Raw genomic sequence first — 55,844 nt, forward strand, 5'->3', positions numbered from 1 at the left:
TTCACGTTGTTTGTTTCGTTCAGTTTTCAAAGAACTACTTGGTCGCTCATTTGCGACTTCCTTATGTTAACATCTTCGTTTTTCGATGTCAACTAAGTTTTTCAATTTCTTTTTTGTCGTTTTCTGCGTTTCCGCATCAGCGACGTTTATTAATTTACCATATACAAACTATTAACGTCAACACTTTTTAATAAAAAGTTCTTTTTCTTACATAACGAATACATTCCTCTGCGTTAGCAACTCTCCGAAATAAACAAAAAATGATTTTATATCTTTCTTCCATCGCCTTTTTTACAACTTCATGAATACGCTCATCTTCAAAATCAAATAAAAGTTCCTCTAACTCTCTCTTTAATATGTATTCCATCTCTTTTCTCTCTTCTTTTGTCAACATCAGCCCAAGCAAATGATCACCTCAATAATTCCTTACGTAACAATAAACGTTTCGCTCATTTTCACTTATTACAATCCTATCATTCATTATATCCACTACTTACGATATTAATCCTTTGTTCTCTTTTTTATATTTACAGCATATATGTAACTGAAAAGGATTGGACAAAGGGGCGTAATATTATGTTTTTCTTTTTTATTACGAGTAAGAGAACTTTTAAACACATTAGCTTAATAGTGATACTTTCCTTATTTACAGCATGGCTACTCTTTTTAAAAACATATTCACATGAATCTGCTTTTTCAACTGCTACAGGTCCTAAAGTAATTTACAAAGGAGATACCGCTAAAAAGCAAGTTGCATTTACGTTTGATATTAGTTGGGGAGACAAAAAAGCAATTCCAATCCTTGATACTCTTAAAGAAAGACAAATTAAGAATGCAACCTTCTTCCTTTCTGCTGCATGGGCCGAAAGACACCCCGATATTGTAGAGCGCATCATGAAAGATGGACACGAAATTGGTAGTATGGGTTACAATTACACATCCTATACTTCTCTAGAGACGAACGAAATAAGACGAGACCTTCTACGAGCACAAGATGTTTTTACAAAACTTGGGGTAAAACAAGTCAAGCTGTTACGTCCACCTAGTGGCGAATTTAACAAGGTAACCCTTAAAATTGCAGAATCACTTGGATACACCGTCGTGCATTGGAGTAATAATTCCAACGATTGGAAAAACCCAGGTGTAAATCACATCGTTTCCACCGTCTCTAATAATTTGAAAGGTGGAGATATTGTCTTATTACACGCATCCGATTCTGCCCTTCAAACAAATAGAGCTTTACCGCTGCTCCTGCAAAAATTAAAAAGTGATGGATATGAGCAAATATCCGTATCACAACTTATTTCCAACACAAGTACGAAAAGTGAAGATGTGAAATAGCTTCGTCCCTACTACTCTTCACGTATAAAAAGCTCTACTACCTTTCAAAAAGGTGGTAGAGCTTTTTTAATCACACCATTTCCAGTAATATAACTGCTGATATATAAAACCTCTCTCTATTAAGCAGATTTACTCGTTTTTCCGATTAAACGATGTAATACAAGTAATTGATATGCATTACATAACAATAGCGGTATAACCATTAAATATAACCAATCTGTATCATTAATCCGAAGCGCCGGTACCCATTCAAGAATCGTTACAACAACCATAAAGAACAGAGCTGGCACAAATGCTTTTTTATTTGTTTCTTTACTTTTTACATAAGCAACAATTGCTCCAAACACAAATAAAATTCCAGCAACAAGTATGTTATTCCCCAATGAGATTTCCCCATTTGCAATAAGTACAGATCTTAAATACACAAAATCAAATAATACGAATGCAATAAAAAAGAGCTGGACTGCATTCCATAAAGACGATGAGCGAAACATCCCTAGTCCAAAACGATGGATTGTTAAATATGCAAAGAATCCCATTTGACTTATAACGCTAAAAATAAATCCTACACCCATCAACCAGAAAGATACCGCTAAAATCTCCTTAACGTCGAAATTTTGAAAAAATTCATTGTACCTGTCCCACTCCAAAACAAAACCAATAATAACTGTGCTAATCCCACCAAGAAACAACGTCGTTAAAAATAGTCGTACCCACTTGCGGCTATTCACAACACATCCCCCATTATCCTTATATTTCTAATTAAATTGTATCAATGACAATTTCAAAAAGCTAGCCATGTTCATGTATAAATTCCTTAAAGATATTTATATTAAAAAGAGAGAACTGTGCTGAAAGGAGTTCCAACTTATGAAACGGATACTATTCATTTTCGTTTCTTCTTTTCTACTTATCGCACTTGTAGCATGCGCACAAGGAAAAGAAACGAAATCCGAACTAGATTACGATCAAACAAAGAAAATGATTGTTGATATTTTAAAAACAGATCAAGGTAAGAAAGCTATTCAAGATGTATTAACTGATGAAAAAATGAAACAAGCACTCATACTAGATGAAACAGTAGTAAAGAAAACGATTGAAGATGCCATGGTATCCGATAAAGGGCAACAATTCTGGGAAAAGCTCTTTAAAGATCCTGAGTTCTCATCAAAGTTTGCTAAAAGTATGGGGAAAGAACAAACCCAATTAATGAAAACCTTATTAAAAGACCCTGAATACCAAGCAGGCGTTATAGAAATTATGAAAAATCCTGAAGTAGAAAAAATGATGTTACAAACAATGAAGAGTAAAGAATACCGTCAATATCTACAACAAGTACTAACAGAAACTACTGAAAGTCCACTCTTCCAAGCCAAGATGATTGATATCATTAGTAAAGGTGTACAAAAGGCTGAAAAAGGTGGATCTGATAAGAAAGAAGCAGGTGGTGACGGCGGTTCTCAAGGCGAGAAGAAGGAAGAACAGTAAAAATAATAACTATAATAACGAGTGGACAATGTATAAATTGTCCACTCGTTATTACTTTATCTTGCTATTAACAGACAAAATGGCCCTCTAGTTAAGCGAAAGGTTTACTAGTTGTTGCCAGTAACAGATGAGCCCCACTGATTAAAGTTTCGCTTTATTTTTGTGTAACAGCTGTTTTATCAATTACTGTTTCAGCTATTTTACTATAAATAATGCCGGTTGTATGTGTATCTTCATATACCGAAGGAGCAAAGTCTTCTTTATTCCAATCGGGTTGTTGCAGTGGAATACGCCCAAGAACATTTGTTTGTAGTTCGGTAGCTAACTTATCTCCCCCACCTCTTCCAAATACATATTCTTTCTCACCAGTTACCTTACTTTCAAAATATGCCATGTTCTCAACAACACCGAGAATACTATGTTCAGTGCGTAATGCCATCGCTCCAGCACGCGCTGCTACAAACGCAGCTGTTGGATGCGGCGTCGTTACAATAATCTCTTTGCAAGATGGCAACATTGAGTGCACATCTAACGCAATATCACCTGTGCCTGGTGGCAAATCTAATACTAAATAATCTAAATCGCCCCATTCTACTTCTGTGAAGAAGTGGTTTAACATTTTCCCAAGCATAGGTCCTCTCCAAATAACGGGTGCATTATCCTCTACAAAGAAGCCCATTGAGATTACCTTTACACCTAAACGTTCCACCGGAATTATCTTATCACCTCTTACGATGGGACGTTTTTCTATCCCCATCATGTCTGGCACACTAAAACCGTAAATGTCCGCATCAATAATACCAACTTTTTTTCCTAAACGAGCTAAAGCAACTGCAAGGTTAACGGAAACGGTTGATTTTCCCACGCCACCTTTTCCACTCGCTACTGCTAAGAATGTCGTTTTTGAATTTGGTGACAATAAAGATTCACTTTGCTCTGCTTCTTGTTCTGGTGCAAACTGAGCTAATTCCTCTTCTGTAAATTCTGCAAAACGAAGTCCAACTGTTGCTGCTCCAAGTTCTTTTAATAACTTTACAATTCCAGACTGCAACTGCATTTGTTCCGCTGTACCAGTTTTTACGATTGCAATTTTGACACTCACATGTTCCTTCTCAGGCTTGACTGTTACCTCTTTAATTGCACTTGTTTCTTTTAATGTTTTATGTAAAAACGGATCTACAATCCCTTCTAACGCTTCAACCACTTGTTCTTTCGTTACCATAATTAGCCCAGCCCCCTGTATGAAAAATAACGTAATGTTAATTGAATTTATCTCTGCTTATTCTTGAAATAAATGCGTTTACATTTCCAGTATAACATATTTTCCGAAAACTTCGTTAACGAGAGAAACTCAAAAAAATCCTCCTTATTCTGGAGGATTTCCTTTTTCCGTGAAATAGCGTAATATACCCCGGTATATTGCAGCCGCTACCTTTTGCTGATATTTCTCCGAATTTAACATATACCTTTCGTTCACATTCGATAAAAAGCCGGCTTCAATTAAAGCACCTGGTGTTTTAGAATACTTTAATAAATACACATGCGAAATTGTCTTAGCAGAACGATTCGTGTTCTCTAAACTTGTTCTCAATTCAGCCTGTATAAATTTTGCAGCACGTTCATTTTCAATTGAAGAGCGGTAATAGAACGTTTGTGCGCCTTTTGATCCACTACTAGTTAAAGCATTTAAATGAATACTTGCAAAAAAGTCTACATCAGGTTTATTGATGATTTCTACACGTTTTTTTAAATCCTCTGCTTTACGTCTACTATATGACTTTGTATCTTTGTTAGCTAAATCATAATCTCCCTCACGCGTTAAAATAACTAGTGCACCTTGTTCTTGTAAATAGTCTTGTACCTTTTTTGTAATTTCAAGCGTAATATCCTTTTCTATAATATCCTTTCCTCCAACAGCCCCTCCATCTGGTCCACCATGACCAGCATCTAATACAATTACTTTCCCTGATAAGGGTAAATTCCAAGCTCGCCACGATTTTGTAATTTGAAATTCTTGTTTGACTAAAAAAAACAATACAACCGCAGCGAGTGCAAAAGAGATAATTCGAATTCTCTTCATACCTTTCCTCCTCCAGCTAGTCCCTCTAATTACTTATATGGGACAAGAGGAAAGTTTATGCTTGTCTTAATGAAGCTTTAATCGATATCTTCTTTCACCTTTTTCATACCCTTCTTGCCACCACAATCCTATAAACTGCTGACAAGATTCAAAAAGTAATTCCTCATCTTTCAACTTTATTTCTCGCATAGTCATACTCGTTAAAAATTGAAATAGCGTTTCAGTTAATTGTTGTTCTTCTTCTAAAGCTCTATATTTCACATCAAAAAACGATTCACCATAATAACCAAATTTACTATATCTCGCTCCTAATAAATAAGATTCTATCCCTAATTCAATACAGTAATCTTCATACTGACGATGAAGCTCTTGCATTTGAAAGGCATCACGAATATTTGAACGTAATGTTTTTAATGATAATTCCCGCAACATCTTCCGCTCGTATTTTAACTGCTTTTCTTTTTGTTTTTCTTGTAAGCTGACAATGACATTCATAGTACTTATAAACCTCCCTAATACGTATTAGTCTAAACTTCTAAAGAAGAAGCATACGCGCGGTGGTAGCACTAAAATATTCCAAGCTATAAAAATTACAAAAGAGGAATGAAACATAAAAAAACCCCAACCAAAATGGTTGGGGTTTGTAGTTCGCAAAAATTAACGTTTTGAGAACTGAGGTGCACGACGTGCGCCTTTAAGACCGTATTTTTTACGCTCTTTCATACGTGCGTCACGAGTTAATAGACCTGCACGTTTTAGTGTTAGACGGTATTCTGGATCAGCTTTTAATAAAGCGCGAGAAATACCGTGACGAATAGCACCAGCTTGACCAGTGTATCCACCACCATTTACGTTTACAAGTACATCGTAGTTACCTAAAGTTTCTGTTGCAACTAGAGGTTGTTTCACTACTTCACGTAATGCAGCAAATGGGATATAGTTTTCAAAATCACGACCGTTAATGATAACGCGTCCTTCGCCTGGAACTAGGCGTACGCGCGCTACTGAACTCTTACGACGTCCAGTGCCATAGTATTGAACCTGTGCCAAAGTAAGCCCTCCTTTAATTAATTATCCGCGAAGTTCGTAAACTTCTGGTTTTTGTGCTTGGTGTGGATGCTCTGCTCCAGCATACACGTTAAGTTTCTTAGAAACTTGACGGCCTAAGCGTCCTTTTGGAAGCATGCCTTTAATTGCAAGCTCTAACATTTGTACAGGGTAGTTTGTACGCATTTCAAGAGCTGTTCTTTGCTTAAGTCCACCTGGGTGGTTAGTGTGACGGTAGTAAATTTTATCGTTTAATTTATTACCTGTTAAATGAATTTTCTCAGCGTTAATAATAATTACATGATCACCCGTGTCAACGTGTGGTGTAAATGTAGGTTTGTTTTTACCACGTAAAATGGATGCTACTTCAGTAGATAGGCGACCTAAAGTTTGACCTTCAGCATCAACCACATACCATTTACGCTCAACTTCGTTAGCTTTTGCCATAAAAGTCGTACGCATGTGTTTCCCTCCTCGTTATCTTTTCCATAGAAAAAATCTATTGTTTATCTTAAACACGATTTCCTTCCGGGGCTAATCGTGGTTTTAGAAACAATACCATATGTTATGATATACTTTTGAGTTTCTAATGTCAAGCAAATGTTACACCAGGATTAGTTGTTATAGTTTACCTCCCATAGGTAAAGCCCATGACCTGGAGCCATCTTTCCAGCAAACTGACGATTTTGTTTCGCTAAAATCTCTGGAATGCTATCAGGATCAAGCTTTCCTTGCCCTACGTTAAGTAACGTACCAACAATAATTCTGACCATATTATATAAAAATCCATTACCTACAAAACGAAAAATTAATTCATCGTCTTGCTCAATTAACTCGATTTCATAAATTGTTCGCACTTTATCTTTTTTGTCAGTTTTTGCCGAACAAAAAGAAGTGAAATCATGCGTTCCAATAAAATACGGAATTGCTTTTCTTATTTTTTTGATTTCGAGCGGATATGGATATTGATATACGTAATTTCTACGGAATACATCCGCAGTCTTTGATAATAATACACGATAACGATATTCTTTTTTCTCAACACCGTAACGTGCATGAAACTCTTCTGTTTTTTTCTCTACTTGCCTAATAACAATATCATCTGGCAACATTGTATTTAAAGCGTTACTCCATTGCCACTCTTCAAGAGACAAAGGAGTATCAAAGTGTATGACTTGTCCTTTTGCATGAACCGTAGAATCTGTTCTACCAGATGCCTGAACACGAACAAGTTCTCCCTTATGCAATTTCTGTAATGCTTTTTCTATCTCCTGTTGAACAGTACGATGCTTCGGCTGAATTTGATAACCACAAAAATGCATGCCATCATATGCAACCGTACATTTTATTCTATCCATTTCTCTATTCTCCATTACGATCGCACCCATGCCAAAATACAAGCTAAACAAAATAAGCTTACAATCGTTACTGTATCGCTTGTTTTCCAGCGTAGTTGCCTAAATTTAGTACGTCCTTCACCACTTTGATATCCACGAGCTTCCATCGCAATAGCTAAGTCCTCTGCACGCTTAAAAGCACTGATAAACAGAGGAACAAGCAGTGAGATAATAGCTTTCATTCTATCTTTTATCGGTCCCCCAGCGAAATCAATACCACGTGATGCTTGTGCTTTCATTATTTTACTCGTTTCATCCATTAATGTCGGAATAAAACGAAGAGAAATTGACATCATTAATGCGATTTCATGAACAGGAACCTTTATACGCTTCAACGGCTTTAATAACGTCTCCAAACCATCTGTAATTTCAATAGGTGTCGTCGTTAACGTTAATAATGTCGTCATTAAAATAATAACGAAGAATCGTACAGAAATGTATATCCCTTGCTCTAATCCTTTTTCATGTATCGAAAACCAACCAAGCTGGAGTAGTACATCCCCCTCTTTATTTGTAAAAATATGCAGGAAAAATGTAAAAAGAAAAATCCATAAAATTGGTTTTAAGCCCGAAAGTACATAACGAATCGGCACTTTTGCAAAAAATAAAGCAATGAGTGCATATAAAAATAAAAATCCATATGAAATCGCATTATTTGCTAAGAAAACAACAAATACATATAAAAAGACAATCAGCAGCTTCGTACGTGGATCAAGTTGATGAATAAGTGAATTCCCTGGGATATATCTCCCAATAATCAACTGCTGCATGATTCATGACCACCTTTTCGTAACACCTGCACAACTTCATGAGTAAGATCCTCTAAAGATAAGGTAGCCTTTGGAATTGAAATACCAAACTTCTCTTCAATTGCACGTTTATACTTTAATGACATAGGAAGATCCACACCAATTTTCTCTAGTTCATCAGCATGTGAAAATACTTCCTCTGCACTTCCTTGCAAAAAGACCGTTCCTTTATGCATAACTACAATCTGCTCCGCATACTGAGCGGCATCCTCCATATTATGCGTTACAAGGATAACTGTAAGCCCCTTCTCCTTATGCAACTTATAAAACATCTGCATAAGTTCGTTCTGCCCTTTTGGATCTAGACCTGCTGTAGGTTCATCTAATACAAGCACTTCAGGTTCCATCGCCAATACACCCGCTATCGCAACACGCCTCATTTGCCCGCCACTTAACTCAAACGGTGAACGTGTTAACAGTTCTGGCTCTAACCCTACAAGTTCAATTGCCTCTCTTGCCTTTTGCTTCGCTTCTTCTACAGATACCCCAAAATTAGTAGGGCCGAAACAAATATCTTTCTCCACAGTCTCTTCAAACAACTGATGTTCTGGGAATTGAAAGACAACCCCTACTTTTTTACGTAGTGGCTTTAGCTTTTTTTCTTTCTTTCCTGCCGAAATCAAATGTTCACCAATTTGAACTGTACCATTTGTCGGCTGCAATAAACCATTTAAATGTTGAATCATCGTCGACTTACCTGAACCAGTATGACCGATAATGGCATAATAGCCCCCACTTGGAAACGACACGTCTACATCATAAAGTGCGCGTCTTTCAAATGGAGTTTTATATTGATAACGATGTTCTACTTTTTGGAATGTAATCTCCAAAGTTCGTTCACCAAGCTTTCCATTGTAAGATGCGTATTTTGCAAAAGAATTTCATTTCTTTTTAATAATTCTGCTATTTTCACCGAAAACGGTACATCTAAGCCAATTTCTTGGAGCATATGAGAGGATTTGAAAATTTTTTCTGGAGTCCCTTCCTCTAATATTTCTCCCTTATTTAAAATAATGACACGATCTGACTGTGCCGCTTCTTCTAAATCGTGTGTAATTGATAGCACAGTAATACCTTTTTGATTAACAAGTTGTCTAACCGTTTCTACTACTTCACGTCTTCCTTGAGGATCTAACATTGACGTTGCTTCATCTAATATTAAAATAGATGGCTGAAGTGCTAAAACGCCTGCTATTGCCACTCGCTGCTTTTGCCCACCAGATAAGGAATGAGGCTCATCATTAAGAAAATCTTCCATACGGACAAGTCGTAAGGCCTGTTCTAATCTTTCAATCATTTGTTCTCTGGGCATTCCGATATTCTCTAAGCCAAATACAACATCATCTTGCACTGTTGTTCCAACAAATTGATTATCTGGATTTTGAAATACCATTCCAATTTGTTTTCGAACATCCCATACCGTTTCCTCTGATAAAACCATTGAATCATTTACTGTAATAGTCCCTGCTTCCGGCAAAAACAAACCATTCAATAATTTTGCAAGTGTAGACTTTCCTGAACCGTTTTGTCCAATAATAGATACCCATTCTCCCTCATATAAGGAAAATGAAACATCTTTTAATGCATACGTGGCTGCCCCAGGATATTGAAATGATATATTTCCTATCCGAAGTTTCTCTTTTTTCAATAGAAGGCACCCTTTCCTTCGCCAAGCTCGCCTATTTTTATATTTAAAAAAAAGGGCCATGACCAGTTTCTTGAAAAGAACTGTCCTGCCCTTTTAATTATCATTATACTAACTCGATAATTACCATTGGTGCTGCGTCTCCGCGACGTGGACCAATTTTTGCAATACGAGTGTATCCGCCTTGGCGCTCAGCATAGCGTGGAGCTACATCAGCGAATAATTTTTGAAGTGCATCTTGACCAGTCTCAGCGTTAGCTACTTCATTGCGAATGAAAGCTGCTGCTTGACGACGAGCATGAAGATCTCCGCGTTTACCTAAAGTGATCATTTTTTCCACTACAGAACGAAGTTCTTTTGCACGAGTTTCTGTCGTTTGGATGCGCTCGTTGATAATTAAATCAGTAGCTAAGTCACGTAACATAGCTTTACGTTGCGCACTTGTACGGCCTAATTTTCTGTATGCCATTCGTAGTTCCCTCCTTTGTTCATGGGTTTAAATCCTCAGTCGTCTTTACGTAAACCTAAACCTAATTCCTCAAGTTTATGTTTAACTTCTTCTAAGGATTTACGTCCTAAGTTACGAACTTTCATCATATCTTCTTCTGTTTTGTTCGCAAGCTCTTGTACAGTATTAATTCCTGCACGTTTTAGGCAATTATAAGAACGAACAGAAAGGTCTAGTTCTTCGATAGTCATCTCAAGAACTTTCTCTTTTTGATCTTCTTCCTTCTCGACCATAATCTCAGCATTTTGTGCTTCATCAGTTAAACCAACAAAGATATTTAAATGCTCAGTTAAGATTTTGGCACCTAAAGAGATAGCTTCTTTTGGCCCGATGCTTCCATCCGTCCATACATCAAGCGTAAGCTTATCATAATTAGCCACTTGTCCGACACGTGTCTTTTCCACTTGGTAAGTCACACGTGATACTGGAGTATAAATAGAATCAATAGGAATTACTCCTATTGGTTGATCTTCGCTTTTATTTGCATCAGCTGGCGTATACCCACGGCCACGCTTTGCAGTTAAACGCACGCGGAAATGCGCATCTTTTGCTAACGTTGCAATGTGTAAATCTGGATTTAAGATTTCTACATCACTATCGTGAGTAATATCAGCAGCTGTGACAATACCTTCGCCCTGCACATCAATTTCCAACGTCTTCTCTTCTTCAGAGTAGATTTTAAGAGCTAACTTTTTCAAGTTTAAGATGATCGTCGTAACGTCTTCTACTACGCCCTCAACTGTTGAAAATTCATGTAATACGCCATCGATTTGGATAGCAGTAACAGCGGCACCAGGGAGTGAGGATAAAAGAATACGACGTAAGGAGTTACCCAAAGTAGTACCATATCCACGCTCAAGCGGTTCAATTACGAATTTACCATATTTAGCATCTTCGTTAAGTTCAACCGTTTCGATTTTCGGCTTTTCGATTTCAATCATTAACTAAACCCTCCTTCAAAACGTCGAAACCCCGGTTAAACAAAGGTATAACCCCTGTCTAACCGAAAGTCCCCCTTAGGCAGTTCCCGATTGTGCACAACAAGCGATGTTTCTGTACGAAATTTCTCGATAATGCATCATATCCATTATAGACAAAAGGGAAAATTCTATACAGAAAAATTACACACGACGACGTTTTGGCGGACGACATCCATTATGAGGAACTGGAGTAACATCTCTAATTGCTGTTACTTCTAGACCTGCAGCTTGAAGAGCACGAATTGCAGCTTCACGACCAGCACCAGGACCTTTAACAGTAACCTCTAAAGTTTTTAAACCGTGCTCCATTGCAACTTTAGCAGCAGCTTCAGCAGCCATTTGCGCAGCGAATGGAGTAGATTTACGAGATCCACGGAAACCAAGTGCACCAGCACTAGACCAAGAAAGCGCGTTACCGTGAGTATCTGTAAGTGTTACGATTGTGTTGTTGAAAGTAGAACGAATATGAGCTATACCAGCTTCGATATTCTTTTTCACACGTTTTTTACGAGTGTTTGTTTTACGTGCCATTGTTAGTTCAACCTCCTTTACTTATTATTTCTTTTTATTTGCTACTGTACGACGTGGACCTTTACGTGTACGAGCATTGTTTTTAGAATTTTGACCACGAACTGGTAAACCACGACGGTGACGAAGACCACGGTAAGAACCGATCTCCATTAGACGTTTAATGTTAAGAGATACTTCACGACGAAGGTCTCCCTCAACTTTAATACGATCGATAACATCACGGATACGTCCTAATTCGTCTTCCGTTAAATCACGAACTCGTGTTTCTGAAGAAATACCAGCTTCAGTAAGAATTTTTTCAGCAGTTGTGCGACCAATGCCGAATACGTAAGTTAAAGAAATAACAACGCGTTTGTCTCGAGGAATATCTACACCTGCGATACGTGCCATTCTGAATGCACCTCCTTCTGATTAACCTTGTTTTTGTTTATGTTTAGGGTTTTCACAAATAACCATTACTTTTCCACGTCTACGAATAACTTTACATTTTTCGCAGATTGGTTTAACTGACGGTCTTACTTTCATGTCTCGAACCTCCTTAAAGATTACGGAGTGCTATATTATTTAAAACGGTACGTAATACGACCACGATTTAAATCGTACGGAGATAATTCTACCGTAACTTTGTCTCCTGGTAAAATACGAATGAAGTTCATACGGATTTTACCAGAAACGTGAGCCAATACGACATGCCCATTCTCTAATTCTACTTTGAACATAGCATTTGGCAACGTTTCAAGAACGGTACCTTCGACTTCAATTACATCATCTTTAGCCATTCAATAGTTCTCCCTTCTTCAAATCAGTAACATTTTACACTGCTCTGAAATCCCGGAGAGCCAGCTACTTATAAAGTGGTAAGGATTTCGTATCCTGCTTCTGTAAGAGCAATCGTGTGCTCAAAATGGGCACACCATTTACCATCTACCGTTACCACTGTCCAGTCATCAGATAGTGTTTTTACATATCGTCTTCCTTGATTCACCATCGGCTCAACACAGATGACCATTCCCGGCTTTAATCTAGGGCCTCTATTTGGTGGACCATAGTGCGGGATTTGAGGGTCCTCATGTAAGTCTTGCCCGATTCCGTGACCAACATACTCCCTAACGATCGAGAATCCATTCTCTTCAGCATGGGTTTGAACCGCATGTGAGATATTTGATAATCTCTCGCCTGGTTTTACTTGTTCTAGACCAAGATACAACGATTTTTCTGTGACATCAAGTAGCTTTTGAACAGATTCAGAAATGTTTCCAACTGGATACGTCCATGCAGAATCTCCATGGTACCCATTGTATTTCGCACCAATATCGATACTGATGATATCGCCCTCTTTGAGCTTGCGCTTTCCTGGAATTCCGTGTACAAGCTCTTCATTTACAGAAGCACATATGCTCCCCGGAAATCCGTTGTATCCTTTAAAAGATGGCGTAGCACCATATTTTTGAATCGTCTTTTCCGCTATTTGATCGAGCTCTTTCGTTGTAATTCCTGGAGTAATGTGCTGTTTCAACTCTTGATGAGTTAAAGCAACGATTCTGCCAGCTTCTCGCATGATTTCTATCTCGCGAGGAGTTTTGCAGATGATCATTACGCTAAGCCTCCGATGAGAACATCGATATCAGCAAATACTTTATTGATATCTTGCTCACCATTAATGCTTTTTAAGTAACCAAGCTCGTCGTAGAAATCAAGCAAAGGTTTTGTTTGCTTAATATTCACATCTAAACGATTTGCTACAGTTTCTTCATTGTCATCAGAGCGTTGGTATAATTCGCCACCACATTTATCGCACACATCAGCTGTTGCTGGTGGATTGAATTCTAAGTGGTAAGTCGCACCGCACTCTTTACAAATGCGACGGCCTGTAAGGCGTTTTAATAACAACCCTGAATCCACATTAATGTTTAAAACATAGTCGATTTTTTTGCCAAGATCTTTCATAATCTCTTCAAGAGCTGATGCTTGTGCAACAGTTCGTGGGAAACCGTCTAGTAAGAAACCTCTTACGCAGTCTTCTTGACTTAAACGTTCACGAACAATTCCGATTGTAACTTCATCTGGAACAAGTGCACCTTTATCAATAAAAGATTTTGCTTGTAGACCCATTTCAGTTTCAGCCTTCATAGCTGCACGGAACATATCTCCTGTTGAAATGTGAGGGATGTTATACTTGGCTACAATCTGTTCGGCTTGTGTACCTTTACCAGCACCAGGAAGCCCCATTAAAATTAAGTTCATCCTTGTTCCCCCTCAGTACATGAGCATGTAGGGAAGATGGTTCTTCCCACTTACTCACTGCTTGATAAACCCTTTGTAATGGCGTTTTACCAGTTGGCTTTCTAGCTGCTTCATTGTTTCTAAAGCAACGCCGACAACGATTAACATACTCGTTCCACCAATCTGTGCAGATGGAGGAAGATTTCCCAATTTCGTAAAGATAACTGGTAAGATTGCAATCGCTGCTAGGAAAATTGATCCTACAAAGGTCAAACGATACAAGATTTTTGTTAGATATTGTTCTGTATTCTTACCCGGACGAATACCTGGAACATATCCACCTTGCTTGTTTAGATTCTCTGACATTTGCTCTGGATTAACCTGAACAAACGCATAGAAATATGTGAAGGCTACAATGAGCGCAACATATATGATCATTCCCACTGGGTGAGAATAGTTAAAGTTTGCAATAATCCACTGCGATACATCATGTTTCGGGAAGAACTGTGCAATAGTTGGAGGCGTAATTAAGAATGAAACAGCAAAAATGACTGGAATAACACCCGCACTATTTACCTTAAGCGGTAAATGTGTGTTTTGTGCTCCAGCATGATTCCCATTCCCTCCTGTTACACGCTTCGCGTATTGAATTGGGATCTTTCTAACAGCTTGTTGAATGAAAATAACACCAACAATAACTGCTAGCACAGCTAGTAAAATCAATGCAACTTTAACGATACTCATGAACAATTGATCTCCGATATTTTGAAACTGTTGTTGATACACTTGAGATATAACACTTGGGATCGCTGCAGCAATACCGCCAAAGATAAGGATGGAAATACCATTACCCACACCTTTAGCTGTAATCTGTTCGCCTAACCACATTAAAAATGCAGTACCAGCAGTCAGTACCGTAGCAATGTATAAATAAGTGCTCCAACCAGGATTCAAAATTAATTGCCCACCTACCATACCGTTAAAACCGATTGACATACCAAACCCCTGAATAAACGCAAGAACAATTGTAAAGTAACGCGTGAATTGCGTTAGTTTACGACGGCCCATTTCACCTTGCTTCGACCATTCCGAAAATTTAGGAACAACATCCATCTGCAATAATTGCACGATGATGGATGCTGTAATATACGGCATGATTCCCATCGCAAAGATGGAGAAGTTTTTCAAGGCGCCACCGCCAAATGTATTTAGAATACCTAAAGCATTTAATTGGTCTTGTGCTTTCAGTACGTCTCCATTTGTAAATGGCACTGGGATAAACGTGCCAATCCTGAATACGATTAACATCGCTAAAGTGAATAATATTTTACGTCTTATCTCAGCAACGCGCATAAAGTTGGAGATTGTACGAAACATTAGATCACCTCAACTGATCCGCCAGCTGCTTCAATTGCTTCTTTAGCACTTGAAGAGAACTTGTGCGCTTTAACAGTTAGTTTTTTCTCTACTGCTCCGCTTGCAAGAATTTTAACACCGTCGTTTAACTTGCTGATAACGCCAGTTTCCAGCAATAATTCAGGTGTTACTTCTGTACCATCTTCAAAACGATTTAACGTTGATAAGTTTACAATAGTAAACTCTTTACGGTTAATGTTTGTGAAGCCGCGTTTTGGTAAACGACGGAATAATGGAGTTTGACCACCTTCGAAGCCAAGACGAACACCGCCACCAGAACGTGCGTTTTGTCCTTTATGACCTTTACCAGCAGTTTTACCGTTACCAGAACCGATACCACGACCGACACGGTTACGTACTTTACGAGAACCTTCTGCAGGTTTTAATTCATGAAGTTTCATTCCCAGGCACCTCCTTATATTAATGAGTTATCCTTAAGCTTCTTTTACAGTTAAAAGGTGAGAAACTTTGTTGATCATACCAAGAATAGCAGGAGTTTCTTCCTTAACTACAGTTGAATTCAACTTTTTAAGACCTAAAGCTTCTACCGTCGCACGTTGATCTTGTGGACGACCAATTACACTACGAGTGAGGGTAATTTCTAACTTTTTCGCCATTTGTTTTCCCTCCTTAACCTAGTAGCTCTTCTACAGATTTACCGCGTAATTTTGCAACATCTTCAGCGCGCTTAAGTTCGCTTAATCCGTTCACAGTAGCGCGAATCATGTTGATTGGTGTGTTAGAACCAAGAGATTTCGAAAGAATATCTTGTACACCAGCTAATTCAAGTACCGCACGAACAGGTCCACCAGCAATAACACCAGTACCTTCAGCAGCAGGTTTTAAGAATACTTCACCAGCTCCAAAGTGACCGTTGATTGTGTGTGGAATTGTTGTACCAACTAATGGTACAGCGATTAAGTTTTTCTTAGCGTCTTCGATAGCTTTGCGGATTGCGTCTGGTACCTCTTGTGCTTTACCAGTACCGAATCCAACATGACCGTTTTTATCGCCAACTACAACTAGTGCAGCAAAGCGGAAACGACGACCACCCTTAACAACTTTCGCGACACGATTTATCGTAACTACACGTTCTTCAAGTTCTAATTTACTTGGGTCAATGCGATGCATCAATTTTCCCTCCTTTGACCATTAAAATTGTAATCCAGCCTCACGAGCAGCTTCAGCTAGAGCTTTAACACGGCCATGGTATAAGTAACCACCGCGATCAAATACTACTTCTTTAACGCCTTTCTCTACAGCACGCTTAGCAACTGATTCTCCAACTTTCGTAGCAGCTTCAGTATTGCTAGTACCGTTAAGAGCAAGGTCTTTATCAAGAGTAGATGCACTTACTAACGTTACACCATTCACATCATCAATAACTTGAGCGTAAATATGTTGGTTAGAACGGAACACGTTTAAACGTGGACGCTCTGCAGTACCAGTAAGTTTAGCACGTACACGTGCATGTCTTTTCTTACGAGTCGCATTTTTATCAGCTTTAGTGATCATTTTCTTGTCACTCCTTTCTCTCACCTAACGGGTTTACTTAGCAGTTTTACCTTCTTTACGACGAACAACTTCGCCTTCGTAACGAATACCTTTACCTTTGTAAGGCTCAGGAGCACGTACAGCACGGATGTTAGCAGCAAATTCGCCAACACGTTGCTTGTCGATACCTTTAATTACGATTTTAGTTGGTGCAGGTACTTCAACTTCAAGACCTGCTTCCGGAGTCATTTCTACTGGATGAGAATAACCTACGCTTAAAACAAGTTTATCTCCTTGTTTTTGAGCACGGTAACCAACACCGACTAATTCAAGTCCGCGTGCGAAACCTGCAGTTACACCTTCAACCATGTTTCCGATTAAAGCACGAGTTGTACCGTGTAATGCACGGTGTTCCTTCTGTTCAGATGGACGCTCAACTGTTAGTGTATTTTCTTCAATTTTGATAGACATATCAGCATTGAATTTACGAGTTAATTCACCTTTAGGGCCTTTTACTGTTACAGTATTGTCTTCTGCAATTGTAATAGTAACACCTGCAGGGATTTCAAGAATCTTTTTACCAATACGAGACATGTGGTCACACCTCCGTTCGTTTTAAATATATATTACCAAACGTATGCTACTACTTCTCCACCAGTTTGTAATTGACGAGCGTCTTTGTCTGTCATTACTCCCTTAGATGTAGAAACAAGAGCGATACCTAATCCGTTAAGTACACGTGGTACTTCGTCAGCTTTAGCGTAAACGCGTAAGCCAGGTTTACTGATACGTTTTAATCCAGTGATTACACGTTCATTGTTTGCACCATATTTCAGGAAAATACGAAGGATACCTTGTTTGTTATCCTCGATGTATTCTACATCACGAATGAAACCTTCACGTTTTAAAAGTTCAGCGATCTCTTTTTTGATTTTAGAAGCAGGAACCTCTAATTTCTCATGACGTACCATGTTCGCATTACGGATGCGAGTAAGCATGTCTGCAATTGGATCTGTCATCACCATGTGTTTTACCTCCTTCCCATTTGTGGGTTTTACCAACTAGCTTTTTTAACACCAGGAATTTGACCTTTATATGCAAGTTCACGGAAACAAATACGGCAAAGTTTAAATTTGCGGTATACAGAATGCGGACGACCGCAGCGTTCGCAACGTGTATACTCTTGTACTTTAAACTTAGGAGTACGCTTTTGTTTCGCTATCATAGATTTTTTAGCCACGTTTTCGCCTCCTCTACTTAGCGTTGGCTTCCATTATTTTTGGAATGGCATACCGAATTGTGTTAAAAGTTCACGAGCTTCTTCATCAGTTTTCGCTGTAGTAACGATTACGATGTCCATACCGCGTACTTTGCTTACTTTATCATAATCAATCTCAGGGAAGATAAGTTGCTCTTTAACACCTAATGTGTAGTTCCCACGACCATCGAATGATTTCTTAGAAACACCACGGAAATCACGTACACGTGGTAAAGAAACCGATACTAATTTGTCGAAGAACTCATACATTTGCTCGCCGCGTAAAGTTACTTTCGCACCGATTGGCATACCTTCACGAAGACGGAAACCAGCGATTGATTTTTTAGCACGAGTTACAACAGGTTTTTGACCTGCGATTTGTGTTAATTCTTCTACTGCATTGTCTAAAGCTTTTGAGTTAGATACCGCGTCACCAACACCAGTGTTGATTACGATCTTTTCGATTTTCGGTACTTCCATCACAGATTTATAGTTAAACTTGCTCACTAGAGCAGGAGTAATTTCCTTTTGGAACTTCTCTTTAAGGCGATTCAATGAAGTGACCTCCTTTCTTAAGAAAATTATTTATCTAATAATTCACCAGATTTTTTTGCAATACGAACTTTTTTACCATCTTCTACTTTGAAGCCTACGCGAGTAGGTTCACCTGTTTTCGGATCTAAAATCATAACGTTAGAAACGTGAATAGGTGCTTCTTTAGTAATAATTCCACCTTGTGGATTTAATTGAGATGGCTTAGAGTGTTTTTTAACGATGTTAACACCCTCAACGATAACACGGTTTTGCTTTGGGAAAGCCACAAGGATAACGCCTTGTTTTCCTTTGTCTTTACCAGTGATTACCTGTACTTTATCACCTTTTTTTACATGCATCTTAATTCTGCACCTCCTTAGCAAGGCAATACCTTAAATTATAGAACTTCTGGAGCTAAAGAAACGATCTTCATGAAGTTGCTATCACGTAATTCACGAGCTACTGGTCCGAAGATACGAGTACCACGTGGGCTCTTATCGTCTTTAATGATAACCGCTGCGTTTTCATCAAATTTGATGTAAGAACCGTCCGGACGACGAGCTCCGCTCTTCGTACGTACTACTACTGCTTTAACAACGTCACCTTTTTTAACAACGCCACCTGGTGTTGCTTGTTTTACCGTAGCAACGATAATGTCACCAATGTTAGCATATTTACGACCAGAGCCGCCTAATACTTTAATTGTTAAAAGTTCACGTGCACCAGAGTTGTCAGCAACTTTCAAACGAGATTCTTGTTGGATCATGTTATGAAACCTCCCTTCGGACTAAAAATTCCGATTCGTCTATTTAGATAATAACCGCTTCTTCAACGATTTCAACTAAACGGAAACGCTTAGTAGCAGAAAGCGGGCGAGTTTCCATGATTTTAACGATATCGCCAAGTTTCGCTTGGTTTTGCTCATCATGGGCTTTGTACTTCTTAGAATACTTAACACGTTTTCCGTACAAGGAATGAGTTTTGTAAGTTTCAACTAAAACTGTAATCGTTTTGTCCATTTTGTCAGACACTACACGACCAGTATAAACTTTGCGTTGGTTACGTTCGCTCACTATGCAAACCTCCCCTCAATTTATCGATTAATTCCGATCTCTCTTTCACGAACTACAGTTTTCATACGAGCAATTGCTTTACGCACTTCACGAATGCGAGTTGGATTCTCTAATTGTCCTGTAGCAAGTTGGAAGCGAAGATTAAACAACTCTTCCTTTAAAGCTTTAACTTTTGTTTCGATTTCGGCAGTGGTTAATTCACGAATATCATTAGTTTTCATTAGATTCACCACCATTTTCTTCACGTTTTACGAATTTACATTTCACAGGTAACTTGTGAGCTGCAAGACGTAATGCTTCGCGTGCTACCTCTTCAGATACACCCGCGATTTCGAACATAATTTTCCCAGGTTTTACTACTGCTACCCAGCCTTCTGGTGCCCCTTTACCGGAACCCATACGTACTTCTAGAGGTTTTGCAGTGTAAGGTTTAGAAGGGAAAATTTTAATCCATACTTTACCGCCACGTTTCATGTAACGAGTCATTGCACGACGAGCAGCTTCGATTTGACGGTTTGTAATCCATGAAGCAGCTTGTGCTTGTAAACCGAATTCACCGAAAGCAACTTCAGTTCCACCTTTAGCACGACCACGCATTTTACCACGATGCTCTCTACGATATTTTACGCGTTTTGGCATTAACATATTATTTTCCTCCTTCCTCAGAAGCTTTCTTTTTTGTAGGAAGGACTTCTCCACGGTAGATCCATACTTTTACGCCTAATTTACCGTATGTTGTATCAGCTTCAACTGCTGCATAGTCAATATCAGCGCGAAGTGTATGAAGTGGAACAGTTCCTTCACTGTAAGATTCTGCACGAGCGATATCAGCTCCGCCAAGACGACCAGAAACCTGTGTTTTAATACCTTTAGCACCTGCACGCATAGCACGTTGAATAACTTGCTTTTGTGCACGACGGAATGATACACGGTTTTCTAATTGACGAGCGATGTTTTCGCCTACTAATTTAGCGTTAAGATCAGCTCTCTTAACTTCTAAAATGTTGATGTGTACACGCTTGCCTGTTAATTGGTTAAGAGCTTTACGAAGTGCTTCAACTTCAGTACCACCTTTACCAATTACCATACCAGGTTTTGCAGTGTGAATTGTAACATTTACACGATTTGCTGCACGTTCGATTTCTACTTTAGCAACAGCAGAATCTTTTAAGCGTACATTAATGTACTCACGGATTTTGATGTCTTCATGTAATAATGTAGCGTAATCTTTCTCAGCGAACCAACGAGATTCCCAGTCACGGATAACACCGACACGAAGACCAATTGGATTAACCTTTTGACCCATCGATTATCCCTCCTTCTTTTCTGATACCACAACTGTAATGTGGCTTGTGCGTTTGTTAATTTGGCTTGCACGACCCATTGCACGTGGACGGAAACGTTTCAACGTTGGACCTTCGTCAACGAAGACTTTTTCAACAACTAGGTTGTTAATGTCCATCTCATAATTGTGCTCTGCATTTGCGATTGCAGATTTTAAAACTTTTTCTACAACTGGAGAAGCAGTTTTTGGTGTGTGGTTAAGGATAGCAATCGCTTCACCCACTTGCTTACCTCGGATTAAGTCTACTACTAAACGAACTTTACGAGGAGCAATACGAACTGTTCTCGCTACTGCTTTAGCTTGCATTGAAGTGCCTCCTCTCATTATCTTCTAGTTTTCTTATCGTCAGCAAGGTGACCTTTATACGTACGAGTTGGTGCGAATTCACCTAACTTATGGCCAACCATATCCTCAGTGATGTACACAGGTACGTGTTTACGACCATCATATACAGCGATTGTGTGTCCGATGAACTGAGGGAAGATTGTTGAACGGCGAGACCAAGTTTTAACAACTTGTTTTTGCTCAGATGCAACTAATTTTTCCATTTTGCTCATTAAGTGATCATCGACAAATGGTCCTTTTTTTAAGCTACGAGCCATTTTGGTGCCTCCCTTCGTGATTGGCGTACGGTTCTAGAAATGAACCGTACTACAATCCCATTATTTTTTACGACGACGAACGATGAATTTGTCAGACGCTTTGTTTTTCTTACGAGTCTTGAATCCAAGAGTTGGTTTACCCCATGGAGACATTGGAGACTTACGTCCGATTGGAGAACGTCCTTCACCACCACCGTGTGGGTGATCAACCGGGTTCATTACAGAACCACGAACTGTTGGGCGTTTACCTAACCAGCGAGAGCGACCTGCTTTACCGATTTTGATAAGTTCGTGTTGTTCGTTACCTACTTGACCGATTGAAGCGCGACAAGCAGATAATACAAGACGTACTTCACCAGAAGTTAAACGTACAAGTACGTATTTACCTTCTTTACCAAGTACTTGAGCAGATGTACCAGCAGAACGAACTAATTGTCCGCCACGACCAGGCTTAAGCTCGATGTTATGAACAACAGTACCTACTGGAATGTTGATTAATGGTAATGCGTTACCGATTTTGATGTCAGCTTCTGGGCCAGACATAACTTCCATACCTACTTCTAAAGATTTAGGAGCAAGAATGTAACGTTTTTCACCGTCAACGTAGTTAATTAATGCGATATTCGCAGAGCGGTTTGGATCGTATTCGATCGTAGCAACGCGTCCTGGAATTCCATCTTTGTTACGCTTAAAGTCGATGATACGGTATTGACGCTTATGTCCGCCACCTTGATGACGTACAGTAATTTTACCTTGGTTATTACGACCAGCCTTCTTGCTTAAAGGAGCAAGTAATGACTTTTCGGGTCTGTCAGTCGTGATTTCAGCGAAATCATTCGTAGTCATATTACGACGACCGTTAGTAGTTGGATTATACTTTTTAATTCCCATCTCAATTTCCCTCCTTCTTTAGTAAGAATTAAACGCCTTGGAAGATTTCGATTTCTTTGCTGTCAGCAGTTAGCTTAACGATTGCTTTACGACGACGGCTAGTAAAACCAGCGTGACGACCAACGCGTTTTGCTTTCGGCTTGTAGTTCATGATGTTCACTTTTTCTACTTTAACACCAAAGATCGCTTCAAGAGCATCTTTAACTTCTGTTTTATTAGATTTAACGTCCACATCGAACGTGTATTTTTTTTCAGCCATCATTTCCATAGAACGTTCAGTGATAACTGGGCGCTTAATGATATCACGAGGATCTCTCATTATGCAAGCACCTCCTCTACTTTTTCCACTGCCGCTTTTGTCATGATTAGCTTATCATGATGAAGCACGTCTAAAACGTTTACGCCATCAGCAGTGATTACTGTTACTCCAGGGATATTGCGAGCAGATAACTCTACAGATTCGTTTGCATCAGCAGTTACGATAAGAGCTTTCTTCTCAACAGTTAATCCTTTAAGTACTGCTAGCATGTCTTTTGTTTTTGGTGCATTTAACACTAGGTCTTCAAGAACTACAATGTTGTTCTCAACTACTTTAGTAGCTAATGCAGATTTGATTGCTAAACGACGAACTTTCTTAGGAAGTTTGTACGCATAGCTTCTTGGTGTAGGTCCGAATACCGTACCACCACCACGCCATTGAGGAGAGCGGATAGACCCTTGACGAGCACGTCCAGTTCCTTTTTGACGCCATGGTTTACGACCACCACCGCGAACTTCAGAGCGAGTTTTTACTTTGTGTGTACCTTGACGTAAAGATGCACGTTGCATCATTACAGCTTCGAAAAGTACAGCTTCATTTGGTTCGATACCGAAAATAGCTTCAGCTAATTCGATTTCACCAACCTGTGAACCAGTTTGGTTATATACAGTAACTTTTGGCATTGGAATTCCTCCTTCCTATTGTGAATTATTTGCTAACCTTCACAGCGCCTTGAACAACTACAAGAGATTTCTTAGCACCTGGAACGTTACCTTTTACTAGTAATAAGTTGCGCTCAGTGTCAACTTGAACGATTTCTAAGTTTTGGATAGTAACTTGGTCTCCACCCATACGTCCAGCAAGTTTTTTGCCTTTGAATACACGGTTCGGAGCAACTGGGCCCATTGAACCTGGACGACGGTGATAGCGAGAACCATGAGACATAGGTCCGCGAGATTGTCCGTGGCGTTTGATAACACCTTGGAAACCTTTACCTTTAGAAATTCCTGTTACGTCAACGATTTCACCTGCAGCGAAAACTTCAACTTTTACCTCTTGACCAACCTCTAATCCGTCCACGTCTGCATCGCGGATTTCGCGAATGAAGCGCTTAGGAGTTGTAGATGCTTTAGCAGTGTGGCCTTGTTCAGGTTTGTTAGTTAACTTTTCACGTTTATCTTCAAATCCTAACTGGATTGCATTGTAGCCATCAGTTTCAGTTGTTTTCTTTTGAAGAACAACGTTTGGATTAGCAGCGATAACTGTTACTGGGATTAACTCACCGTTCTCAGCAAATACTTGAGTCATACCGATCTTTCTTCCTAAGATTCCTTTGGTCATGAGTTACACCTCCTACATTTTTAAGTTATATAATTTATAGTTTGATTTCGATATCTACACCAGACGGTAAGTCTAAACGCATTAATGAATCTACTGTTTGTGGAGTAGGACTCACGATATCGATTAAACGTTTGTGTGTGCGCATTTCGAATTGCTCACGAGAATCTTTGTACTTATGAACAGCACGAAGAATTGTGTAAATAGTCTTCTCAGTTGGTAATGGGATCGGACCAGAAACTGTTGCCCCAGAACGCTTAGCTGTTTCTACAATTTTCTCAGCTGATTGATCAAGAATACGGTGATCATAAGCTTTTAAACGGATACGAATTTTTTCTTTTGCCATTATTTTCCCTCCTTCGTTCGCCTATTTCTAAAATAGACCTTCTCCATGGAAATTTCCCCACACCATGCCATGGCAAAGCGGCCGGGTGTGTCAGCAACCTTCCACTTCATCGCAGTCAAAGACCAACATTGTCTATTATACAATGTTATTCGTCTAGATGCAAGCATCTTTTTGTTTGCATCTGCTTTTCTCTACTTTTGCTATTATACATGGCACTTTAAAGAATTTCAAGTTTTCATCTAACAGAATTCGTTTTACAGTTTCTGGATTATCTTTTGTTGTTTTTATATTACTATAGAAGAAACTCGTCAAAACAAAAAAACACACTCTTCTTCTTTATATAAACACAAACAAAAAACCTAAGGGAAAATCCCTTAGGTTTTTTTATATCAGCTAAGATTACTCAACGATAGTAGCAACTACACCGTAACCTACTGTACGTCCACCTTCACGAATAGAGAATTTAGTTCCCTCTTCGATAGCGATTGGAGCGATAAGTTCGATAGTCATTTCGATGTTGTCACCAGGCATTACCATTTCAGTACCTTCTGGTAATTGGATGATACCAGTTACGTCAGTTGTACGGAAGTAGAACTGAGGACGGTAGTTAGCGAAGAATGGAGTGTGACGTCCACCTTCTTCTTTAGATAATACGAAAACTTCAGCTTTGAATTTAGCGTGTGCTTTTACAGAGCCAGTTTTAGCAAGAACTTGTCCACGTTGGATGTCTTCACGAGCAACCCCACGAAGAAGAGCACCGATGTTGTCTCCAGCTTGAGCTTGGTCAAGAAGTTTACGGAACATTTCTACACCAGTTACAGTTGTAGAAGCATTCTCTTCAGCAAGACCGATGATTTCTACTACGTCACCAACTTTAACGATTCCGCGCTCTACACGACCAGTTGCAACTGTACCACGACCTGTGATAGAGAATACATCCTCGATAGGCATTAAGAATGGTTTGTCAGTTTCACGTTCTGGAGTTGGGATGTAAGCATCAACTTCAGTCATTAATTCAATGATTTTTGCTTCCCAATCAGCTTCTCCTTGAAGAGCTTTAAGAGCAGAACCTTTGATTACAGGAATGTCGTCGCCTGGGAATCCGTATTCAGATAATAGGTCACGAACTTCCATTTCTACTAATTCTAATAATTCTTCGTCGTCTACCATGTCGCATTTGTTTAAGAATACAACGATGTAAGGAACACCTACTTGACGAGAAAGAAGGATGTGCTCACGTGTTTGAGGCATTGGGCCATCAGCAGCAGATACTACTAAGATACCGCCGTCCATTTGAGCAGCACCAGTGATCATGTTTTTAACATAGTCAGCGTGACCTGGGCAGTCAACGTGTGCATAGTGACGAGTTTCAGTTTCGTACTCAACGTGTGCAGTTGAGATTGTGATTCCGCGCTCTCTTTCTTCTGGAGCAGCGTCGATTTGATCGTATCCGCGTGCTTCAGCACCACCAGCTTTTGCAAGAACTGTAGTGATCGCAGCAGTTAATGTAGTTTTACCATGGTCAACGTGGCCGATTGTACCGATGTTAACATGGGGTTTAGAACGTTCGAATTTAGCTTTAGCCATTCTAAATTCCTCCTTAGTTTATATAGGTTATTTTATATTTAGACTAGAAAGCGAAACTTACGTCCCACTTTCTAAGCTTACATAAGTAGTTATACTCGAACAATTGATAAAAATCAATTATTCGCCTTTATTTTTTTTAATAATTTCTTCTGAAACAGACTTCGGTACTTCTTCATAATGATCAAATGTCATTGAGAATGTTCCGCGTCCTTGAGTGTTAGAACGTAATGCTGTCGCATAACCGAACATTTCAGAAAGTGGAACCATAGCGCGAACAACTTGTGCGTTACCGCGAGCTTCCATACCTTCTACACGTCCACGACGAGATGTTACGTCACCCATGATGTCTCCCATGTACTCTTCAGGAATTACAACTTCAACTTTCATCATTGGCTCAAGAATTACTGGGTTACATTTAGAAACCGCAGCTTTAAGTGCCATAGATGCAGCGATTTTGAACGCCATCTCAGATGAATCGACATCATGGTAAGAACCGTCAACTAATGCTGCTTTAATGTCAACTAGTGGGTAACCAGCTAGTACACCATTTTTAAGTGAGTCTTCAAGACCCGCTCCAACAGCTGGGATGTATTCACGTGGAACTACACCGCCGACGATTTTGTTTTCGAATTCAAATCCTTTACCTTCTTCGTTAGGTGCAAACTCAATCCAAACGTGACCGAATTGTCCACGTCCACCAGATTGACGAGCAAACTTACCTTCAACTTTCGCAGCAGCGCGGAAAGTTTCACGGTATGCTACCTGAGGAGCACCAACGTTCGCTTCGACTTTGAATTCACGGCGCATACGGTCAACGATGATATCAAGGTGAAGTTCACCCATACCAGCGATGATAGTTTGGCCAGTTTCTTGGTCAGTGTGAGCACGGAATGTTGGATCTTCTTCAGAAAGCTTAGATAATGCTGTACCCATTTTATCTTGGTCAGCTTTAGATTTTGGTTCGATAGCTACAGAGATAACTGGCTCTGGGAATTCCATAGACTCAAGGATAACAAGGCTCTTCTCGTCACAAAGAGTATCACCAGTAGTAGTATCTTTTAAACCTACAGCAGCAGCGATATCACCAGCGTAAACTGTTGAAATCTCTTCACGGCTGTTAGCGTGCATTTGTAGGATACGTCCTACACGCTCACGCTTACCTTTAGTTGAGTTTTTCACGTATGATCCAGAGTTTAACACACCAGAGTACACACGGAAGAACGTTAACTTACCAACATAAGGGTCAGTCATGATTTTGAATGCTAAAGCTGCGAATGGTTCTTCATCGCTAGACTTACGTTCTACTTCTTCATCTGTATCCGGAAGAGTACCTTTAATAGCAGGTACATCTAATGGAGATGGTAGGTAGTCGATAACTGCGTCTAACAGAATTTGAACACCTTTGTTTTTGAATGCAGAACCACAGATTACTGGGAAGAATTCTACAGAAGTTGTAGCCTTACGGATACCAGCTTTAAGCTCTTCTACAGTGATTTCTTCACCTTCTAGGTACTTCATCATCATTTCTTCATCAAGCTCAGCTACCGCTTCAATAAGCTTTCCACGGTATTCTTCAGCTAGTTCTTTGTGCTCTTCAGGAATTTCGACACGCTCGATGTCTGTTCCTAAATCGTTACCGTACATGTAAGCACACTCTTCAACAAGGTCAATGATACCATTGAACTCATCTTCAGCACCGATTGGTAACTGAATTGGATGTGCGTTTGCTTGTAAACGATCGTGGATTGTTCCTACAGAGTATAAGAAATCTGCACCGATCTTATCCATTTTGTTAACGAATACGATACGAGGTACACCGTAAGTAGTAGCCTGACGCCAAACAGTTTCTGTTTGTGGTTCTACACCAGATTGTGCATCAAGTACTGCTACCGCACCATCAAGTACGCGTAAAGAACGTTCTACTTCTACTGTGAAGTCTACGTGTCCTGGAGTATCAATGATGTTTACACGGTGACCTTTCCATTGAGCTGTAGTTGCAGCAGAAGTAATTGTGATACCACGCTCTTGCTCTTGCTCCATCCAGTCCATCTGAGATGCACCTTCATGAGTTTCACCGATTTTATGAATACGTCCTGTGTAATACAGAATACGCTCAGTTGCTGTTGTTTTACCAGCATCGATGTGAGCCATGATACCAATATTACGAGTGTTTTCTAAAGAGAACTCTCTTGTCATTTGGTGTCTTGCTCCTTCCATATATGGATTGGATTTTTTATTTTAAGTAGCAAAAAAGCCACTTTATATTGTTACATATGCCAGTGTCCAGTACCCTCATTATGTAAAACGAGCGCCCAACGAAAGGGAGAGGCATTCTCCCTCTCCACACTTCCATAAGCGACAAATAAAGCGGTTTATGCATACATTTATTTTACGTTGAATCCTACCAACGGTAATGAGCAAATGCTTTGTTAGCTTCTGCCATTTTATGAGTGTCTTCACGTTTCTTAACAGATGCACCAGCGTTGTTAGCTGCATCTAGGATTTCGTAAGCTAGACGCTCTTCCATAGTTTTTTCACCACGAAGACGAGCATAGTTTACTAACCAGCGAAGACCTAAAGTTGTACGGCGTTCTGGACGAACCTCAACTGGAACTTGGTAGTTAGCACCACCAACACGACGAGCGCGTACTTCAAGAACAGGCATGATGTTCTTAAGAGCTTGCTCGAATACTTCCATTGGTTCTTTATCTGAACGTTCACGAACGATATCGAAAGCGTTATAAAGAATTGTTTGAGATTTACCTTTTTTACCGTCAACCATCATTTTGTTGATAAGGCGTGTTACTAGCTTAGAATTGTACATTGGATCTGGTAACACGTCACGTTTCGCAACAGGTCCTTTACGAGGCATATTGAGTTCCTCCTTTCATTATAAGTTTATTATTTTTTAGCAGGTTTTGGTCGCTTAGTACCATATTTAGAACGTCCTTGCATACGTTTGTCAACACCAGCTGTATCAAGCGCTCCACGAACGATGTGGTAACGTACCCCTGGTAAATCCTTTACTCGACCACCGCGAATTAATACTACGCTATGCTCTTGTAAGTTATGACCGATACCTGGGATGTAAGCTGTAACTTCAATACCGTTTGTTAAACGTACACGAGCGTATTTACGTAACGCTGAGTTAGGTTTCTTTGGAGTCATTGTACCAACACGAGTACATACACCACGTTTTTGAGGTGCAGAGATATCAGTTGATTTTTTCTTTAAAGAGTTAAATCCTTTGTTTAACGCAGGTGATTTAGATTTCCATACTTTATCAGTACGACCATTTCTCACTAATTGGTTAATAGTAGGCATTTGATTATCCTCCCTTCGCATGTTTGTATGACCACATATCCAGGTGGTTCATTATTAGTTGAAAACAAAGTTTTTGCAAGGAAGAGCAAATGCTCTCTCCTCACAAAAACAGTTTTAACTTATTATTCCTATTGCTGAAGCTCCCACTTGAATCCCCGAAACTTTTCCAAGCTTACGAACTGATTCAACCTTTGTTATGGGTATGTTATGTTGCAAAGCAGTGCGAATGATAACATGGGTTAACCGCACATCAGCATCTTCTGCAATAACAACTTCTTTAACTATACCATTTTTGATTGCTTCCAATGTGCGTTTATGACCAACGACTACATTTTCAGCATTTGACACTTTTTGATAAGACATATAAATATCCTCCAAAGCATCGTTCAGGAGCAACCTTGATTATAGTAACATTTTGACTCATACAATGTCAACTAGGATTAGATGTTTTTATACAAAATTTACGACGGAAAATTTTACTGTTCCACATAAATCTCATCGTTTTCTACATTCATGTTATCTTGTGTTGTTTTTACAAGATCCACTTTGCGATAACGATTCATACCTGTTCCAGCAGGAACAAGTTTACCGATAATAACGTTCTCTTTCAATCCTAGAAGCTCATCACGTTTACCTTTAATTGCTGCATCAGTTAAGACACGAGTTGTTTCTTGGAATGATGCTGCAGATAAGAATGAATCAGTTTCAAGTGAAGCTTTTGTAATACCAAGTAGAACAGGTCTAGCTGTCGCTGGTTGTTTACCTTTCAGTAACACCTTCGCATTCGCATCAGTAAACTGATGGATATCTAGTAATGTTCCTGGTAATACGTCTGTTTCACCTGCATCACTTACACGAACTTTACGTAGCATTTGACGTACCATTACCTCTACGTGTTTGTCACCAATTTCTACCCCTTGCATACGGTATACTTTTTGAACTTCACGTAATAAGTATTCTTGAACTGCTGTAATGTCCGTTACTTTTAGTAATTCTTTCGGATCAATAGAACCTTCTGTTAACTCTTTACCGTGGCTAATTGGCTGTCCTGGAGTTACTTTCAGACGAGCACCGTAAGGAATAGCATACGTACGAGCTTCAACTTCACCCTGTACAACTACTTCTTGGCGATCTTTAACATCGTTGATCGCTGCGATAACACCGTCGATTTCACTGATAACTGCCTGACCTTTCGGATTACGAGCTTCGAAGATCTCTTGGATACGAGGTAAACCTTGAGTGATATCATCTCCGGCAACCCCACCTGTATGGAATGTACGCATCGTTAACTGTGTACCTGGCTCACCGATAGATTGAGCTGCGATAATACCTACCGCTTCTCCTACTTCTACGTCTGTACCAGTTGCTAAGTTACGACCGTAACACTTCTTACATACACCATGGCGAGTGTTACACGTAAACGCTGAACGAATATTTACAGTTTCAACACCCGAATTTTCAACGATATGAGCGATATCTTCAGTAATTAATTGGTTTTCACTAACTAATACTTCACCTGTTTCAGGATGTTTTACAGTTTTTCTTGCAAAACGTCCAACAAGACGATCATATAATGACTCAATTACTTCATTACCCTCTTTAATCGCACCAATTAATAGACCACGATCTGTTCCACAATCATCTTCACGGACAATTACATCTTGTGCAACGTCTACAAGACGACGTGTTAAGTAACCAGAATCGGCAGTTTTAAGTGCTGTATCGGCAAGACCTTTACGCGCACCATGCGTAGAGATGAAGTACTCAAGTACTGTTAAACCTTCACGGAAACTCGATTTGATTGGAAGTTCGATGATACGCCCAGATGGATTGGCCATCAGACCACGCATACCAGCAAGCTGAGTAAAGTTAGATGCGTTACCACGGGCACCTGAGTCACTCATCATGAAGATTGGATTGCGTTTATTCAAGGATTTCATCAGTTTTCCTTGGATAACATCTTTTGCATTACTCCAAATAGAGATAACGCGATCGTAACGTTCTTCTTCCGTGATTAAACCGCGACGGAATTGTTTAATTACATTATCTACTTTTGCTTGTGCTTCGTGGAGAATTTCATCTTTTTCGCCTAATACAAGAATGTCAGATACCCCAACTGTAATACCAGCTTTTGTAGAGTACTTGAACCCTAAGTTTTTCATACGGTCAAGCATGCGAGACGTTTCTGTAATTTGGAAACGTTTGAACACTTCCGCAATGATGTTACCAAGGATCTTCTTGCTAAATGGCGCCACTTCTTCGCGACTAGCAATAATTTCTTTAATGTTCGCACCTTTTTCAACGAAATATTCCGCTGGTGTTTCTTTTTCAAGGTTTGAGTTTGTCGGTTCATTAATATAAGGGAACGACTCTGGTAAGATTTCGTTAAATATTAATTTACCAACTGTTGTTAATAGAAGCTTACCTTTTTGCTCTTCAGTAAACGTTACGTTATTTACTGAACTTGCAGCAACTGCAACACGTGTGTGCAGATGTACATATCCATTTTGATATGCAAGTATTGCTTCGTTTGCATCTTTGAAGACCATACCTTCACCGATTGCGCCTTCACGCTCAAGTGTTAAGTAGTAGTTACCTAATACCATATCCTGAGATGGAGTAACAACTGGTTTTCCGTCTTTTGGATTCAAGATGTTTTGTGCCGCTAACATAAGAATACGAGCTTCTGCTTGTGCCTCTGATGATAACGGAACGTGAACCGCCATTTGGTCACCGTCAAAGTCCGCGTTGTATGCAGTACATACAAGTGGGTGAAGACGAATTGCGCGACCTTCTACTAATGTAGGTTCAAACGCCTGGATACCAAGACGGTGAAGTGTTGGTGCGCGATTTAGAAGTACTGGATGTTCTTTAATCACAGATTCTAAAACGTCCCAAACTTCAGGGTGTACACGCTCAATTTTACGTTTCGCACTCTTAATGTTGTGTGCTAACCCTTTTCCAACTAATTCTTTCATAACAAAAGGTTTGAACAGTTCAAGCGCCATTTCTTTCGGTAATCCACATTGGTACATCTTTAAGTTCGGTCCTACAACGATTACAGAACGACCAGAGTAGTCAACACGTTTACCTAATAAGTTTTGACGGAAACGTCCTTGTTTACCTTTAAGCATGTGAGATAGTGATTTTAATGGACGGTTACCTGGTCCAGTTACTGGACGGCCACGACGACCATTATCAATTAATGCATCTACAGCTTCTTGTAACATACGTTTTTCGTTTTGAACGATGATGCTTGGAGCACCTAGGTCCAATAGACGTTTTAAACGGTTGTTACGGTTAATTACACGACGATATAAGTCGTTTAAGTCAGAAGTAGCAAAACGTCCACCATCTAACTGTACCATTGGGCGTAGTTCTGGTGGGATAACTGGTAGAACATCTAAGATCATCCAAGATGGTTCATTTCCAGAGTTACGGAATGCTTCTAATACTTCTAGACGTTTAATAGCACGAGTACGGCGTTGTCCTTGTGCTGTTTTTAATTCTTCTTTTAAGAAGTCTACTTCTTTATCTAAATCAATGTCTTGTAGTAGCTTTTTAATCGCTTCTGCACCCATAGCAGCTTGGAATGTGCTACCATATCGATCACGATATGCACGGTATTCTTTTTCAGAAAGTAATTGCTTCTTATCAAGTGGTGTATCTCCACTTTCTGTTACAACATAAGAAGCGAAATAAATTACTTCTTCAAGCGCGCGAGGGGACATGTCTAAGACAAGTCCCATGCGGCTCGGGATACCTTTGAAATACCAAATATGAGATACAGGAGCAGCTAATTCAATATGACCCATACGTTCACGACGTACTTTTGCACGCGTTACTTCAACGCCACATCGATCACAAACTACACCTTTATAACGTACACGTTTGTATTTTCCGCAATGACATTCCCAGTCCTTTTGTGGTCCGAAAATACGCTCACAGAACAAGCCATCTTTTTCAGGCTTTAACGTACGATAGTTAATAGTTTCTGGTTTCTTAACTTCACCGTATGACCAAGAACGAATCTTGTCAGGTGAAGCAAGTCCAATCTTCATATATTCAAAGTTATTTACATCTATCAAGGGGCCTACCTCCCTTTTAGTCTACAGGTTATCCCAATTATTCCTTAGTTGTCTCAACTTCGACATTCAATTTATCTGCTGATTGATGATCATCGTCATCTTCTGTATCACGCATTTCAATTTCTGTATCGTCGCTAGACATCATTTTAACGTCCATACCTAAACTTTGCAGCTCTTTAATCAATACTTTGAATGATTCAGGAACGCCTGGTTCTGGAACATTTTCGCCTTTAACAATTGCTTCATAAGTCTTAACACGTCCAACAACATCATCAGACTTCACTGTTAAGATTTCTTGAAGAGTATAAGCAGCACCGTAAGCTTCAAGTGCCCAAACCTCCATCTCACCGAAACGCTGTCCACCGAACTGAGCTTTACCTCCAAGAGGTTGCTGCGTTACAAGTGAGTATGGTCCAGTAGAACGAGCATGAAGTTTATCGTCAACCATGTGCGCAAGTTTGATCATATACATGACACCAACAGATACGCGGTTATCGAATGGTTCACCAGTACGTCCGTCATACAGGATTGTTTTCGCGTCATTTGCCATACCAGCTTCTTCAATTGTGCCCCAAACATCTTCCTCACGAGCACCATCGAATACTGGTGTTGCAATGTGAATGCCCAGGTATCTTGCTGCCATACCAAGATGAAGCTCTAATACCTGACCGATATTCATACGAGATGGTACCCCTAATGGGTTTAACATGATATCGATTGGCGTACCGTCTGGTAAGTAAGGCATATCTTCTTCTGGTAAAATACGAGAAATAACACCTTTGTTACCGTGACGTCCGGCCATCTTGTCACCTTCAGAAATTTTACGTTTTTGAACGATATATGCACGTACAAGTTGATTCACGCCTGGTGGCAATTCATCGCCATCTTCACGGTTGAATACTTTTACGTCTAAGATAATACCGCCACCACCGTGTGGTACACGTAGTGATGTATCACGTACTTCACGCGCTTTTTCTCCAAAGATAGCATGTAATAGACGTTCTTCAGCTGTTAATTCTGTTACACCTTTAGGTGTTACTTTACCAACAAGTAAATCTCCATCTTTTACTTCAGCACCAACGCGAATGATACCGCGCTCGTCAAGGTTACGTAATGCGTCTTCCCCAACATTTGGAATGTCACGTGTAATTTCTTCTGGTCCAAGCTTCGTATCACGAGCTTCTGATTCATATTCTTCAATATGAATAGAAGTGTACACATCATCTTTTACAAGGCGCTCACTCATGATGATCGCATCCTCGTAGTTATAACCGTCCCAAGTCATGAAGCCAACAAGCACGTTACGTCCAAGTGCTAGTTCACCTAATTCCATAGAAGGACCATCCGCAAGGATTTCACCTTTTACAACTTCATTTCCAACACTTACGATTGGACGTTGGTTGTAACAAGTTCCTTGGTTAGAACGAATGAATTTTTGCATTTTGTAGCGATCTAAGTCGCCTTTTACTGTTTGACCGTCAACTTCTACATAGCGACGTACCCAAACTTCACGTGCTTCTACGCGCTCAACAACACCAGGATGTTTACAGATTACTGCAGCACCTGAGTCTTTTGCTGATACGTACTCCATACCTGTACCTACAATCGGAGATTCCGGATTCATTAACGGAACCGCCTGACGTTGCATGTTCGCTCCCATAAGTGCGCGGTTAGAGTCATCGTTTTCTAAGAACGGAATACAAGCTGTCGCTGCCGACACTACTTGTTTTGGAGATACATCCATGTAGTCGATGCGTTCTCTATTTGTGACAATGTTTTCACCACGGAAACGAGCTACGATATCTTCACTTAGGAATTCACCTTCATCAGATAATTTCATATTCGCTTGGGCTACAACATAGTTATCTTCTTCATCTGCTGTTAAATAATCAACATGCCCTGTTACAAGACCAGTTTCTGGGTCAACACGACGATATGGTGTTTCAATGAAACCAAACTCATTTACTTTCGCGAACGAAGATAATGAGTTAATCAAACCGATGTTTGGTCCCTCTGGTGTTTCAATCGGACACATACGACCGTAGTGGGAGTAATGAACGTCACGTACTTCAAAGCCTGCGCGCTCACGCGTTAAACCACCAGGTCCTAATGCAGATAGTCTTCGTTTGTGAGTTAACTCTGCTAATGGATTTGTTTGGTCCATGAACTGAGATAACTGAGAACTTCCGAAGAACTCTTTAATAGATGCAATAACAGGACGAATATTAATTAGCGCCTGTGGTGTAATTGCATTTGTATCTTGGATCGACATTCTCTCACGAACAACACGTTCCATACGAGAAAGACCGATACGGAATTGATTTTGTAATAGTTCTCCAACAGAACGCAGACGACGGTTTCCTAAATGGTCAATATCATCTGTATCCCCTACTTTGTATAGTAGGTTGAAGAAGTAACTGATAGAAGCAAGGATATCACCTGGTGTGATGTGTTTCACATCACGAGTAATATTTGCATTACCAATTACATTAATTACACGTTCGCCTTCCGACTCAGGAGCATAAATCTTAATAGATTGCAGCTCAACATCGCCTTCTACCACTCCACCCATTGGTTTCGCTGTTTTGAATCCAATGTTTTTCTCTAAGTAAGGTAAAATGCGATCAAGTGTACGACGATCTAAGATTGTTCCTTCTGCCGCTAAAATTTCACCAGTTTCTGGATCCACTAATGTTTCAGCTAAACGTTGATTAAACAATCTGTTTTTAATGTGTAACTTCTTGTTGATCTTATAGCGACCTACATTTGCTAAATCGTAGCGCTTTGGATCGAAGAAACGAGACACAAGTAAGCTCTTAGCATTTTCTACTGTTGGTGGTTCACCAGGACGTAGACGCTCATAAATTTCAAGCAATGCTTTTTCTGTACTATCTGTGTTGTCTTTTTCTAATGTGTTGCTTAAGTATTCGTTATCACCTAAAAGCTCGGTGATTTCTTGATCAGAGCCAAACCCTAATGCGCGTAACAAAACAGTTACAGGAAGTTTACGCGTACGGTCAATACGCACATATACAACATCCTTAGCATCTGTCTCATACTCTAACCAAGCTCCGCGGTTTGGAATTACAGTAGCAGTAAAACCACGTTTTCCGTTTTTATCCACTTTGCCACTATAGTATACGCTTGGAGAGCGAACTAACTGGGAAACGATAACACGTTCTGCACCGTTAATTACGAATGTTCCAGTCTCTGTCATGAGTGGGAAATCTCCCATGAACACATCTTGTTCTTTTACTTCACCAGTTTCCTTGTTGATTAGACGCACTTTTACACGAAGTGGTGCTGCATACGTCACATCACGCTCTTTGCATTCGTCTACAGAGTATTTAGGTTCACCTAAGCTGTAGTCGATAAATTCAAGCGATAGATTTCCCGTAAAGTCTTCAATCGGAGAAATGTCTTGGAACATTTCTCGCAAACCCTCATCAAGAAACCACTGATAAGAAGAGGTTTGAATTTCGATAAGATTTGGTAACTCTAATACTTCACTAATACGGGCATAACTTCTTCGTTGGCGGTGGCGTCCGTATTGAACTAGTTGACCTGTCAACTGCTTCACCCCTCAAATCATGAGTATTATAAATGCACAAAAAAATTTGTGCAAAATCACAAATAAATACAACTACTGCTATTAGCGTAGTCTTTTTCTCTTAAAGATAAATACGTTGAGTCTTTCTACCTGCTCAAAAAAGAAAAATGGCTTCTATAAGAAAACCATCATTCTGTTTCATAATCTGCTGATTTTACTATCTTTTCCAAGAGAAACAAAAATATACATCTTTCTCAACGCAGAAAATCATATATTGGCATTGTATAATGTTAACATAGCCAAAAATAACCGTCAACGTTTTTTTGATTTTATGATATAATATCCTTTTTTCTTTTCTACAATCTCAACTTCAGAAAATACTTCTTCTAGTTTTTTCAGCGCAGATGGTGCACCTTGCTTCTTTTGAATAACAATCCAAAGTTCTCCACCTGGAACTAAATACTCCACAGCTTTTTCTAAAATCTCATGTACGATATCCTTACCCGCACGAATTGGAGGGTTAGATAGAATAGCAGCATACTCGCCATCTACATTTTCATAGACGCTACTTTGAAAAATACGTATATTCTCGATTCTGTTATTAGCGGCATTTTCTTTCGCAAGCCCAAGCGCCCTTTCATTCACATCCACCATGTGAACTTCACAACCTTGAAACTCTTTCGCTAACGACAAACCAATAGGACCGTATCCACAACCTACGTCTAATATATCACCTTTAATATCCGGCATTTGAAACGCTTCAATTAAAAGACGAGAACCAAAGTCCACCTCGTTTTTCGAAAACACCCCATGGTCAGATAAAAAAGTAAATTGAGATCCACGAAGTGGAAATTCCCATCGTTTACGATCACTTTTACTAGAAGGGTCGTTAGAAAAATAATGGTCTGCCATATGGCCACCTCTTTTCTTTACAGTTAAAAAAAAAGCTCGCATGAGAGCGAGCTTTTTTTAAAGCATCAAAAGTTAATTACTTAACTTCTACAGCAGCGCCAACTTCTTCAAGTTTAGCTTTCATTTCTTCAGCTTCCTCTTTAGAAACGCCTTCTTTGATTGCTTTTGGAGTGTTGTCAACTAATTCTTTAGCTTCTTTTAAGCCAAGACCAGTGATTTCACGTACAGCTTTGATAACTTTGATTTTTTGAGCGCCAGCACTTGCAAGTACTACGTCAAACTCAGTTTTTTCAGCAGCAGCTTCACCAGCGCCACCAGCTACAGCTACAGGAGCAGCAGCAGTTACGCCGAATTCTTCCTCGATAGCTTTTACTAAGTCGTTAAGTTCTAATACAGTCATAGATTTAACTGCTTCAATGATTTGTTCTTTAGTCATTGTAAATATCCTCCCTTAAATAGGTTTGTATTGTTTTATAGATAACAAGTAATTATCTTTTAAAAAATTAAGCGCCTTGCTCTTCCTTTTGTTCTGCAACTGCTTTAGTAGCAAGTGCAAGGTTACGGATTGGAGCTTGAAGAACGCTAAGAAGCATAGAAAGTAAGCCTTCACGTGATGGAAGAGTAGCGATTGCTTTAACCTCATCAAGTGTTACAAGTTTACCTTCGATTACGCCTGCTTTAATTTCTAAAGCTTCATGTTTTGTAGCGAAGTCGTTTAATACTTTCGCAGGAGCAACTACATCCTCGTTACTGAACGCGATTGCGTTTGGTCCTGTTAAGAATTCGTTTAACTCAGCCATTTCAGCAGATTCTGCAGCACGACGAGTTAGAGAGTTTTTGTAAACTTTGAACTCAACGCCAGCTTCACGTAATTGCTTACGTAATTCTGTTGCTTCAGAAACTGTTAAACCACGGTAGTCAACAACAATTGTAGATTTACTAGCACGAAGTTTGTCCGCGATTTCAGTTACAACTTGTTGTTTAGTTTCGATTACTTTGCTCATGTTATTACACCTCCTGTAGATTATATAGAAGATGTACCGAAAGTGCACTAAAAACCTCCATGCCCAACTTGTAGACATGGAGGCATATAGTCACAGAAAAAAATTCCGTTTCGTATATTAACACCTAGGTAGGAAATTAAGTCTATTGACACCTACTGTCTACGGTACACTATTTAAATTCACAACATAAATGATTATATTAAATCTTCTTTATGAAGTCAACTTCCAATTTTTACGCTAATGTAGAAACGTCTACGCGTACGCCAGGTCCCATTGTAGAAGCAACTGTTACGTTCTTCATGTAAGTACCTTTTGCAGCAGATGGCTTAACTTTTAATAAAGTGTCAGCGATTGTTTTGAAGTTTTCTACTAATTTAGCATCTTCGAAAGATACTTTACCGATTGGAACATGGATGTTACCAGCTTTATCAACGCGGTATTCAACTTTACCAGCTTTGATTTCGTTAACAGCTTTAGTTACATCGAAAGTAACTGTTCCAGTTTTAGGGTTTGGCATTAAACCTTTAGGTCCTAATACGCGACCAAGTTTACCAACTTCACCCATCATGTCAGGAGTTGCTACTACTACATCGAAATCGAACCAACCTTGTTGGATTTTACCGATGTAATCAGTATCGCCTACGAAGTCAGCGCCAGCAGCTTCAGCTTCTTTAGCTTTTTCACCTTTAGCGAACACTAATACACGTTGTACTTTACCAGTACCGTGTGGAAGAACAACTGCACCACGGATTTGTTGGTCAGCTTTCTTAGGGTCAACACCTAAACGGAATGCAGCTTCTACAGTTGCATCAAATTTAGCTGTGTTTGTTTTCTTTACTAATTCTACTGCTTCTGTTGCAGAGTAAGCAGATGCACGATCAACAAGCTTTGCAGCTTCTACGTACTTTTTACCTCTTTTAGCCATTTTTATTTCCTCCTCGAATGTGGTTTTAGCGGAATAACCTCCCACGTTTACGCCTGTTTTCAGGTATAACCTGAGGATGAGCGCCATCCATTTATTTAAAAACAATAATCATTTACGATAATAAAGGTTGCGAATTGGAATTCCAGACCCGCAACCTTTTTTAAAAACAAATCGAATTAGTCTTCGATAACGATGCCCATACTGCGTGCAGTACCTTCAACCATACGCATTGCAGCTTCTACGCTAGCAGCGTTTAGGTCAGGCATTTTAGTTTCAGCGATTTCGCGTACTTTATCACGCTTAACAGTTGCCACTTTATTACGGTTTGGTTCACCAGAACCAGACTCAATACCAGCTACTTTCTTAAGAAGAACAGCAGCAGGAGGAGTTTTAGTAATGAAAGTGAATGAACGGTCCTCAAATACCGTAATTTCAACAGGGATGATAAGACCAGCTTGATCTGCTGTACGAGCGTTAAACTCTTTACAGAAGCCCATGATGTTAACACCTGCTTGTCCTAATGCTGGACCAACTGGTGGAGCTGGGTTAGCTTTACCTGCAGGAATTTGAAGCTTTACCATTTTAATTACCTTTTTAGCCACGAGACACACCTCCTTAAGTCCGTGATGTGGTCAATTGGACAGTGATTTGCCCTCCCACGTCATATTTTATCTGTAAGGATAAAATCTTTCAAAAAACGTCTCCGATAACGAAGACGTACTGACTTAAAAGATATTATCACTTTTTACAATTCATTTCAAGTTTCATTTTATAATTTTTCAATTTGATGGAAGTCAAGTTCAACTGGAGTCTCGCGACCAAACATGTCCACAAGTACGCTAACCTTTTTCTTCTCCACATCAATTTCTTCAATAGCACCTGTATAATCTGCGAATGGCCCCTCATTTACACGTACTGTCTCATGAAGTTCAAAGTCGAAATCAACCACTTCGTTGTCCATTCCCATATGTTTCATAATGGTAACAACTTCCTCTTCTAATAGAGGTGATGGTTTAGATCCAGAACCAGAAGAACCAACGAACCCAGTTACACCCGGCGTGTTACGTACAACATACCAAGAATCATCAGTCATGATTAATTCTACTAATACATAACCTGGGAACACTTTTCTTTTCATTAATTTTTCTTTTCCGTTTTTCATTTCTACTTCTACTTCTTCCGGGACAACAACACGGAAAATTTTATCTTGCATACCCATTGATTCTACACGCTTCTCTAGGTTTGCTTTTACTTTATTTTCATATCCAGAATAAGTATGGACAACATACCAACTTTTTTCCATTCATTTAGGACGAGCGTCCTTCCCTCCCTGACGTACATTTTTTTGCGCAAATGAAAAAACCCGTTCACCGGGCTTTTACACAGTTCTTATAAATAACATTATATCATGGATAAGTGCTTCTTATTCAAGAATTAACCAAGAATTAACCGAATTAAAGAAGAAATGCCCATATCAACTACTGCGAAGAAAATCGCAAAGAACACAACTGTAGCAACAACAGTCGCTGTTGAGCGGAGTAATTCATCTTTTTTAGGCCAACTTACTTTTTTCATTTCGCGACCTACATCGCCGAAAAAGTTCGTTAAACGCATCTGCGGGACCTCCAGTGTATTATTTCAATTATTTATTTTGTTTCCTTGTGAACTGTATGCTGATTGCATGTTTTACAAAACTTTTTTATTTCAAGTCGCTCTATTGAGCTCGTATCTTTCATAGTAGAGTAGTTTCGATTTTTACACTCTTCACATGAGAGTACAACTTTTTTCCTCATTAGTTACACCAACCTTGTAACATTATGTCCCTAAAAATGTATCATACAATAAAAGACAATGTCAATGACATGCATTTTGTACTGTCTACAAAAGAAAACAGGTGATTTATTTTACACCTGTTGCACTTGTTATTTGTTATGAATTTAAAGTTGTACTTTCTCGCATTTCCATATATCGTTCCAATTTCCTCTTCACCCGCTGTAAAGCGTTATCAATAGATTTCACATGTCTGTTTAACTGTTCTGAAATCTCTTGATAAGAACGCCCATCTAGATATAAAGAAAGTACTTTTCTTTCTAAATCGCTTAATAATTCTGATATTTTTGATTCTATGTCTGTATATTCTTCTTGGCTAATAATCATCTCTTCAGGATCAGTTACCTTCGCTTCAGAAATAACATCCAATAATGTTCGATCAGATTCCTCATCGTAAATCGGCTTATCTAAAGACACATACGAATTTAAGGGAATATGTTTTTGCCTTGTTGCCGTTTTAATAGCGGTAATAATTTGTCGAGTGATACACAGTTCAGCAAATGCTTTGAATGAAGACAGCTTGTCCTCTTTATAATCACGAATTGCTTTAAACAATCCTATCATACCTTCTTGAACAATATCTTCTCGATCGGCACCCACTAAAAAGTAAGATCTTGATTTCGCGCGAACAAAGTTCTTATATTTGTGAATTAAATATTCTAGAGCGTCAGTATTACCTTTTCGAACTAACTCAACGATTGCCTCATCCTCTAAATCACGAAATGTAACGTCGCCTACACTTACGAAGCCTGCTTCCACCTTGATCCCTCCGACCGCTATTTATTTAGCAATATTATACAGTAAAAAGACAAAGAGCGTCAATGCTTCAACGCTCTCCTCTTCTTAATTTTTCTAATTTTTCTGTAATATCTTTACTAAATATCTTTCGCATGGCGGGTTGCTGTTCTTTCGTGTCTTTTGTACGCCTTCTTACTTGTTGCTCCATTGCCTGTACTTCCAACTCTAATTCACGCGCAGATTTCCGAAGGGCACCTTGCGCAAATATAACCCATTGTTCCGTGTAATCAGAAGTCGCAACATATATTCGTGTATTTATATTTCTAAGCTCTATCGCAAGTTGCTCTATCTTTTCGTCTGCAGTTTGATTCTTTCGTGTGAATATTACTTCCACACGAGATTGTTTCATCTTTTTTTCAATACCATGTACTGTATAGGCATCAAAGACTATCATCACTTTTGTACCTGTATAACCTTGATAATCCGCCATCTTATCAATAAGTGCATCTCTTGATGATTGTAAATCTACATCCCGCAGTTTCTTCAAATCTCCCCAAGCTCCGATAATGTTGTAACCGTCAACGATTAAAATATCGTTCATCTTTTATTTACCAATTTCGTGACGTTTACGATATACCTCATACATTAACAAACTTGCGGCTACGGAAGCATTTAAGGATGTAACTTTACCAACCATCGGTAGAGTGATTAGGAAATCACACTTTTCACCAATAATACGACTCATACCTTTTCCTTCACTACCAATTACTAACCCAATTGGCATTTTACCATCTAAATTACGGTAATCCGTTTTCCCTTTGGCATCTGTACCAGCAATCCAAAGTCCACGTTCTTTTAATTCATCAATTGTACGGGATAAGTTCGTTACGCGCGCAACAGGAATGTATTCAATCGCTCCTGTTGATGCTTTCGCAACTGACGCTGTAAGCCCCACAGCCCTTCTCTTTGGAATAATAATTCCATGAGCTCCTGTCGCATCAGCAGTACGCATAATAGAACCTAGGTTATGCGGATCTTCAATCTCATCTAAAATTAAGAAGAATGGATCTTCATTACGTTTTTCTGCCACTTTAAATAACTCTTCTAACTCCGCATACTGATATGCAGCTACTTGAGCAATTACACCTTGATGATTACCCTCAACTAATTGATCTAACTTTTTCTTTGGTGCATGTTGTAAAATAACCTTATTTTCTTTCGCTAACGCTAGTACAATCTGTACTTGTCCTTTGGCAGCACCTTCTGCGATCCAAATTTTATTTATATCTCTCCCTGATCGTAACGCCTCAATTACAGGGTTACGTCCGATAATATATTCACTACTCATGATGATGTGCCCCCTTCCTTTTCTTCTAAAACTGCAATAGCCTTATATACAATTTCGTCTAATCTTTCACGGTTATTTAATAAATGATGATAACCAATTAGCGCTTCAAAGGCTGTACTATGTCGATATGTTTGTACATCCGTATTTTTTGGAACTGTACCTGAATTTGCATTACGTCCTCTTCTTAATACCGCCTCTTCTTCCTCTGTCAAAAACGCCGTCTCTAATAAATGATAAACAACTTTCGCCTGTGCTTTTGCTGAAACAAAGCTCGTCCCTAATCGATGTAATTGATTAGGGCGAACTTTCCCTTTTTGAAGTAGGTGATAGCGGATATATTGTTCATATACCGCATCACCCATGTATGCTAACGCTAAGCTGTTTAATTGCTTTGCATCAATCATTCTTATCCTCTTTTCCATCTTGTACCTTGAGCGGTATCTTCTAAAATAATATTACGGTCTTTTAAGTCATCGCGAATTTGATCTGATAATGCAAAATCACGATTTTTACGAGCTTCAATGCGTTTTTGAATAAGTGCCTCAATTTCTTCATCAAGCAACTCTTCTTGCGCTAATTCTAACCCTAAAATATCAAATAATGTTTCAAGTTGTTTTACGTATGCTTCAATTACCACTGTAGACGTATGTTCTTCCAGTAAATATTGATTCGCATGATTTGCCACATTATATAACTCAGTGATTGCATTAGCAGTGTTGAAGTCATCATTCATCGCTTCTTCAAATGCAGTCTGGAATTTTTCCAGTTCCGCTAACCATTTCTCATTATGGTCTGTTAAATCAGTACTACTTTCCATACGGTGTTTTAAGTTACCGTAAGCCGTCTTAATTCTTTCCAGTCCGTTATTTGTGCTTTGTAATAACTCTTCACTGAAATTAATTGGATGACGGTAATGTACCGATAGCATAAAGAATCTAATTAACTGCGGATTATATTGCTTAATGATATCGTGAACTAAAATAAAGTTCCCCAATGACTTAGACATCTTCTCATTATTAATATTAATATATCCATTGTGCATCCAGTAACGTGCAAATGTTTTTCCAGTTAACGCCTCAGACTGCGCAATTTCATTCTCATGATGAGGAAATGCTAAGTCTTGACCACCAGCATGAATATCGATTGTATCTCCTAAGTATTTACGTGCCATTGCCGAGCATTCAATATGCCAGCCTGGACGACCTTTCCCCCAAGGGCTTTCCCAGAAGATTTCTCCTTCTTTAGCATCTTTCCATAAAGCAAAATCAAGAGGGTCTTGTTTCTTTTCTCCTACTTCAATACGCGCACCGTGACGTAAGTCTGCGATTGGTTGATGCGATAATTTACCGTATCCTTCGAATTCCTTCGTTCTAAAGTACACATCACCTTCTGATTCATATGCATATCCTTTATTCACAAGTTCTTGAATAAATTCAATAATAATATCCATATTTTCCGTTACACGCGGATGAACTGTTGCGTGTTTGCAACCTAGTGCCGTTACATCCTCAAAGTACGCTTCAACGAAACGGTCAGCAATTGTCGGCACATCTTCACCTAATTCATTTGCTGCTTTAATTAATTTATCATCTACGTCAGTAAAGTTGGACACATACTGCACATCATACCCTTTATATTCTAAATAACGGCGTACCGTATCAAATACCATAGGTGGTCTTGCATTCCCAATGTGAATATAGTTATAAACTGTAGGTCCACACACATACATCTTTACCTTATTTTCTTCTAATGGAGTAAACTCTTCCTTTTGACGTGTTAACGTATTATAAATGTGAATAGTCATTTTTATCCTTCCTTTCTACCTTTACTTCAAGTTGTTTTTTCAATTTATCAAGTTCTACTTCCATGACCTTTAACTTATCAAAAATTGGGTCTGGAAGGTCAGAATGATTTAATTCTTGACCGATTTTTACTCCATTTTGAATAACGACTCGGCCAGGTATACCTACAACTGTAGAATGTGCAGGGACTTCTTTTAATACGACAGAACCTGCTCCAATTTTAGAATTCTCTCCAACTGTAATAGAACCTAGTACTTTAGCACCTGTTGCAATTAATACATTATCCTGAATTGTAGGGTGCCTCTTTCCCTTTTCTTTACCCGTACCACCTAATGTAACCCCTTGATAGATCGTTACATTATCACCAATTTCGCACGTTTCTCCAATTACAACCCCCATTCCATGGTCTATGAAAAAACGACGACCAATTGTTGCTCCTGGATGAATCTCAATGCCAGTAAAGAAACGACTAACTTGTGAGATCCAACGTGCAATAAAGAAGAAATTTTTTTTATAAAAAGCATGTGCAATTCGATGGGCCCAAACTGCATGTAATCCAGAGTAAGTCAAAATGACTTCGAAATAACTTCTTGCCGCTGGATCCTGTTCAAAAACGACTTCAATATCTTCCCGAAGCCTCTTAAACATCGACGTTCCCTCCCCTTTATGGGCTGCTTTTTCGAGTGAACTAACTCCCTACTTATCTCCCTAAATCTTTATACAAGTAGATAAAATTTATACTCATACCTAGTTTTACGGTATAAAAAAAGGCGTCTCTGTCATATTGACAGAGACGCCTTATAAGCGCGGTTCCACTCTGTTTAGGCTAAAAAAGCCTCAAACTCATCTCTGATAACGGTGTACACCGCTTCTGCTTACTTTACGCCCTAAGACGTTTCGCAAAACAATTTACTGTTCAGCAGAAGACTCGAAGGGGCATTTCAAAAATCCACTTATAAACCACTTCCAGCCTAAAGGTGGTTCTCTCTGTAAAAAGCCTGATTTTCTACTTCTCCTTCTCGTCGCTTTTCCTTATTAGGTTTTAAGTATACTTATTATATTTCTAAACCTAGAAAATGTTAACCAATTACTTTTTGAAGACGATTTAAAACTTTTTCTTTTCCAAGAAGTGCAATAGCATTCGGAAGCTCTGGACCATGTGTTTGACCAGTAGTTGCAACACGGATTGGCATAAATAAGTTTTTACCTTTATGACCTGTTTCCTTTTGAACTGCTTTAATAGCCGCCTTAATTGCTGCTGGTTCCATCGCTTCTAGTGCTTCTACTTGACCAGCAAATGCACGAAGTACTTCTGGTACTTGTTCACCTTTTAATACTTCTTGTCCTTCTTCTTCATAATCAACATGATCTTTGAAGAACATTTCAGAAAGCTCTACAATTTCAGCTCCAAAACTCATTTGTTCATGGTATAAAGCAATTACACCACGGATCCAATCTTGATCTTGTTCACTTAAAGTTTCTCCCACACGTCCAGCTTTCACTAAATGCGGTAAACTTAACTCTACAACCGTATCTAAATCTTGCTTTTTCATATACTGGTTGTTCATCCATTTTAGTTTTTGAGAATCAAATAATGCAGGTGATTTTGATAAACGAGCTGCATCAAACATTTTGATAAACTCATCTTTAGAGAAGATTTCTTCTTCACCTACTGGTGACCAACCTAATAGCGCAATAAAGTTAAAGATTGCTTCTGGAAGATATCCAAGCTCTTTATATTGCTCAATAAATTGAATAATAGATTCATCACGCTTGCTTAATTTTTTACGACTTTCATTTACAATTAAAGTCATATGACCGAATTGTGGGATATCCCAACCGAAAGCTTCATAAATCATCATTTGTTTTGGCGTGTTTGAAATATGATCATCACCACGAAGTACATGTGTAATCTCCATTAAGTGATCATCTACTGCTACCGCAAAGTTATAAGTTGGGATTCCATCTTTTTTCACGATAACAAAATCACCAAAATCATTTGAATGGAATGCAACTTCGTCTTTTACGATGTCTTTGAATGTGTAATCACGATTAGCTGGTACACGGAAACGAATACTCGGAATACGTCCCTCAGCTTCAAATTCTTTCATTTGTTCTTCAGTTAAATCACGGTGGTTACCTGCATAACGAGGTGTTTCACCACGAGAAATTTGTCCTTCACGCTCTGCTTCTAGCTCTTCTTCTGTCATATAACATTTGTAAGCTAAACCACGCTCTAATAAATCTAGATATAATTTTTTATAAATATCTAAACGCTCTGTTTGACGATATGGTCCAAATTCACCGCCAACATCAACACCTTCATCCCAGTCCATACCGAGCCATTTTAAGTATTTTAATTGGCTTTCTTCTCCACCAGCCACGTTACGTTTTACATCAGTATCTTCAATACGAATAATAAACTTGCCATCTAAATGACGAGCAAATAAATAATTAAATAATGCCGTACGCGCATTTCCGATATGTAAGTGTCCTGTTGGACTTGGCGCATAGCGCACTCTCACTTGCTTTTCCATAATTGGTACACCTTCCATTCTTAATGTCTACACATTCTATAATTGTACAACAAAAAAATGTGATTATCCATCTTACGAATTAAAAACCATTATTTTTTCTGTAATAATACCACTGCTTGAGAGGCAATTCCTTCTTCCCTACCTGTAAATCCTAATTTTTCTGTTGTAGTTGCCTTTACATTAATTTTATCTATAGACGTTTCTAACAGTTCACTAATACGTTTACGCATACTTTCAATATGCGGTGCCATTTTTGGCTTTTGAGCAATAATTGTACAATCTAAATTCCCTAACTCGTAACCTTGTTCACGCACAAATTCCCAAACTTTTTGCAACAATACAGCTGAATCTGCATCTTTAAAAGCTGGGTCTGTATCAGGAAAATGCTTTCCGATATCTCCTGCTGCAATGGCACCTAAACATGCATCAGCAATCGTATGTAACAATACATCTGCATCTGAATGGCCGATTAATCCTTTCTCGTGTGGAATTGTAATTCCGCCAATAATTAACGGTCTACCTTCTGCAAATTCATGCACGTCAAAACCTTGTCCAATTCGAAACATTCTTTACATCCTCCTTGAGCTAAACCACTGAGCTTTATGACTCTATATTATATCGATATCCTTACAAAGAAAAGCCCGGCCATTGCCGAGCTTTTCTTTGTTATACACCATCACGGCTATTTTTTCAGAACATGAAGGAAACTTTCAGCAATTAGTAAATCCTCTGGAGTCGTCACTTTAATATTATAGTAACTCCCTTCTACTACACCTACTTGCTTTCCAATACGTTCCACGAGACTTGCATCATCTGTACCAAGAAAACAGCTCTGTTTTGCACTTCTATGAGCTTCTAGCAAAAGAGAAACAGAGAACCCTTGCGGTGTTTGTACAGCCTTAAGCTGAGATCGTTCTACCGTTTCGACAACAACACCTTGCTCTACCTTCTTAACTGTATCCTTTACTGGCACTGCACAAATGGAAGCTCCATATTTTTCTGCTGCTGTTAATACATCTTGAATCACTTTATTCGTTACGAATGGGCGCGCTCCGTCATGTACAAGAACGTATTCAACATCACTCGCATGCTGAATCGCGTTATATACACTATCTTGTCTTTCGGCTCCACCCTGAATAAATTGTACCTGTTTTTCAATCGGATACTTCTGCATTAATTCTTCAAAATACGGGCGTTCCTCTTCGTTAATTGCCATAACAATACTTTTGCACGCTTTATCTCTTTCAAAAGCACGTAATGTATGAACGATAATCGGTACTTCATTTATAAGTAAGAACAACTTATTTTTGCCAGCACCCATCCGCTTTCCTTGGCCGGCTGCCGGAATAATTAATGTATACATATTAATAATCCTCTACCTATAATGCTTTTTCTAATAATTTACGTTTTGCGAAAATCATACGACCAGCTGATGTTTGTAATACGCTAGTAACCAGTACATTAAGTTGCGAACCTACATACTCTCTACCATCTTCTACTACAATCATCGTACCATCATCTAAGTACGCAACACCTTGGTTTTGCTCTTTACCATCTTTCACAACATAAACATTTAATTCTTCGCCAGGGAGTACAACTGGTTTAATTGCATTAGCTAAATCATTAATGTTTAACACTGTTACTCCTTGTAATTCAGAAACTTTATTTAAGTTAAAATCATTCGTTACTACAGTTCCACCGGTGATTTTTGCTAACTTTACAAGTTTGCTATCCACCTCTTGAATATCCTCGAAATCGCCTTCATAAATTTCTACCGGAATCGGCATCTCTTTTTGAATACGATTTAAAATGTCTAGTCCTCTGCGACCACGATTACGCTTTAAAGCATCGGAAGAATCGGCAATATGCTGAAGCTCTTCTAATACGAATTGTGGAATCACAATTGTTCCTTCCAAAAACTTCGTTTGGCAAATGTCAGCAATACGTCCATCGATAATTACACTCGTATCGAGAATTTTCCAATGAGTCGTAGATTTTTCTGCTTCTGCCTCTTCGTTCTCGTTATTATTTTTCTTCTTACCTCCGCGTTGGGGTAATGTAAATAATCCTAGCAATTCATTCCTCTTTTTAAATCCTACTTGGAATCCTAAATATCCAAGTAAAAGAGTGAAGAACACTTGCAATACCGTACTAATAACCGGAATTGTAAATTCACGAATCGGTATTAAAATTAAATATGCAACAATAAGACCAGAGATCAATCCTAATGTACCAAATAAAACATCTGCTACAGGCGCCTTTACAAGAGCCTCTTCAATATGCTTAATAAGTTGAACAATATAATCTACAAGCCAAAATGTTGTTAAAAATAAAATAATTGCACCAATAATCGCACGAACATACGATCCTTCCAATAAAGGAACAGCACCGATGTCTAATACATTAATAACTTTTGGGATTAAGTAAATCCCTAACGCTCCCCCGATCACTAGAAAGAAGAGCTGTACGATCCGTTTTAACATCCAACCACCTCCTACTCATTATTAACCATTGTTTCGCTAATCAAAACGCCGAATGCAAAAGCGGACGTGTTTTTTTATAAATAGTTTTATTTACCAATATATCATATCATATACCAAAAATGTTCTAGTGTCGTTATATTATGGAATCAATGTAATATTCTTAATTGTGTCTACTCATATATAGATGCTCTTGAATTCTTTTTAGGCCTTCTCGTATTTTCTTCGCCCTTACTTCCCCAATTCCTTCCACATCATCCAATTCATGAATAGTCGCGCGACAAACTCCTTGCAACGTTTTGAATCGATTAATTAAATTTTCAATGATAAGTGGCGGAACACGAGAGATTTTGCTTGTAATTCGATATCCCCTTGGCGTCACACTTTCTTCTAAACTGGTTTGCCCTGGGTAACCAAGTAATTTAACTAAATCACTATCCTCTAAAAGTTGTGTATTTGCAAGGTCCTGTAACTTTTTCAAAATTTGATGATGGTCTTGTGTTTTCTCCTGATGGTAATCTTTAATTAACAATGCTGCCTCTGCTTCTAAATCAGCTAGTAATTCTGTAAGCTGTAAACGAATTAACCTACCTTCTGTTCCTAGCTCATGAATATAGCTCAATATTTCATTTTTAATACGCAGTACCATTTCAACACTATGTAAAACGTGAACTACCTCAGACATTGTAACGACCTCTTCAAATTCTAGAATGCCCAAATTCGTAATACCATCATTCCATACAGCCTTATATTTTTCTAACGTTTGAATAGCTTGGTTTGCCTTTGTTAAAATAACCCCTATATCTTTTAGTGTATAACGTAAGTTCCCTTGATATAGCGTAATTACGTTACGTCTTTGTGAAATGGCCACAACAAGGCTGCCCGTCTGCTTCGCTACACGTTCTGCTGTTCGGTGACGCATACCGGTTTCAATAGAATCAATAGATGCCTCTGGAACTAACTGTGCATTCGCTATTAAAATTTTACTTCCCGTTTCATTTAAAATAAGTGCCCCGTCCATTTTTGCTAATTCATATAAACTAGCAGGAGAGAATGCACAATTAATGTGAAAACCACCATCCACAATACTTTTAATCTGCTCATTATATCCAAGAACAATTAGCCCCCCTGTTTGTGCGCGAAGTACATTATCTATCCCTTCACGCAGTGGTGTTCCTGGGGCCACGAGCTGTAAAATATTAATCATACTTTTGACACGTTGCTTATTTTCTTCCATAGCCTAGCCTCCTAATGTCAAACGAAGCGCTTCTCCTAAATTAGAAACACCTACAACCTCAATCCCATCCGGAATTGTCCATCCTCCTAAGTTTTTTCTAGGAATAATAACACGTTGAAATCCTAATTTAGCCGCTTCTTGTACACGTTGTTCGATTCTTGATACTCTTCTTATTTCTCCAGTTAATCCTACTTCTCCTATTACTGCATCAGTTGGTGCCGTAGATTTATCCCTAAAACTTGAGGCTATACTTAAAGCCACTGCTAAATCAATTGCCGGTTCGTCTAATTTCAAACCACCAGCTACTTTTAAATATGCATCTTGATTTTGCAATAGTAAACCTGTTCTTTTTTCTAATACTGCCATAATAAGCGAAACACGGTTATGATCAATTCCCGTCGCCATTCTTCGAGGATTTCCAAAACTAGTGGGGGAGATTAATGCTTGTATTTCTACTAAAACCGGTCTTGTTCCTTCCATTGAAGCAACTACTGTTGATCCTGCAACACCAACCGGCCTTTCCTCAAGGAAGATTTCAGAAGGATTTAAAACTTCCGCAAGACCAAGCTCTTTCATTTCAAAGATACCCATTTCATTCGTGGAACCAAAACGGTTCTTCACAGCCCGTAAAATACGATACGTATGGTGTCGATCTCCTTCAAAGTAAAGAACTGCATCGACCATATGTTCTAACATACGAGGTCCTGCAATTGCTCCTTCTTTTGTCACATGCCCGACAATGAAAATAGGGATTCCTTTTGTTTTTGCAAGTTTCATTAATTCCGCTGTACATTCACGTACTTGTGCCACACTTCCTGGTGCTGACGTCACTTCAGGTAAATGTATCGTTTGAATAGAATCAATAACAACAAAAGCTGGATTCATCTCTTCAATATGTGCTGCAATACGCTGCAGGTCTGTCTCTGCTACAACAAATAGATTGCTACCCTTTACATGCAAACGATCTGCACGAAGTTTAATCTGCTTTGCCGACTCCTCACCCGATATGTATAATACATCATATGAAGAATCTGCTAATTGTGATGAAATCTGTAATAGTAATGTTGATTTTCCAATCCCAGGGTCTCCACCAATAAGCACTAAGGACCCATCTACAATTCCACCACCAAGCACACGATTAAACTCTTGAAATTCCGTTTCAATACGTGCCTCAGACTTTGTTTCTACTTCGGTAAGACGTCTTGGTTTTGTTACTTCCGTTTGAATTGCATTCGCGTAATTAAGGCGCCTAGATGATACAACTGGCTCCATTTCTTCAACAAGTGTATTCCATTGACCACATCCAGGACATTTACCCATATATTTTGGTGACTGATAACCACATTCTTGACATATAAATTTCGTTTTCTTTTTAGCCATACCTTTTTATAGTTCACTTCACTTTCGTCTATAAACGTTTATCCTTCTCGTACAAGAAAGAGGGCTATCGCGTAGCCCTCTTTGTTTGTCTATACTTATTTTACCTTTTCCGCACTATGAATGACAAATGATTCTCCTTCTACATCAAAGATAACTTTTTGTCCTTTCTCAATAGCACCTTTTAAAAGTTCTTCTGATAGTCTATCTTCTACATGTTTCTGAATTGCTCTGCGAAGTGGACGAGCGCCATACTCACGATCAAATCCTTTATCTGCAATAGCTGAAATTGCCCCTTCCGTTAAGTGCAATTCGATTTCTTGTTCTTTTAAGCGATTAACTAACTGATTTACCATAAGAGTTACAATCTCTTGAATATGTTTTTTCTCAAGCATATGGAATACGATAATTTCATCAATACGGTTTAAGAATTCTGGACGAAATGCCTTTTTCAGCTCATCCATTACTTTACCTTTCATATCCGAATAATCACGGCTTTCATCTTGTACATTAAATCCAAGATGTTTGTTACGTTTTAACGCCTCGGCACCAACGTTAGACGTCATAATAACAATCGTATTACGGAAATCAACTGTACGTCCTTTAGAATCTGTTAAACGACCATCTTCTAATACTTGTAGTAAAATATTAAACACATCCGGATGAGCTTTCTCTACCTCATCTAATAAGACAACTGAATATGGCTTGCGACGAACTTTCTCTGTTAATTGTCCACCTTCTTCATATCCAACATATCCTGGAGGAGAACCAACTAAACGGGAAGTAGAATGCTTCTCCATGTATTCTGACATATCGATGCGAATCATTGCATCTTCATCACCGAACATAGATTCTGCTAGTGCTCTTGCAAGTTCTGTTTTACCTACACCTGTTGGCCCTAAGAAAATAAATGAACCAATTGGGCGCTTCGGATCTTTTAATCCTGCTCTTGCACGACGAACAGCTTTTGCTACAGCTACTACTGCTTCATCTTGACCAATCAAACGATCATGGAGAATGGATTCTAAATTTAATAATTTATCAGTCTCTGTTTGTGCAAGTTTAGAAACTGGGATACGCGTCCATGTAGAAACGACATTTGCAATATCTTCTACCGTAACCTCTGAATTTTCTTTTCCTTGTTGCTCTTTCCATTGACGTTTTGTATCTTCTAACTTCTCACGTAAGCGTTGCTCCATATCACGTAAGGATGCAGCCTTTTCAAATTCTTGACTTTGTACAGCTGCATCTTTTTCTTTTCGAATCTCCTCAAGCTTCACTTCAAGCTCTTTTAAGTTTGGTGGTGTTGTATAAGAACGTAAGCGAACTTTTGAAGCAGCTTCATCAATTAAATCAATTGCTTTATCTGGTAAAAAGCGATCTGTAATATAACGATCTGAAAGTTTTACAGCTGCATCAATAGCGTCATCTGTAATAGATACACGGTGATGCGCCTCATAACGATCACGTAAACCTTTCAAGATTTGAATCGATTCTTCTAAACTTGGCTCATCAACATGAATTGGTTGAAAACGTCTTTCTAAAGCCGCGTCTTTTTCAATATATTTACGATACTCATCTAAAGTTGTTGCCCCAATACATTGTAACTCTCCTCGTGCTAAAGATGGTTTTAAAATATTCGATGCATCGATTGCACCTTCTGCTCCACCTGCACCAATTAATGTATGAAGCTCATCAATAAATAGAATAATATTGCCTGCTTGGCGAATTTCATCCATCACTTTCTTTAAACGATCTTCAAATTCACCGCGATATTTCGTTCCAGCTACCACTGTACCCATATCTAGTGTCATAACACGCTTATCTCTTAAAGTTTCAGGAACTTCATTATTTACAATTTGCTGTGCTAATCCTTCTGCGATTGCCGTTTTACCTACACCAGGCTCACCAATTAATACTGGGTTGTTTTTCGTTCTACGGCTTAATACCTCAATTACACGTTGAATTTCTTTACCACGTCCAATAACAGGGTCTAAGCGATTTTCACGCGCAACAACTGTTAAGTCCCTTGCTAAACTGTCAAGTGTCGGTGTATTTGCATTTGATGCTGAACCACCTTGATGACCTGAACTAGCTTCATTACTTCCAAGAAGTTGTAAAACTTGTTGTCTTGCTTTATTTAGACTTACACCTAAATTATTTAAAACACGTGCGGCTACACCTTCACCTTCACGGATTAAACCGAGTAAAATGTGTTCTGTTCCAACGTAAGAATGGCCTAGCTTACGCGCTTCATCCATAGATAATTCAATAACCTTTTTAGCACGAGGTGTATAATGTACAGTTTGAGAAGCTTCTGTTCCACGCCCAATTAACGCTTCTACTTCTTTTTGAACTTTCTCTGGACTTAATCCAAGAGCAATTAATGCTTTTGCTGCAATTCCTTCACCTTCGCGTACAAGCCCAAGTAAAATATGTTCTGTTCCAATATTATTATGCCCAATACGAATTGCTTCCTCTTGAGATAAAGCTAATACTT

At 39.0% G+C, this 55,844-nt stretch carries 71 protein-coding genes and 2 other annotated features (1 of these 73 running past the window's edge); of the genes, 2 read left to right on the forward strand and 69 right to left on the reverse strand.

From position 1 onward, the window contains the following. Window positions 1–187: 187 nt before the first annotated feature. On the reverse strand, window positions 188–406 hold the full coding sequence (locus tag AC1Q8M_RS26885) for a hypothetical protein (protein ID WP_000901145.1): 219 nt from the start codon (window positions 404–406) through the stop codon (window positions 188–190). Window positions 407–576: 170 nt separating this feature from the next. Here AC1Q8M_RS26885 and pdaB point away from each other — a divergent pair, with 170 nt between their 5' ends. After that, window positions 577–1,341 carry a polysaccharide deacetylase family sporulation protein PdaB gene (gene pdaB, locus AC1Q8M_RS26890; protein ID WP_000464718.1) on the forward strand — a complete coding sequence of 255 codons (765 nt, stop codon included), beginning with the start codon at window positions 577–579 and terminating at the stop codon, window positions 1,339–1,341. A gap of 119 nt (window positions 1,342–1,460) precedes the next feature. Here the strand turns inward: pdaB and kbaA are convergent, their stop codons facing one another. Further along, window positions 1,461–2,072 carry a KinB signaling pathway activation protein KbaA gene (gene kbaA, locus AC1Q8M_RS26895; protein WP_001088531.1) on the reverse strand — a complete coding sequence of 204 codons (612 nt, stop codon included), beginning with the start codon at window positions 2,070–2,072 and terminating at the stop codon, window positions 1,461–1,463. A 139-nt stretch (window positions 2,073–2,211) separates the two neighbouring features. Between kbaA and gerD the strand changes: the two genes are divergently transcribed. Beyond that, complete coding sequence (gene gerD / locus AC1Q8M_RS26900; protein WP_000821602.1) at window positions 2,212–2,829, forward strand: spore germination lipoprotein GerD; 618 nt, start codon at window positions 2,212–2,214, stop codon at window positions 2,827–2,829. Between the two features lie 154 nt (window positions 2,830–2,983). Here gerD and AC1Q8M_RS26905 read toward each other — a convergent pair whose 3' ends face one another. The 67 genes from AC1Q8M_RS26905 to clpC form a co-directional block, all read right to left on the reverse strand. Continuing rightward, the gene (locus AC1Q8M_RS26905; protein ID WP_000256623.1) at window positions 2,984–4,051 is read right to left on the reverse strand and encodes an Mrp/NBP35 family ATP-binding protein; all 1,068 of its coding nucleotides are present in this window, start codon (window positions 4,049–4,051) and stop codon (window positions 2,984–2,986) included. 144 nt (window positions 4,052–4,195) lie between these two features. Further along, window positions 4,196–4,909 (reverse strand): N-acetylmuramoyl-L-alanine amidase CwlD, encoded by a 714-nt coding sequence (gene cwlD, locus AC1Q8M_RS26910; protein WP_000822439.1) that lies wholly within the window; start codon window positions 4,907–4,909, stop codon window positions 4,196–4,198. A gap of 66 nt (window positions 4,910–4,975) precedes the next feature. Next, entirely contained in the window at window positions 4,976–5,404 is a 429-nt protein-coding gene (locus AC1Q8M_RS26915) for a DUF2521 family protein (RefSeq protein WP_001101005.1), read from the reverse strand. Between the two features lie 162 nt (window positions 5,405–5,566). After that, window positions 5,567–5,959, reverse strand: coding sequence for a 30S ribosomal protein S9 (gene rpsI / locus AC1Q8M_RS26920; RefSeq protein ID WP_000079986.1), 393 nt, complete (start codon window positions 5,957–5,959; stop codon window positions 5,567–5,569). Between the two features lie 21 nt (window positions 5,960–5,980). Next, a complete protein-coding gene (rplM, locus tag AC1Q8M_RS26925) occupies window positions 5,981–6,418 on the reverse strand; it encodes a 50S ribosomal protein L13 (protein ID WP_001260795.1) in 438 nt (145 codons plus the stop codon). Window positions 6,419–6,570: 152 nt separating this feature from the next. Further along, window positions 6,571–7,314: a tRNA pseudouridine(38-40) synthase TruA gene (gene truA / locus AC1Q8M_RS26930; protein WP_002094238.1), complete on the reverse strand. Its 744-nt coding sequence runs from the start codon at window positions 7,312–7,314 to the stop codon at window positions 6,571–6,573. 14 nt (window positions 7,315–7,328) lie between these two features. After that, entirely contained in the window at window positions 7,329–8,123 is a 795-nt protein-coding gene (locus AC1Q8M_RS26935) for an energy-coupling factor transporter transmembrane component T family protein (RefSeq protein ID WP_001186530.1), read from the reverse strand. Continuing rightward, window positions 8,111–8,992, reverse strand: coding sequence for an energy-coupling factor ABC transporter ATP-binding protein (locus AC1Q8M_RS26940; RefSeq protein ID WP_000406539.1), 882 nt, complete (start codon window positions 8,990–8,992; stop codon window positions 8,111–8,113). The genes AC1Q8M_RS26935 and AC1Q8M_RS26940 overlap by 13 nt, the downstream gene beginning before the upstream one ends. Then, a complete protein-coding gene (locus AC1Q8M_RS26945) occupies window positions 8,968–9,810 on the reverse strand; it encodes an energy-coupling factor ABC transporter ATP-binding protein (RefSeq protein ID WP_000711763.1) in 843 nt (280 codons plus the stop codon). Before AC1Q8M_RS26945 ends, AC1Q8M_RS26940 begins: the two co-directional genes overlap by 25 nt. Window positions 9,811–9,913: 103 nt before the next feature. Beyond that, complete coding sequence (gene rplQ / locus AC1Q8M_RS26950) at window positions 9,914–10,276, reverse strand: 50S ribosomal protein L17 (RefSeq protein ID WP_000331490.1); 363 nt, start codon at window positions 10,274–10,276, stop codon at window positions 9,914–9,916. A gap of 35 nt (window positions 10,277–10,311) precedes the next feature. Next, window positions 10,312–11,256 carry a DNA-directed RNA polymerase subunit alpha gene (locus AC1Q8M_RS26955; RefSeq protein ID WP_000569643.1) on the reverse strand — a complete coding sequence of 315 codons (945 nt, stop codon included), beginning with the start codon at window positions 11,254–11,256 and terminating at the stop codon, window positions 10,312–10,314. Window positions 11,257–11,436: 180 nt separating this feature from the next. Continuing rightward, window positions 11,437–11,826, reverse strand: coding sequence for a 30S ribosomal protein S11 (gene rpsK / locus AC1Q8M_RS26960; RefSeq protein ID WP_000101797.1), 390 nt, complete (start codon window positions 11,824–11,826; stop codon window positions 11,437–11,439). A gap of 24 nt (window positions 11,827–11,850) precedes the next feature. Then, window positions 11,851–12,216: a 30S ribosomal protein S13 gene (rpsM, locus tag AC1Q8M_RS26965; protein ID WP_000090792.1), complete on the reverse strand. Its 366-nt coding sequence runs from the start codon at window positions 12,214–12,216 to the stop codon at window positions 11,851–11,853. 21 nt (window positions 12,217–12,237) lie between these two features. After that, window positions 12,238–12,351, reverse strand: coding sequence for a 50S ribosomal protein L36 (rpmJ, locus tag AC1Q8M_RS26970; RefSeq protein ID WP_000868344.1), 114 nt, complete (start codon window positions 12,349–12,351; stop codon window positions 12,238–12,240). Window positions 12,352–12,386: 35 nt separating this feature from the next. Beyond that, complete coding sequence (gene infA / locus AC1Q8M_RS26975) at window positions 12,387–12,605, reverse strand: translation initiation factor IF-1 (RefSeq protein WP_001029884.1); 219 nt, start codon at window positions 12,603–12,605, stop codon at window positions 12,387–12,389. A 68-nt stretch (window positions 12,606–12,673) separates the two neighbouring features. Further along, window positions 12,674–13,420, reverse strand: coding sequence for a type I methionyl aminopeptidase (gene map, locus AC1Q8M_RS26980; protein ID WP_000582539.1), 747 nt, complete (start codon window positions 13,418–13,420; stop codon window positions 12,674–12,676). Continuing rightward, complete coding sequence (locus AC1Q8M_RS26985) at window positions 13,420–14,070, reverse strand: adenylate kinase (protein WP_001048997.1); 651 nt, start codon at window positions 14,068–14,070, stop codon at window positions 13,420–13,422. Before AC1Q8M_RS26985 ends, map begins: the two co-directional genes overlap by 1 nt. Window positions 14,071–14,124: 54 nt before the next feature. Beyond that, window positions 14,125–15,426 (reverse strand): preprotein translocase subunit SecY, encoded by a 1,302-nt coding sequence (gene secY, locus AC1Q8M_RS26990; protein WP_000490118.1) that lies wholly within the window; start codon window positions 15,424–15,426, stop codon window positions 14,125–14,127. After that, window positions 15,426–15,866 carry a 50S ribosomal protein L15 gene (gene rplO / locus AC1Q8M_RS26995; protein ID WP_000766083.1) on the reverse strand — a complete coding sequence of 147 codons (441 nt, stop codon included), beginning with the start codon at window positions 15,864–15,866 and terminating at the stop codon, window positions 15,426–15,428. Before rplO ends, secY begins: the two co-directional genes overlap by 1 nt. Window positions 15,867–15,899: 33 nt before the next feature. Then, a complete protein-coding gene (rpmD, locus tag AC1Q8M_RS27000; RefSeq protein ID WP_001085233.1) occupies window positions 15,900–16,082 on the reverse strand; it encodes a 50S ribosomal protein L30 in 183 nt (60 codons plus the stop codon). 13 nt (window positions 16,083–16,095) lie between these two features. After that, on the reverse strand, window positions 16,096–16,596 hold the full coding sequence (gene rpsE / locus AC1Q8M_RS27005; RefSeq protein ID WP_000554646.1) for a 30S ribosomal protein S5: 501 nt from the start codon (window positions 16,594–16,596) through the stop codon (window positions 16,096–16,098). Window positions 16,597–16,617: 21 nt separating this feature from the next. Then, window positions 16,618–16,980, reverse strand: coding sequence for a 50S ribosomal protein L18 (rplR, locus tag AC1Q8M_RS27010; protein ID WP_000628818.1), 363 nt, complete (start codon window positions 16,978–16,980; stop codon window positions 16,618–16,620). A gap of 33 nt (window positions 16,981–17,013) precedes the next feature. After that, entirely contained in the window at window positions 17,014–17,553 is a 540-nt protein-coding gene (gene rplF, locus AC1Q8M_RS27015) for a 50S ribosomal protein L6 (protein ID WP_000086551.1), read from the reverse strand. A 32-nt stretch (window positions 17,554–17,585) separates the two neighbouring features. Further along, window positions 17,586–17,984, reverse strand: a complete 399-nt coding sequence (rpsH, locus tag AC1Q8M_RS27020; protein WP_000245511.1) for a 30S ribosomal protein S8 — start codon at window positions 17,982–17,984, stop codon at window positions 17,586–17,588. Window positions 17,985–18,013: 29 nt separating this feature from the next. Next, window positions 18,014–18,199 (reverse strand): 30S ribosomal protein S14, encoded by a 186-nt coding sequence (rpsN, locus tag AC1Q8M_RS27025; protein ID WP_001085700.1) that lies wholly within the window; start codon window positions 18,197–18,199, stop codon window positions 18,014–18,016. A gap of 33 nt (window positions 18,200–18,232) precedes the next feature. Beyond that, entirely contained in the window at window positions 18,233–18,772 is a 540-nt protein-coding gene (rplE, locus tag AC1Q8M_RS27030; protein ID WP_001080829.1) for a 50S ribosomal protein L5, read from the reverse strand. 26 nt (window positions 18,773–18,798) lie between these two features. After that, window positions 18,799–19,110, reverse strand: a complete 312-nt coding sequence (gene rplX / locus AC1Q8M_RS27035) for a 50S ribosomal protein L24 (RefSeq protein ID WP_000558200.1) — start codon at window positions 19,108–19,110, stop codon at window positions 18,799–18,801. Between the two features lie 38 nt (window positions 19,111–19,148). After that, window positions 19,149–19,517 carry a 50S ribosomal protein L14 gene (gene rplN / locus AC1Q8M_RS27040; RefSeq protein ID WP_000615912.1) on the reverse strand — a complete coding sequence of 123 codons (369 nt, stop codon included), beginning with the start codon at window positions 19,515–19,517 and terminating at the stop codon, window positions 19,149–19,151. 43 nt (window positions 19,518–19,560) lie between these two features. Then, a complete protein-coding gene (gene rpsQ, locus AC1Q8M_RS27045) occupies window positions 19,561–19,824 on the reverse strand; it encodes a 30S ribosomal protein S17 (protein ID WP_000004106.1) in 264 nt (87 codons plus the stop codon). A gap of 20 nt (window positions 19,825–19,844) precedes the next feature. Next, window positions 19,845–20,045, reverse strand: coding sequence for a 50S ribosomal protein L29 (gene rpmC, locus AC1Q8M_RS27050; RefSeq protein ID WP_000855718.1), 201 nt, complete (start codon window positions 20,043–20,045; stop codon window positions 19,845–19,847). Continuing rightward, window positions 20,035–20,469: a 50S ribosomal protein L16 gene (gene rplP / locus AC1Q8M_RS27055; RefSeq protein WP_000928971.1), complete on the reverse strand. Its 435-nt coding sequence runs from the start codon at window positions 20,467–20,469 to the stop codon at window positions 20,035–20,037. Before rplP ends, rpmC begins: the two co-directional genes overlap by 11 nt. A 1-nt stretch (window position 20,470) precedes the next feature. Next, window positions 20,471–21,130 carry a 30S ribosomal protein S3 gene (gene rpsC, locus AC1Q8M_RS27060; RefSeq protein WP_000529956.1) on the reverse strand — a complete coding sequence of 220 codons (660 nt, stop codon included), beginning with the start codon at window positions 21,128–21,130 and terminating at the stop codon, window positions 20,471–20,473. Between the two features lie 3 nt (window positions 21,131–21,133). Further along, window positions 21,134–21,475 (reverse strand): 50S ribosomal protein L22, encoded by a 342-nt coding sequence (rplV, locus tag AC1Q8M_RS27065; protein ID WP_001148024.1) that lies wholly within the window; start codon window positions 21,473–21,475, stop codon window positions 21,134–21,136. 17 nt (window positions 21,476–21,492) lie between these two features. Beyond that, the gene (rpsS, locus tag AC1Q8M_RS27070; RefSeq protein ID WP_000124454.1) at window positions 21,493–21,771 is read right to left on the reverse strand and encodes a 30S ribosomal protein S19; all 279 of its coding nucleotides are present in this window, start codon (window positions 21,769–21,771) and stop codon (window positions 21,493–21,495) included. 60 nt (window positions 21,772–21,831) lie between these two features. Beyond that, the gene (rplB, locus tag AC1Q8M_RS27075; RefSeq protein WP_000511583.1) at window positions 21,832–22,662 is read right to left on the reverse strand and encodes a 50S ribosomal protein L2; all 831 of its coding nucleotides are present in this window, start codon (window positions 22,660–22,662) and stop codon (window positions 21,832–21,834) included. A 28-nt stretch (window positions 22,663–22,690) separates the two neighbouring features. Further along, on the reverse strand, window positions 22,691–22,981 hold the full coding sequence (rplW, locus tag AC1Q8M_RS27080; RefSeq protein WP_001205558.1) for a 50S ribosomal protein L23: 291 nt from the start codon (window positions 22,979–22,981) through the stop codon (window positions 22,691–22,693). Then, window positions 22,981–23,604 (reverse strand): 50S ribosomal protein L4, encoded by a 624-nt coding sequence (gene rplD / locus AC1Q8M_RS27085; RefSeq protein WP_001127258.1) that lies wholly within the window; start codon window positions 23,602–23,604, stop codon window positions 22,981–22,983. Before rplD ends, rplW begins: the two co-directional genes overlap by 1 nt. Window positions 23,605–23,629: 25 nt before the next feature. Next, window positions 23,630–24,262 carry a 50S ribosomal protein L3 gene (gene rplC, locus AC1Q8M_RS27090; RefSeq protein WP_000160209.1) on the reverse strand — a complete coding sequence of 211 codons (633 nt, stop codon included), beginning with the start codon at window positions 24,260–24,262 and terminating at the stop codon, window positions 23,630–23,632. A 34-nt stretch (window positions 24,263–24,296) separates the two neighbouring features. Continuing rightward, window positions 24,297–24,605, reverse strand: coding sequence for a 30S ribosomal protein S10 (rpsJ, locus tag AC1Q8M_RS27095; protein WP_001040595.1), 309 nt, complete (start codon window positions 24,603–24,605; stop codon window positions 24,297–24,299). A 399-nt stretch (window positions 24,606–25,004) separates the two neighbouring features. Beyond that, window positions 25,005–26,192, reverse strand: coding sequence for an elongation factor Tu (gene tuf / locus AC1Q8M_RS27100; RefSeq protein ID WP_001029617.1), 1,188 nt, complete (start codon window positions 26,190–26,192; stop codon window positions 25,005–25,007). A gap of 117 nt (window positions 26,193–26,309) precedes the next feature. Beyond that, window positions 26,310–28,388: an elongation factor G gene (fusA, locus tag AC1Q8M_RS27105; RefSeq protein ID WP_000196384.1), complete on the reverse strand. Its 2,079-nt coding sequence runs from the start codon at window positions 28,386–28,388 to the stop codon at window positions 26,310–26,312. Window positions 28,389–28,593: 205 nt separating this feature from the next. Next, window positions 28,594–29,064, reverse strand: coding sequence for a 30S ribosomal protein S7 (rpsG, locus tag AC1Q8M_RS27110; protein WP_001137492.1), 471 nt, complete (start codon window positions 29,062–29,064; stop codon window positions 28,594–28,596). Window positions 29,065–29,093: 29 nt separating this feature from the next. Next, window positions 29,094–29,516 (reverse strand): 30S ribosomal protein S12, encoded by a 423-nt coding sequence (rpsL, locus tag AC1Q8M_RS27115; protein ID WP_001142341.1) that lies wholly within the window; start codon window positions 29,514–29,516, stop codon window positions 29,094–29,096. A 114-nt stretch (window positions 29,517–29,630) separates the two neighbouring features. Then, the gene (locus AC1Q8M_RS27120; protein ID WP_000121833.1) at window positions 29,631–29,879 is read right to left on the reverse strand and encodes a 50S ribosomal protein L7ae-like protein; all 249 of its coding nucleotides are present in this window, start codon (window positions 29,877–29,879) and stop codon (window positions 29,631–29,633) included. A gap of 113 nt (window positions 29,880–29,992) precedes the next feature. Continuing rightward, window positions 29,993–33,604, reverse strand: coding sequence for a DNA-directed RNA polymerase subunit beta' (gene rpoC, locus AC1Q8M_RS27125; RefSeq protein WP_000567943.1), 3,612 nt, complete (start codon window positions 33,602–33,604; stop codon window positions 29,993–29,995). 37 nt (window positions 33,605–33,641) lie between these two features. Beyond that, window positions 33,642–37,175, reverse strand: coding sequence for a DNA-directed RNA polymerase subunit beta (gene rpoB, locus AC1Q8M_RS27130; protein WP_000147553.1), 3,534 nt, complete (start codon window positions 37,173–37,175; stop codon window positions 33,642–33,644). Window positions 37,176–37,466: 291 nt separating this feature from the next. After that, window positions 37,467–38,066, reverse strand: a complete 600-nt coding sequence (locus AC1Q8M_RS27135; protein WP_000763269.1) for a class I SAM-dependent methyltransferase — start codon at window positions 38,064–38,066, stop codon at window positions 37,467–37,469. A 76-nt stretch (window positions 38,067–38,142) separates the two neighbouring features. Then, complete coding sequence (rplL, locus tag AC1Q8M_RS27140) at window positions 38,143–38,502, reverse strand: 50S ribosomal protein L7/L12 (protein ID WP_000159737.1); 360 nt, start codon at window positions 38,500–38,502, stop codon at window positions 38,143–38,145. A 67-nt stretch (window positions 38,503–38,569) separates the two neighbouring features. Then, complete coding sequence (rplJ, locus tag AC1Q8M_RS27145) at window positions 38,570–39,070, reverse strand: 50S ribosomal protein L10 (protein ID WP_000048718.1); 501 nt, start codon at window positions 39,068–39,070, stop codon at window positions 38,570–38,572. A 39-nt stretch (window positions 39,071–39,109) separates the two neighbouring features. Beyond that, window positions 39,110–39,253: a sequence feature (ribosomal protein L10 leader region), on the reverse strand. A gap of 49 nt (window positions 39,254–39,302) precedes the next feature. Further along, window positions 39,303–39,995 (reverse strand): 50S ribosomal protein L1, encoded by a 693-nt coding sequence (gene rplA / locus AC1Q8M_RS27150; protein ID WP_002094239.1) that lies wholly within the window; start codon window positions 39,993–39,995, stop codon window positions 39,303–39,305. A 176-nt stretch (window positions 39,996–40,171) separates the two neighbouring features. Continuing rightward, window positions 40,172–40,597, reverse strand: coding sequence for a 50S ribosomal protein L11 (gene rplK, locus AC1Q8M_RS27155; RefSeq protein ID WP_001085872.1), 426 nt, complete (start codon window positions 40,595–40,597; stop codon window positions 40,172–40,174). A 167-nt stretch (window positions 40,598–40,764) separates the two neighbouring features. Next, window positions 40,765–41,298 (reverse strand): transcription termination/antitermination protein NusG, encoded by a 534-nt coding sequence (gene nusG, locus AC1Q8M_RS27160; protein ID WP_000415794.1) that lies wholly within the window; start codon window positions 41,296–41,298, stop codon window positions 40,765–40,767. A gap of 131 nt (window positions 41,299–41,429) precedes the next feature. Then, window positions 41,430–41,609 carry a preprotein translocase subunit SecE gene (secE, locus tag AC1Q8M_RS27165; protein ID WP_001241323.1) on the reverse strand — a complete coding sequence of 60 codons (180 nt, stop codon included), beginning with the start codon at window positions 41,607–41,609 and terminating at the stop codon, window positions 41,430–41,432. A 32-nt stretch (window positions 41,610–41,641) separates the two neighbouring features. Beyond that, entirely contained in the window at window positions 41,642–41,788 is a 147-nt protein-coding gene (gene rpmG, locus AC1Q8M_RS27170) for a 50S ribosomal protein L33 (protein ID WP_014481927.1), read from the reverse strand. A gap of 136 nt (window positions 41,789–41,924) precedes the next feature. Continuing rightward, window positions 41,925–42,584 (reverse strand): RNA polymerase factor sigma-70, encoded by a 660-nt coding sequence (locus tag AC1Q8M_RS27175; protein ID WP_000387198.1) that lies wholly within the window; start codon window positions 42,582–42,584, stop codon window positions 41,925–41,927. A gap of 67 nt (window positions 42,585–42,651) precedes the next feature. Next, window positions 42,652–43,164: an NYN domain-containing protein gene (locus tag AC1Q8M_RS27180; RefSeq protein ID WP_000997887.1), complete on the reverse strand. Its 513-nt coding sequence runs from the start codon at window positions 43,162–43,164 to the stop codon at window positions 42,652–42,654. A 3-nt stretch (window positions 43,165–43,167) separates the two neighbouring features. Beyond that, window positions 43,168–43,911, reverse strand: coding sequence for a 23S rRNA (guanosine(2251)-2'-O)-methyltransferase RlmB (gene rlmB, locus AC1Q8M_RS27185; protein WP_000093765.1), 744 nt, complete (start codon window positions 43,909–43,911; stop codon window positions 43,168–43,170). Then, a complete protein-coding gene (locus AC1Q8M_RS27190; RefSeq protein WP_000564261.1) occupies window positions 43,908–44,315 on the reverse strand; it encodes a Mini-ribonuclease 3 in 408 nt (135 codons plus the stop codon). The genes rlmB and AC1Q8M_RS27190 overlap by 4 nt, the downstream gene beginning before the upstream one ends. 2 nt (window positions 44,316–44,317) lie before the next feature. Further along, complete coding sequence (cysS, locus tag AC1Q8M_RS27195) at window positions 44,318–45,715, reverse strand: cysteine--tRNA ligase (protein WP_000152273.1); 1,398 nt, start codon at window positions 45,713–45,715, stop codon at window positions 44,318–44,320. Then, the gene (gene cysE, locus AC1Q8M_RS27200; protein ID WP_000476500.1) at window positions 45,696–46,361 is read right to left on the reverse strand and encodes a serine O-acetyltransferase; all 666 of its coding nucleotides are present in this window, start codon (window positions 46,359–46,361) and stop codon (window positions 45,696–45,698) included. The genes cysS and cysE overlap by 20 nt, the downstream gene beginning before the upstream one ends. A gap of 138 nt (window positions 46,362–46,499) precedes the next feature. Continuing rightward, window positions 46,500–46,745, reverse strand: a binding site (T-box leader). 47 nt (window positions 46,746–46,792) lie between these two features. Beyond that, on the reverse strand, window positions 46,793–48,250 hold the full coding sequence (gltX, locus tag AC1Q8M_RS27205) for a glutamate--tRNA ligase (RefSeq protein WP_000415150.1): 1,458 nt from the start codon (window positions 48,248–48,250) through the stop codon (window positions 46,793–46,795). Window positions 48,251–48,339: 89 nt separating this feature from the next. Continuing rightward, a complete protein-coding gene (gene ispF, locus AC1Q8M_RS27210; protein ID WP_098855670.1) occupies window positions 48,340–48,816 on the reverse strand; it encodes a 2-C-methyl-D-erythritol 2,4-cyclodiphosphate synthase in 477 nt (158 codons plus the stop codon). 116 nt (window positions 48,817–48,932) lie between these two features. After that, window positions 48,933–49,613: a 2-C-methyl-D-erythritol 4-phosphate cytidylyltransferase gene (ispD, locus tag AC1Q8M_RS27215; protein WP_000288307.1), complete on the reverse strand. Its 681-nt coding sequence runs from the start codon at window positions 49,611–49,613 to the stop codon at window positions 48,933–48,935. Between the two features lie 16 nt (window positions 49,614–49,629). Beyond that, complete coding sequence (locus AC1Q8M_RS27220; RefSeq protein WP_000919679.1) at window positions 49,630–50,733, reverse strand: PIN/TRAM domain-containing protein; 1,104 nt, start codon at window positions 50,731–50,733, stop codon at window positions 49,630–49,632. 160 nt (window positions 50,734–50,893) lie between these two features. Further along, window positions 50,894–51,967, reverse strand: a complete 1,074-nt coding sequence (disA, locus tag AC1Q8M_RS27225; RefSeq protein ID WP_000392164.1) for a DNA integrity scanning diadenylate cyclase DisA — start codon at window positions 51,965–51,967, stop codon at window positions 50,894–50,896. 3 nt (window positions 51,968–51,970) lie between these two features. Continuing rightward, window positions 51,971–53,347, reverse strand: a complete 1,377-nt coding sequence (radA, locus tag AC1Q8M_RS27230; RefSeq protein WP_001085199.1) for a DNA repair protein RadA — start codon at window positions 53,345–53,347, stop codon at window positions 51,971–51,973. Between the two features lie 95 nt (window positions 53,348–53,442). Continuing rightward, a protein-coding gene (gene clpC / locus AC1Q8M_RS27235; RefSeq protein WP_000971170.1) for an ATP-dependent protease ATP-binding subunit ClpC crosses the window boundary here: on the reverse strand, window positions 53,443–55,844 show its 3' portion. 34 nt of this gene lie beyond the right edge of the window; the window shows 2,402 of its 2,436 coding nt (coding positions 35–2,436); the start codon falls outside the window, past its right edge; its stop codon occupies window positions 53,443–53,445.

The organism is Bacillus sp. GW823-FHT06A10, from assembly GCF_058795375.1.

What these genes read in the sequence shown, in the direction of transcription:
- AC1Q8M_RS27180 (WP_000997887.1), bottom strand. Translation starts at nt 43,164, where the DNA reads ATGAACGATATTTTAATCGTTGACGGTTACAACATTATCGGAGCTTGG.
- rpmG (WP_014481927.1), bottom strand. Translation starts at nt 41,788, where the DNA reads ATGAGGAAAAAAGTTGTACTCTCATGTGAAGAGTGTAAAAATCGAAAC.
- rpsC (WP_000529956.1), bottom strand. Translation starts at nt 21,130, where the DNA reads ATGGGTCAAAAGGTTAATCCAATTGGTCTTCGTGTCGGTGTTATCCGT.
- fusA (WP_000196384.1), bottom strand. Translation starts at nt 28,388, where the DNA reads ATGACAAGAGAGTTCTCTTTAGAAAACACTCGTAATATTGGTATCATG.
- tuf (WP_001029617.1), bottom strand. Translation starts at nt 26,192, where the DNA reads ATGGCTAAAGCTAAATTCGAACGTTCTAAACCCCATGTTAACATCGGT.
- map (WP_000582539.1), bottom strand. Translation starts at nt 13,420, where the DNA reads ATGATCATCTGCAAAACTCCTCGCGAGATAGAAATCATGCGAGAAGCT.
- pdaB (WP_000464718.1), top strand. Translation starts at nt 577, where the DNA reads ATGTTTTTCTTTTTTATTACGAGTAAGAGAACTTTTAAACACATTAGC.
- rplR (WP_000628818.1), bottom strand. Translation starts at nt 16,980, where the DNA reads ATGATCACTAAAGCTGATAAAAATGCGACTCGTAAGAAAAGACATGCA.
- gltX (WP_000415150.1), bottom strand. Translation starts at nt 48,250, where the DNA reads ATGGAAAAGCAAGTGAGAGTGCGCTATGCGCCAAGTCCAACAGGACAC.
- rplJ (WP_000048718.1), bottom strand. Translation starts at nt 39,070, where the DNA reads ATGAGCAAAGTAATCGAAACTAAACAACAAGTTGTAACTGAAATCGCG.
- AC1Q8M_RS26985 (WP_001048997.1), bottom strand. Translation starts at nt 14,070, where the DNA reads ATGAACTTAATTTTAATGGGGCTTCCTGGTGCTGGTAAAGGTACACAA.
- rpsM (WP_000090792.1), bottom strand. Translation starts at nt 12,216, where the DNA reads ATGGCACGTATCGCAGGTGTAGATATTCCTCGAGACAAACGCGTTGTT.
- AC1Q8M_RS26955 (WP_000569643.1), bottom strand. Translation starts at nt 11,256, where the DNA reads ATGATTGAAATCGAAAAGCCGAAAATCGAAACGGTTGAACTTAACGAA.
- secY (WP_000490118.1), bottom strand. Translation starts at nt 15,426, where the DNA reads ATGTTTCGTACAATCTCCAACTTTATGCGCGTTGCTGAGATAAGACGT.
- rpmC (WP_000855718.1), bottom strand. Translation starts at nt 20,045, where the DNA reads ATGAAAACTAATGATATTCGTGAATTAACCACTGCCGAAATCGAAACA.
- rplX (WP_000558200.1), bottom strand. Translation starts at nt 19,110, where the DNA reads ATGCATGTAAAAAAAGGTGATAAAGTACAGGTAATCACTGGTAAAGAC.
- secE (WP_001241323.1), bottom strand. Translation starts at nt 41,609, where the DNA reads ATGCGTTTAACGAACTTTTTCGGCGATGTAGGTCGCGAAATGAAAAAA.
- rplB (WP_000511583.1), bottom strand. Translation starts at nt 22,662, where the DNA reads ATGGGAATTAAAAAGTATAATCCAACTACTAACGGTCGTCGTAATATG.
- AC1Q8M_RS26935 (WP_001186530.1), bottom strand. Translation starts at nt 8,123, where the DNA reads ATGCAGCAGTTGATTATTGGGAGATATATCCCAGGGAATTCACTTATT.
- rplN (WP_000615912.1), bottom strand. Translation starts at nt 19,517, where the DNA reads ATGATCCAACAAGAATCTCGTTTGAAAGTTGCTGACAACTCTGGTGCA.
- AC1Q8M_RS26905 (WP_000256623.1), bottom strand. Translation starts at nt 4,051, where the DNA reads ATGGTAACGAAAGAACAAGTGGTTGAAGCGTTAGAAGGGATTGTAGAT.
- rpsE (WP_000554646.1), bottom strand. Translation starts at nt 16,596, where the DNA reads ATGCATCGCATTGACCCAAGTAAATTAGAACTTGAAGAACGTGTAGTT.
- rplP (WP_000928971.1), bottom strand. Translation starts at nt 20,469, where the DNA reads ATGTTAATGCCAAAACGCGTAAAATATCGTAGAGAGCATCGTGGTAAA.
- disA (WP_000392164.1), bottom strand. Translation starts at nt 51,967, where the DNA reads ATGGAAGAAAATAAGCAACGTGTCAAAAGTATGATTAATATTTTACAG.
- radA (WP_001085199.1), bottom strand. Translation starts at nt 53,347, where the DNA reads ATGGCTAAAAAGAAAACGAAATTTATATGTCAAGAATGTGGTTATCAG.
- rpsH (WP_000245511.1), bottom strand. Translation starts at nt 17,984, where the DNA reads ATGGTGATGACAGATCCAATTGCAGACATGCTTACTCGCATCCGTAAT.
- AC1Q8M_RS27190 (WP_000564261.1), bottom strand. Translation starts at nt 44,315, where the DNA reads ATGATTGATGCAAAGCAATTAAACAGCTTAGCGTTAGCATACATGGGT.
- cysS (WP_000152273.1), bottom strand. Translation starts at nt 45,715, where the DNA reads ATGACTATTCACATTTATAATACGTTAACACGTCAAAAGGAAGAGTTT.
- rplF (WP_000086551.1), bottom strand. Translation starts at nt 17,553, where the DNA reads ATGTCTCGTATTGGTAAAAAGATTCTTGAAATCCCTGCAGGTGTTACT.
- AC1Q8M_RS27135 (WP_000763269.1), bottom strand. Translation starts at nt 38,066, where the DNA reads ATGGCAGACCATTATTTTTCTAACGACCCTTCTAGTAAAAGTGATCGT.
- cwlD (WP_000822439.1), bottom strand. Translation starts at nt 4,909, where the DNA reads ATGAAGAGAATTCGAATTATCTCTTTTGCACTCGCTGCGGTTGTATTG.
- AC1Q8M_RS27120 (WP_000121833.1), bottom strand. Translation starts at nt 29,879, where the DNA reads ATGTCTTATCAAAAAGTGTCAAATGCTGAAAATGTAGTCGTTGGTCAT.
- ispF (WP_098855670.1), bottom strand. Translation starts at nt 48,816, where the DNA reads ATGTTTCGAATTGGACAAGGTTTTGACGTGCATGAATTTGCAGAAGGT.
- rpsL (WP_001142341.1), bottom strand. Translation starts at nt 29,516, where the DNA reads ATGCCTACTATTAACCAATTAGTGAGAAATGGTCGTACTGATAAAGTA.
- rplO (WP_000766083.1), bottom strand. Translation starts at nt 15,866, where the DNA reads ATGAAACTTCATGAATTAAAACCTGCAGAAGGTTCTCGTAAAGTACGT.
- ispD (WP_000288307.1), bottom strand. Translation starts at nt 49,613, where the DNA reads ATGTATACATTAATTATTCCGGCAGCCGGCCAAGGAAAGCGGATGGGT.
- rpmJ (WP_000868344.1), bottom strand. Translation starts at nt 12,351, where the DNA reads ATGAAAGTAAGACCGTCAGTTAAACCAATCTGCGAAAAATGTAAAGTT.
- rplC (WP_000160209.1), bottom strand. Translation starts at nt 24,262, where the DNA reads ATGACCAAAGGAATCTTAGGAAGAAAGATCGGTATGACTCAAGTATTT.
- rpmD (WP_001085233.1), bottom strand. Translation starts at nt 16,082, where the DNA reads ATGGCGAAAAAGTTAGAAATTACCCTCACTCGTAGTGTAATTGGTCGT.
- rplL (WP_000159737.1), bottom strand. Translation starts at nt 38,502, where the DNA reads ATGACTAAAGAACAAATCATTGAAGCAGTTAAATCTATGACTGTATTA.
- AC1Q8M_RS27220 (WP_000919679.1), bottom strand. Translation starts at nt 50,733, where the DNA reads ATGTTAAAACGGATCGTACAGCTCTTCTTTCTAGTGATCGGGGGAGCG.
- cysE (WP_000476500.1), bottom strand. Translation starts at nt 46,361, where the DNA reads ATGTTTAAGAGGCTTCGGGAAGATATTGAAGTCGTTTTTGAACAGGAT.
- rplV (WP_001148024.1), bottom strand. Translation starts at nt 21,475, where the DNA reads ATGCAAGCTAAAGCAGTAGCGAGAACAGTTCGTATTGCTCCTCGTAAA.
- rpsS (WP_000124454.1), bottom strand. Translation starts at nt 21,771, where the DNA reads ATGGCTCGTAGCTTAAAAAAAGGACCATTTGTCGATGATCACTTAATG.
- rplM (WP_001260795.1), bottom strand. Translation starts at nt 6,418, where the DNA reads ATGCGTACGACTTTTATGGCAAAAGCTAACGAAGTTGAGCGTAAATGG.
- infA (WP_001029884.1), bottom strand. Translation starts at nt 12,605, where the DNA reads ATGGCTAAAGATGATGTAATTGAAGTCGAAGGTACCGTTCTTGAAACG.
- rplA (WP_002094239.1), bottom strand. Translation starts at nt 39,995, where the DNA reads ATGGCTAAAAGAGGTAAAAAGTACGTAGAAGCTGCAAAGCTTGTTGAT.
- nusG (WP_000415794.1), bottom strand. Translation starts at nt 41,298, where the DNA reads ATGGAAAAAAGTTGGTATGTTGTCCATACTTATTCTGGATATGAAAAT.
- AC1Q8M_RS26915 (WP_001101005.1), bottom strand. Translation starts at nt 5,404, where the DNA reads ATGAATGTCATTGTCAGCTTACAAGAAAAACAAAAAGAAAAGCAGTTA.
- gerD (WP_000821602.1), top strand. Translation starts at nt 2,212, where the DNA reads ATGAAACGGATACTATTCATTTTCGTTTCTTCTTTTCTACTTATCGCA.
- rplQ (WP_000331490.1), bottom strand. Translation starts at nt 10,276, where the DNA reads ATGGCATACAGAAAATTAGGCCGTACAAGTGCGCAACGTAAAGCTATG.
- truA (WP_002094238.1), bottom strand. Translation starts at nt 7,314, where the DNA reads ATGGATAGAATAAAATGTACGGTTGCATATGATGGCATGCATTTTTGT.
- rpsJ (WP_001040595.1), bottom strand. Translation starts at nt 24,605, where the DNA reads ATGGCAAAAGAAAAAATTCGTATCCGTTTAAAAGCTTATGATCACCGT.
- rpsG (WP_001137492.1), bottom strand. Translation starts at nt 29,064, where the DNA reads ATGCCTCGTAAAGGACCTGTTGCGAAACGTGACGTGTTACCAGATCCA.
- rplD (WP_001127258.1), bottom strand. Translation starts at nt 23,604, where the DNA reads ATGCCAAAAGTTACTGTATATAACCAAACTGGTTCACAGGTTGGTGAA.
- rlmB (WP_000093765.1), bottom strand. Translation starts at nt 43,911, where the DNA reads ATGAGTAGTGAATATATTATCGGACGTAACCCTGTAATTGAGGCGTTA.
- rplW (WP_001205558.1), bottom strand. Translation starts at nt 22,981, where the DNA reads ATGAGAGATCCTCGTGATATCATTAAGCGCCCAGTTATCACTGAACGT.
- rpsK (WP_000101797.1), bottom strand. Translation starts at nt 11,826, where the DNA reads ATGGCACGTAAAACAAACACTCGTAAAAAACGTGTGAAAAAGAATATC.